The organism is Variovorax sp. VRV01, assembly GCF_014852545.1.
GTDB classification, from domain to species: Bacteria; Pseudomonadota; Gammaproteobacteria; order Burkholderiales; family Burkholderiaceae_C; genus Variovorax; species Variovorax beijingensis_A.
In genome coordinates this window covers 1-48,720 of the sequence record NZ_JACVBS010000032.1, presented here as the reverse complement: position 1 = coordinate 48,720, position 48,720 = coordinate 1, and the positions used below count along the sequence as shown (strand labels likewise).

Here is a 48,720-nt window from a genome sequence, read left to right as displayed (position 1 = left end):
GATGGGCTCAACCCACTTCCTCACCAAGACGCTGCCGCACGTGAGCACCGAAATGAGCCTGCACGTGTTGGCATACAACCTGAAGCGGGTGATCGCGATCCTCGGTATTGCCAGAACGATGAAGGCGGTCAGGCTGGTGGGGGCGTGAGCCTCTTCAAGTGCCCTTTGCAGCTTGCGCAGCCACGCTCGATCGAAACACCCGCGCGTTTGTGCAACGGGACCACCGGATGACTCGGTGCGCCGAGGACGCCCACATGGGCGCGGGTTCGGCATACTCGCTAGTCAAAGCCGTTTCCACACGGCCTCGGCCGACAGCCGCCATCGACCGAGTGAGTCACAGGACTGCGTTCAGTGTGAAACAGTAGCTCGCTGGAAGGCTCCGAGAACCGTCTCCGCTGCGAAGCAGTCGAAGGCTCGCGCCGACTGACCGCCTGCAACGGCCTCAGCACCACCATTTGCGTCATCCGCGTCGATCAACGGCAGCCAGTCGGGACCGCCAGGTCGCCGCGGCTTGGCCAGCTGTCCTCTACGCCTGCCAGAGGCTAGACCCCTGCGGCGATTGCACGCAGCTGGGCCCGGGCCGCATCCGCTCGAAAGCGCGGAATCACCCAACTAAAGTAGGTGCTGTGGTACCGCCCAAAGTGCTGGCGCGCAACAGTGCGCACCAAAGCGACCACGTCGGGGTCGTAACGCACCGCCTTGACTGCGATGTCGCCGCTCGGCAACTCTTTGATCGAGATCCAGCGGCCGCGGACGGTGATGATCTCCTCGGGCAGGAACTGGCGCTGCAGTGCCGGCACGGATGCCGGCACGTCCGGCGGCTCCGGGATCGGCTCGGCAACCTTCGAGCGCACGGGCCAAAGCCAACTCTTGCAGGCGACGTCCTCAAGCAGTGCGTGCTTGACGCGCGCGACGTCGAACGTGTTGGGAGTGAAGGTCCGCAAGTCGATCTCCAGGGCGGGCAAGTGCATGTCCTCATAATCGTGGCGCTTGCGGGCGTCGCAGAACGAGGAATAGGCAATTTCGATAGCAACGCTGGCGCCGTCCGTCGTGGCTGCCAGCAGGTCCGGGCGTCGATCTCCGACGGCCACCTCTTCCTCGATGCCAGTGCACGCCAGCAGGATGCGCAGCTCATCGTCATCGCCCAAGCCGAGGACACTCGCCGCGGCCGCGTTAACCGGCACCACTAAGCCGTTGGCTTCGACGATCACCCGCTTGGCGAAGCGGTGCAGATCGGATTCGTAGCTCGACGCGCAGGGCTCGTCGTTTGAAGTGTGCGCGAAGTGGTGCTCCCGCACGTCGCCCTGACGAGCGATCATCGGCTCGCCGCACACTGCGCAGCGACAGTCGCACGCCAAACCGCGTTCGGCCTCTGTCACGTGGATGAAGCGGTTGGAGGAATGAACTGCAAACAATGCCAACATAGGGATTCCATGTGCTGAGTTGAGGAGAATCCAAGTGTTGAGAGACGAAGGGGTGCCTACCAGTCCAGAACCGGTTGCAAACCGGTTGCCGTCGGTCGCGAACCTACTGCCCTGCTTCCAGGAGTGGCTCGCGGTCCAGCGCGATCAGAGCAACGCCCTGGCGCTGCTTCGCGCCCTTGCTGTCGAGTCGGCCAAGGTCGCGCACCTGCCGGACTCTGAGGAGCAAATGGAATTCAATGCGGAGGACTTGGTGCAGGCTTGCTGGCCGGCTGAACTCGTCGACTTCGATTCCGCCAAGATGAAAGTCAAGAACGCCAGGCTTGAGCAGTACCTCGTCAGCCGGGCGGCGGACCGCGAAGCGTTCTTCGCGCAGCGGGGCTTCGAGCACGCGATCGGTGTACGAAAGCGTTCAACAACGGGTCACCACCGAGCGCAGTGGTCACTTGTGCCCTACACGCTGGCGCCTGCCGAGGAACCGATCGGGCTGCAAACCGCCGGCGAAGCTGACCGTGTGGACTGGCTTGAGCCAGAGAGTTCGGTAAAGACCGGAATTGCGGCCCCCGCCAGCCTCCAGATCGAGTACACCTATGCCGCCGCCGGCACCGTCAGGCCATCTTGGATTGCGCGCCCGCTGTTTGGAAGCGGTTCGTTTAAAACCAAATCGCTGCGCGGCCTTCTGTTCGCAGGCACTGTTCTTGCGCCCATGAGCTGCCTTGCGCTTCTGGTGGCGACTGTCTGGCTGATGCTGTTTGTGAAGCGGCCTGTGACGACGGCCGACCTGGCATTCTTCGTTGTCGCAGCGGGGATGGGCTGGCTCCTGTGGGACATCGTTCGCCAGCTCTGGTGGCTGCTGGCCGATCGGATCGTACCCGCCGCAGATGTGCTGGTGGGCTGGAACGAGCCACCAGCGCAGCTCGAGAGCTTCAAGCTGGGCGACGCGCGCATTATCGGCCTAGTGCGCTACAGCGCCACCTGTCCCGTCTGCGCGGCAGCAGTGGAGCTGCGCTACGGCGCAGGTCACGAGCGGCGGCGCCTTTTCGGCTGCTGCGTCGAGGCGCCCCAGGAGCACGTTTTCACCTTTGACCGGGTTACTAGGCGGGGCACGGCGGCACTACGGTAGATCGCTCCGAACAGGGCGAACGGGGACTGCTTTGCCGAGCGTACGGTCTCGGCCACATTGCTGCCATTGCGCCGCCACGACTCGAGCGGCGCAAACGACAGGAAAGGGGCAGTTCGCCGCCAGCGAACTGCAAGCCCCCTTCCAGCGACTTCCCCAGCGATCGGCGCTTGCCATATGACCTGTTCGCAGCGAGAGTGTGGTGCATCGTCACGAGCCTTGATGGGTACCAGTTTCACGGCTAGGGCCTATTTGTCCGACAAGCTGTCGCTAGTCGTCCATCGACAACATCGCGCGCAACCGTCGAACCATGATCTCGTTTACCGCCAGTTGAGCTGGCAGCAGTGATTGCTCTTGGGCTTCTACAGATTTGTCCGGCAACCGGTGTTCGTTCATGCGTGCAGACGCGATCGCCCCTTGAGCCCGGTTGTGGAGTCGGTAGAACGAGTCCATTTCGTCTGGCGTGAAGAACACTGAGGCGTCGCGCATCGCTTGGCGAAGCTCGCGCGCCCGCAGGTCGGCCTGATCCAAATCGGTGCAGTTGCGCATTGGGGATGAAGATTGGAGCAACAGCAGCACTTCCGATGCGAAGTTCTGCACGGCCGCGTGCATGCGGTTTAGAGCGTTGAACTTCTTTTCAGCCATCATCAAAGCAATCGATTTGCGCACGTCCTGGGATGCTCGCGCGCGCTCCGCCTCCGCGATCAATCCCACCTTGTGTGTCTCAAGCGCGCGCTGAGACTCCGCGAGCTGATTAGCCAAGTCATACTGATGCCTCGCCTTGATGGCTTCAATGTCCTTGTTCAGCCAATGCGCCAGTTGGGCCCTACCAAGGAAGCCAGCGATGGACAGCAGGACAGCCGCGACAGCGCCGCCCCCGAAAATACTCCAAATCCATTGCCAAGCCATCTCTTGCACCTCCTGGCACCGAAGGATAGCTGAGGGCATTCTCGGCTCAGCGCGAAGCGACCGATTCGTCGGGCTGGGATGAACCCATACGGGCTGCGCAGCACATCTGGTTGCACGAGCGGTGTGGCGCCAGCGGGAAATTGAGCCAGTTCTGCGGGTAGTACCAAAGTAAAATGAGCCAAGTGTTCGACCTACCCTGCTGCTCATTTAAGCAGCGGGTTTCAAGGAGTGATCACCCTTGGACATGCATGATTGGCAGGATCCGACGGCCGTCCACGAAGGCTGCTACGCAGCGGTTGCCGACATCCCTCGGTCTTGTGCGGATGGGTACTATCGGCCAGACCAGTCATTCCCTTTCACCTCTCAACGAAGATGGGCCGTGTGTCTGGGGTTGCGGCGTGGAAGTGGTCTCAGCAAGCAACGATGACGGTGTAGACGCCATCATCCTGCTGAAGCGCCGCCTAGACTTAGAAGGTACGCCGGACCAACTGGTGACCCGCTGTTCGTGTAGATCAAGACCGGCTACGTAACCGCCCTGAACGCCATCAGCGGAAACGGCACTGTTCCCGAAACACAAATGTCGGATCTTTGATTGCCTTGAGCGTACCTCAACGCCAGGTCGTTTTGATCGCCGGCCGTGGACCAAGAGTCACCGCATTCGCCCCAATTCCACGCCGTACTGACGCACAGGATCTGCTACCCTCCTGCGGCGCACATAGGTAATTCATTTGGCCGGCAGGCTAGGTATGGTCACATTTCTGCATATCTCCGATCTCCATCGTGACTCCGGCAGTGGGCTCACCACCAGTTCGCTTCTCGAGTCCCTGCGCCTTGACCGTGACCGCTATATTGCCGAAGGTCTCTCCCAGCCAGACATTGCGATCGTCAGCGGCGACATCGTCTACGGTGTGACAAAGGATGATCCGAGTAGCGACGCCGCGTTGAAGGCGCAGTATGACGAGGCGCATGACTTTCTAGTTCGCCTCTCAGATCTATTTTTCTCGGGCAATCGGGATCGCATCGTCATAGTACCGGGCAACCACGACATCAGCCACCCTCATGTCCTTAGAAGCACGGTTCCGGAGGTCATTCCAGCAGACGGAGACCGGCGCAATCTGATTGCGAGGCAGCTTGGAGAAGATGAGTCGCTTTGGAGGTGGGTCTGGTCTGACTTTTCTCTCCGCAGGATTTCGGATCGGGGTCAATACGCGGAACGACTGAGGCCCTTCTCTACGTTCTACGACACGTTCTACCAGAGCCGCCGCAGCTTTTCGCTGGAGCCGTCTCGACAACTCGCGTTGCATGACTTCCCCGAGCTGGGCGTCGTCGTAGCGGGACTGTCGAGCTGCTGCGACAACGACCTTTTCAATCGATGCGGCAGAATCCACCCTGATTGCATTGCCGGCGCGACTCGCGAGGTCGCTAACCTGGTTCGCCTCGGACGCATGCCGATCGCCGTGTGGCATCACAACCTCGCCGGAGGTCCGAAGGATTCGGACTATGTCGAGGCAGAATTTCTGCAGAGCCTGATGGATGGAGGCTTCGCACTGGGTTTTCACGGCCATCAGCACCGACCCCAGTTCATCGAGCATCGCTTCACCGCCGACAAAGAGAAAGCACTCGCGGTGATCAGCGCAGGAACGCTATGCGGAGGGCCCCGCACCCTCCCGTCGGGCCGCATGCGTGCCTATAACCTTGTCTGTGTCGACGCGGCCACGGGTCAATGCTCGCTGCACGTTCGAGACATGAAAAACTCTGATTTCAGGTCGCCTGTTTGGGGAGCAGCAAACGTTCCGGAGTTTGGAGGTTCATCGATTTCTTTCGAGTTGACGATTTCACCAAGTCGAACGCTTCCAGCTTCCGGGAAGGTGCCGCCTGTCCAAAACGATAGTGATGAGCCCGTTCAGGAAGCGCAGGTAGTCGTCAATGAAAAGCTCGCGCTTGAAGCGGCGAGTGAAGCCGTCAGGCTGTTAAGAAGCGGCAAGGCACAGCCTGCGATTGAACTCGTTCAGCCATATCTATCGAGCCCCCTCGCCCGTCGGGTCGCCATAGAGGCGCTCCTTGAACTCGACAAGTGGGAAGACATCGAGCGGCTTTGCAGCCCTCCGCAGTCGGACGCTGAACTCATTGCCTTGATGGAAGCGCAATATCAGCTTGGCCATCGACCACAGCTGCGTGCGCTGATCGAATCTGAAACCGTCACCATGAATCAGGATGCCGCTGTTCGGCAAAGCGTTGACCAAGCTCGCGCACGGCTGGGAGGAGACCGCTAAATGACACAAATTGCATTCCAAGTCGACACGTCCCGCGTTTTGGAGATCCTTTCCAAGCAGATCTACGATTCCCCCTACGCGATGGCGCGAGAGAACGTGCAGAATGCGTACGACGCTGTTCTCATGCGCGCAAACAGAGAGCAAAAGTCTCCGTCCGAGTATCAGATCGTCATCACAGCACAGTCCGACCAGATCGAGATCTCAGACCAAGGCATCGGCATGACCGAAGAAGTTCTGCGAGAGAACTTCTGGCGTGCTGGATCTTCAGGCAAGAACAACGATGCCGCTCGCGCAGCAGGTGTCATCGGAACTTTTGGCATCGGCGCAATGGCCAACTTCGGTGTCTGTGATCGTTTGCAGATCGACACTCGTGCGATCGATCAGGCGAGAGGCATCCGTACCTTCGCGCTTAAGAATCAGTTGTCCATCGGTCAGGATTGCATCTCGCTAGAAAATATTGATTCGTCCATTGAAGTTGGAACAAAGCTCACCGCACAGATCAGCCCAGCGTCGCCTATCAACGTCCAGGCTTTGCGGAACTACCTAGCACCGTTCGTTCGGTTCCTTACGGTTCCCGTATTGCTCAACGGAGAATTGCTTAGCCAACAAGACGTCAGGTCTGCCGTGGGTATCGGAGCGAATTGGAGAGTCCTCGACACAAAGCAACTCAATGCAGAACGATTTGCTTTCGAGGCATGCGTGCTCGCTGATGGTAATCAGGTGGCGGTCATTGTCGACAAGCTCGTGATTGACGGAAAGGCGAGTCCTGGTGGAGCGTGGCTGAGGAACGGAGCCGGTCAAGTGATGGGGCTCCGATCGAGATTCGGTCTCGCACCAATTCCGCTCCCGAGTCACTACCAGTTGGGAGGCTTCGCTGATCTGCCCTTTCTTCTGCCTACCGCGGGGCGCGAAGCCCTCACTCGCGAGTCAATCCAAGAGGCGACTCAACTGATCTCGCCGATTGAATTTGCTCTCACGGAAGCACTTAAAGACACCGATCTGGCTGACACCCTCCAATCGTTTCAGCAATACGTCCTTCAGATCGGACGGATCGAGTGGGCTGATCGTGTGAGCGTTCAGCTGAACCCAGGGGATCAGCGGATGGAGCTGGGAAAGCTTCGAGATAATCATCCAGGAGTAGAGCTCCACTGGTACACGGGGACTGATGCGGATCAAATCAATGCCTTCGCCAGCGAAGACTCCCCTTTGATCCGCGTGAGTCAGACGAATCCTCGGCGCGAAGTCCAGCAGCGCTACCTGAGAGACGTTCTTCGATTGCCAGAGGTACCGAACGATGTAAGTATTTTGGAAACTTACGCTCCTAGAGACTTGTCGTTCGACGAAGTGACGCTCATTCTGGCAATCGCAAGGGTTCTGAGAGTCGACTATCTGATTGACGACATTGATATTCAATGGGTCAAGCTCAGTCACGGTGTACCGATGCTGACGGACATGACTGCTGAGAAGTTGACGCTCAAGATCTCGAGGACTTGGAGCGCGGTTCAGGCCGTCATCCAGGTCATTGCATCCACGCCGGAGGTGGCGGACGGCATGACGAGGGACTTTGTGCGCGTGCACATTTACGAGCGCATCAAAGCATTCGTCCCATCGTCCCAAAGAGCCGGGCTCGATGCCTTGCAGAAGACACTCGCAAGGCGGCGTGAACTCTATCGGCTGGAAGTCGATGACAAGGGCGAACTTGAGCCGTTGCTAGCTGAATATCTCGCCGGTCATGTTCAGTTCACTGAGGTGCTCAACGCCGCGGCGCGCGTTAGCGCCGGTCACACTCAGCGGGTGAGTAGTGACGCGGTCGGCACTGTCGAGAACACGTTGAATGACGTTGTCAATGCTGCAGTCCAACCTCAGGCGGTTCGTGTTATCTCGGCGCCCGAGCCTGGTTCTCCCATACTTCGAACTGATACCGAACTCAGGGAACGGCTGTTGACGACCGGCCGGGAGATTCCGCAGCTCAACAATCATCGAGTGTTCCTTGCGCTCTCTGACAGACTGTTCCAGCTTGAGAAGGAGTTCTTTACCTTCCCGCATTCAACGCAAGTCGCGTGGGCGGGCAGACGAATCGTGTTTCTATTCGGCCTGTCGCATTCCGCTGAGAATCTGTACTACGACATCGAGTTGCGCGGAGCGAGATCGGCGGGGGCTGCTGGCGGCACGCCTTTGATCACAACGACCATTGTCACGAAGAACAGGATCTTCGTCCCCATCCCAGCAGCACTTGTCGAGTGCTTCACGGTTGCGACCGATCCAATCGAGTTCTACGTTCGATTCGACCGGCTACTCCATAAGTAGCGGCGCTTGCGAACCTTCAGCTTGACGGCAATATAGCGGCTGCAGCCGTCTGGGATGATGCTTCTCAGGTGGTTACGAGGCCGATTGGGACAGTTGCAGTCCGGCGCGCGCATGCTGCGGCTCCCTCAACTCGATGGGAAAGGCGGATCGATGCGCTCAGACGGCTCGATTGCGGTGCACAGGAGACATTTGGCGGGCCACGCCGACTGACCGCAACCAGTCTGAAGCAGGCATACCCGAAGGCTGCTACACGGCTGAGGTCGGCGCGTCTTGCCAAGCAAACGGCGGCGGTGTACAGAGGGGAGTGAAATCGGCTAGCAGACTCGGGGGGAACCATCGAATGGGCATCCGCGTCGCCCGCTGCGCGGCAGTGCCGCCAAGAACAAGCCTACTCTCGCAGCGTGAATACCACTGAGAGGTAAGAGACCGGCTGGGTCCGAATGGCCTCAATCCCATGGAGCGCCGTCGCATCGAACAGCAGCGAGTCCCCTGCCCTCACCTCCACCGTCCTGCCGCCGTAACGGTAGCTGACCTCCCCGGACAGGAAGTACAGGAACTTGAGGCCCGGGTGCTGGAAGGTCACATAGGGATCGGCGCCAGGCAGCAACGTGACCAGATAGGGCTCGACGAACAGGTTGCCCGACAGGAGGTGACCCAGCAGCTCGTAGCGGTAGTCCGCCACCGCGCCGATGCGATCGACCAAGACACCATGGCCTGCACGCACATGGCAAAAGTCAGTGCGCCGCGCCTGATCACTGAAGAAGCGCGACGCCGGCACACCCAGACCATTCGCGAGACGCTCCAGGGTTTCCACCGAAGGCGAGACCAGCCCGCGCTCGATGCGAGAAAGCATCGAGGCAGAAATCCCCGAGGTCCTGGCCAGTTCGCCGCCGGACACCTCGGCCGCCATGCGCAGCGCCCTCACCTGCGCACCGATGCGAGCCGCAGACAGGCTGCGCACGACAGGTGCGGGCTGCCGCGGCCGGGCACGCGTCACCGAGACCGGCAACCGCAGAGGTCGAGCAGTTGGCAGCGGCGAAGCAAGCTCTCTACGGGCCATCTTGAATCTCGCACATGAGAATGGTCGGTTAGCACCTTGTGCAAAGCATCTGGGAACGAGTGCGACACACAATAACTCGTCATATACTTTGTAGCTCTATGCCATTCTATATGTGGCAATCAGGCGGTGCCAAGCCGCCGCGCTCCTCCTATTCCGCCACCCAACTTTCCGCGTGCCTTTCGGACTGCGCGGGTCGCGGTAGGCATCCCGCAGGAGGCCTTCGACACAGTCTCATCTCGGACCTATGTCAGCATTCTTGAGAGAGGCGTGAACGTCCCCACGCTCACGAAGATCGATGCTCTGGTTCGGGTTCTGGGCCTGCACCCGTTGACTGTGCTCACGCTCGCCTACGCAAGTTCGCCGTCGTCCGAAGAAGTCCGCAAACTCCAAGAGTTGGTGGCAGGAGAAGTCGAAAGTCTCGGATTGACTGCGTTCTCACCAAACTCGTTGCCCCGAGGCAAGACTCGCAGCATCAAATAAGAAGTTTGGGCTGGAGGATGCCAGCGTCCGCGAGGCGCAGATTCTTTCAGCCGAGATCATCGACAAGGGCATCCCCACGGCCGGCCTGCTGGCCCACGTGCTGGTGGCCAAGCACTCGGATCGCTTGCCGCTGTACAGGCAGGAAACGATCTTCGGTCGGCCTGGTTTCGGGGGCCCTTCGCCATCGTTGCGCCCCTAAGCCCAAACTCGATGCGCTCCCTGGCGCACGGCATCCGACACCGCGTCAAAAATGAAGAGGGGGTTGGAAAAGCGCCCCTAGACGAGAAAGCAAAAAAAGCCGGACACCTTTTTGAAAGTGTCCGGCTTCATATCTGGTCCCGCCGCCAGGAATCGAACCTGGATCTCAGCCTTCGGAGGGCCGAATTCTATCCGTTGAAATACAGCGAGGAATCTGGGCTCCGGCAGAACCGGAGCCACGCATTATCGCCCATCAGGCGGCGACTTCTTCAGCTTCGTTTCCGATGCCCGCCGCCAAGTTCCGCGAAAAGCCCAGTCCGGCCAGGTAAACGTTGAAGGTGCGCCGGCCGGTGGGCACCAGGTCGAAGGCGGTGGGGTCGAGCAGCCAGTTCTGGATGAGCCCGCTGATCAGCGCGTGCAGGCCCTGGGCCGCCACGTCGCCGGGCACGGGCAGCTTGATGCGGTCGCGCCGCGCGGCCAGGCGCAGGGCTTTTTCGAAATCGCTCACGCAGGCGTTGCGCGCGCTCAGGTGGCGCTGCTGCACCGAGGCCATGTCGTGGGTGTATTCGACCTTGTGGGTGGCCACGTCGAACACGCGGCGCACCTGGGGGTCGGTGGTCATGAGGGTGAGGGCGTGCACCATGCCCTCCTCTATTTCGGCCAGGGGGTCGTCGTCGGGGCCCGCAGCCACGGCGGCGGCCCGGGGGCCGGCCTCCAGCGGGAGGATGACGCGCTCCATCATCGCGTTGAAGAGGGCGGCCTTGTCCTTGAAGTGCCAATAGATGGCGCCGCGCGTGGCTCCGGCCTGCTGCGCAATCTGCTGCAGCGTGGTCTGCGAGACGCCTTGCGCCTGAAACAGCAGCTCCGCGGCATCGAGCAAGCGATTCCGCGTGGCCAGTGCCTCTTCCTTCGTACGACGTGCCACCAAGTCTCCCAATTTGTAAAGCCAAGCCCTTTCCGATTCGTGGGGCCATTCGATGCTGTCACTATACATCCATGAATGTATGTAAACTACCGGGCTTCCCCGATGGCCCGGCTGTTTATGCTGGCTTTCTGTTCGCTCCGCGAACGCGCCATCTCCCGTCTTTGCTTCAAAGGATTCGCATGCCTCTCCTGCATGTTTCGCGTCATTCGTCGTTTTCGCCGCGCCTCGCGATCGTGGCCGCTGCTGTGGTGTTGGCGCTCGCGGCCTGTTCCAAGGCCGATGCGCCGGCCGGCCCGGGCGGCGGTGCCGGCGGCGGCGCCCGCCCCGCGCCAGAGGTGGGGGTGGTGGTTGCCACACCGGGCGACGTGGGCCTGGTGACCGAGCTGCCGGGCCGGCTCGAAGCCTCGCGCGTGGCGCAGGTTCGCGCCCGGGCCTCGGGCATCCTGCTGAAGCGCGAGTTCCGCGAAGGCAGCGACGTGAAGGCCGGTCAGCTGCTGTTCCGCATCGACCCGGCACCGCTGGTGGCGGCCGCGCAGAACGCGCAGGCCACGCTGGCGCGCGCCGAGGCCAACGCGGTGCAGGCCAAGGCACTGGCCGACCGCTACAAGCCGCTGGTCGAGGCCAATGCGGTGAGCAAGCAGGAATACGCGAACGCGGTGGCTTCGCAAAAATCCGCCGAGGCCGACGTGGCCGCGGGCCGCGCCGCGGTGCAGACGGCCAAGATCAACCTCGGCTATGCCGACGTGACCTCCCCCATTTCGGGCCGCATCGGCCGAGCGCTGGTGACCGAGGGTGCGCTGGTGGGCCAGGGCGACGCGACCGAGCTGGCCGTGGTGCAGCAGATCAACCCGGTGTACGTGAACTTCACGCAGTCGGCCTCCGAGGTGCTGAAGCTGCGCCGCGCACTGGCTGCGGGCCAATACAAGCGCGCGAGCGGCGAAGAGGCGGCCAGCGTGACGGTGGTGCTGGAAGACGGCACCGAGTACGCGCTGCCCGGCAAGCTGCTGTTCTCCGACCTGACGGTGGATTCGACCACCGGCCAGGTCACGCTGCGCGCCGAGGTGCCCAACCCGAAGGGCGAGCTGCTGCCGGGCCTGTACGTGCGCGTGCGGCTGGAGCAGGCGCAGGCCACCAACGCGATCACGATTCCCCAGCAGGCGGTCACGCGCACGCAGCAGGGCGACACGGTGTCGGTGGTGAGCGCGGACGGCAAGATCAGCCAGCGCACGGTGAAGATCAGCGCCGCCAAGGACAACCAGTGGGTGGTGCTCGATGGCCTGAAGGCGGGCGAGCAGGTGATGGTCGACGGCTTCCAGAAGCTGCAGATGATGCCGCCCGGCACGCCGGTGAAGGCGGTGCCATGGAAGAAGCCCGCGCCCAACGGCGCGGCACAACCGGCTGCGCCGGCGGCGTCTGCCGCGGCGGCGCCAGCGAGCGGTCCGGCGCCTGCCACGGCCGAGAAGAAGTAATCAGGAGCGCGCCCGCATGGCCAAATTCTTTATCGACCGACCGATCTTCGCCTGGGTGATCGCGCTGTTCATCCTGGTGGGGGGCAGTGTCGCCATCACCCAGCTGCCGATCTCGCAGTATCCGCCGGTGGCTCCGCCGGCCATCGTGATCAACGTTGCCTACCCGGGCGCCTCGGCCCAGACGCTGGAGGACAGCGTGCTGTCCGTGATCGAGCGTGAAATGAACGGCTCGCCGGGCCTGATCTACATGGAATCGGTGGCCCAGGCCGACGGCACGGGCACCATCACCATCAGCTTCGAGGCCGGCACCAACCCCGACCTTGCGCAGGTGGACGTGCAGAACCGGCTCTCGCGCGCCACGCCGCGCCTGCCGGCGGCGGTGACGCAGCAGGGCGTGCGCGTGGACAAGTCGCGCAACAACTTCCTGCTGTTCGCGATGCTGTCTTCGGACAACCCGAACTTCGACCCAGTGGCGCTAGGCGACTATGCCGCGCGCAACATCGTGCCGGAGCTGCAGCGCGTGGTGGGCGTGGGCCAGGCGCAGCTGTTCGGCACCGAGAACGCGATGCGCATCTGGATCGATCCGGCCAAGCTGCAGGGCTACAACCTGTCGGCCACGGACGTGAACAACGCGATCCGCGCGCAGAACGCGCAGGTGTCCTCGGGCACGCTGGGCGACCTGCCCAACATCCCCGGCCAGGCGATTGCGGCCACGGTGGTGGTGAACGGCCAGCTGGCCAATGTCGACCAGTTCAAGGAGATCGTGCTGCGCGCCAACACAGACGGCTCGACCGTGCGGCTGAAGGACGTGGCGCGGGTGGAGCTGGGCGGGCAGTCGTATGCCACCTCGGCGCGCCTGAACGGCGTGCCCGCGGTGGGCATTGGCGTGCAGCCCACGCCCAACGGCAACGCGCTGCAGTCGGCCAAGGCGATCCGCGCCAAGATGACGGAGCTGGAGCGCTTCTTCCCGCAGGGCGTGAAGTGGACCATTCCGTACGACAGCTCGCGCTTCGTGCAGATTTCCATCACCGAAGTGGTCAAGACGCTGCTCGAAGCGATTGCGCTGGTGTTCGTGGTGATGTTCCTGTTCCTGCAGAACTGGCGCTACACGATCATCCCGACCATCGTGGTGCCGATTGCGCTCCTGGGCACCTTTGCCATGCTGCTCGCCATGGGCTTCTCGATCAACGTGCTGACCATGTTCGGCATGGTGCTGGTGATCGGCATCGTGGTGGACGACGCCATCGTGGTGGTGGAGAACGTCGAGCGCATCATGAGCGAGGAGGGGCTGTCGCCGCTCGAAGCCACGCGCAAGGCGATGAAGCAGATCTCGGGCGCCATCATCGGTGTGACGGTGGTGCTGATCTCGGTGTTCGTGCCGCTGGCGTTCTTCGCGGGCTCCACGGGCAACATCTACCGCCAGTTCTCGGCGGTGATGGTGACCTCGATCGCCTTCTCGGCCTTCATGGCACTGTCGCTCACGCCGGCGCTGTGCGCCACGCTGCTCAAGCCGGTGGAAGCCGGCCACCACCACGAGAAGACCGGCTTCTTCGGCTGGTTCAACCGCGGCTTCACGCGCACGGCCAAGGGCTATGAAAGCGTGGTCGCGCGCATCCTGCGCCGCGCCGCGCGCTACCTGATCATCTACGTGGCGATCATCGGCGCGGTGGTGTTCACCTACCTGCGGCTGCCGAGCTCGTTCCTGCCGGCGGAAGACCAGGGCAACATCATCGTGAACGTGCAGCTGCCCCCGGGCGCGACGCAGGAGCGTGCGCTGTCGGTCATGCAGCAGGTCGAGGGCTTCATCCTGAAGCAGCCCGAAGTGCAGAGCATGGTGGGCGTGATGGGCTTCAGCTTCTCGGGCCAGGGGCAGAACGCGGGCCTTGCCTTCGTGACGCTGAAGGACTGGGAAGAACGCAAGGACCCGGCCCATTCGGCCAGCGCGCTGGCGGGCCGTGCCTTCGGTGCGCTCTCGGGCATCCGCGACGCGTTCATCTATCCGCTGAGCCCGCCGCCCATTCCTGAACTGGGCAATGCCAGCGGCTTCAGCTTCCGGCTGCAGGACCGCTCGGGCGCAGGCCACGAGGCGCTGATCAACGCACGCAACCAGCTGCTGGGCATGGCCGGGCAGAGCAAGATCCTGTCGCAGGTGCGCCCCGACGGCCTGGAAGACGCGCCGCAGCTGCAGATCGACATCGACCGCGACAAGGCCAACGCACTGGGCGTGACCTTCGACGCGATCAATGCCACGCTGTCGACGGGCCTGGGTTCGAGCTACATCAACGACTTTCCGAACCGCGGCCGCCTGCAGCGCGTGGTGGTGCAGGCCGATGCGCCGGCGCGCATGCAGCCGGACGACCTGCTGCAGCTGAACGCGAGCAACACCAAGGGCCAGCCGGTGCCGCTGTCGGCCTTTGCGACCACCAAGTGGGTCAAGGGCGCGACGCAGACGGTGCGCTACAACGGCTACCCGGCCATCCGCATCAGCGGCGACGCCGCCGCGGGCTACAGCACGGGTGCCGCCATGGCCGAGATGGAAAAGCTCGCCGGGCAGCTGCCGCAGGGCTTCGGCTTCGAATGGACGGGCCAGTCGCGCGAAGAAAAGCTCGCGGGTTCGCAGGCCATCATCCTGTATGGCTTTGCGATCCTGGCGGTGTTCCTGTGCCTGGCCGCGCTGTACGAGAGCTGGTCGATCCCGCTGTCGGTGATCCTGGTGGTGCCGCTGGGCGTGCTGGGCGTGCTGCTGGCGACGATGCTGCGGGCCTACTCGAACGACGTGTACTTCCAGGTGGGGCTGATCACCATCATCGGCCTGTCGGCGAAGAACGCGATTCTGATCATCGAGTTTGCGAAGGACCTGCAGGCGCAGGGCCGGGGCATCGTCGAGTCGGCATTGGCCGCGGCCCACCTGCGGTTCCGCCCGATCATCATGACCTCGCTGGCCTTCGGCCTGGGCGTGGTGCCGCTGGTGCTCGCCTCGGGTGCCGGCTCGGCCAGCCAGCGCGCCATCGGCACGGGCGTGCTCGGCGGCATGGTGACGGGTACGGCGCTGGCCGTGATCTTCGTGCCGGTGTTCTTCGTGGTGGTGCGCAGCCTGTTCAAGGGCAGCGCGCGCCAGCACGAGGCCGACAAGCGGCACGCGGAAGCAGCCGGCATCACGGAAGAAAAAGCACATGACTAAGAAACTGATTCCCACAGCCCTGGCCGCGGCAATGCTGCTGGCCGGCTGCTCGCTGATTCCGACCTACGAACGCCCGGCGGCGCCGGTGCCCACCACCTTTCCGGGCGACCCGGCGCAGCCGGCCGGCCCGGCCGCGGCGGCCGTGCCGTGGGAAGACTTCTTCACCGATCCGCGGCTGAACGGGCTGATCCGCACCGCGCTGGAAAACAACCGCGACCTGCGCGTGTCGGTGCTCAACATCGAGCAGGCGCGCGCGCAGTTCCAGATCGAGCGCGCGGCGCTGTTCCCGGCGCTGGGCCTCACGGGCAGCGGCTCGCGCTCGAGCCCCAACCCGTACCAGGCCTTCGACAGCAGCGCGGGCAGCGTGTCGTCGCAGTACAGCGTGAACCTGGGCGTGACCGCCTGGGAGATCGACTTCTTCGGCCGCGTCCGTGCGCTGAAGGACCAGGCGCTGGCGCAATACCTGGCCACCGAGGAATCGCGCAAGGCCGCGCAGGTGAGCCTGATCGCCGCGGTGGCCACCGGCTGGCTCACGCTGATTGCCGACGACGAGCTGCTCGAACTCACGCGCCAGACGCTGGTCACGCGTGAGGAGTCGGTGCGCCTGACCAAGATGCGCTTCGACAACGGCGTGTCGTCGGAGCTCGACTTCCAGGCCGCGAACTCGCTGGCCGAAACCGCGCGCGCCTCGTATGCGCAGCAGCAGCGCACGCGCATGCAGGACGAGAACGCGCTCGCCCTGCTGCTGGGTGCGCCGGTTCCGGCCGACGCCACAGCGGGCGGCATCAAGGGCCTGGACAGCGTCAAGCCGATGCCCGACGTGCCGGCGGGCCTGCCCTCCGACCTGCTGACGGAGCGGCCCGACATCCGCGCTGCCGAGCAGCAGCTGATTGCGGCCAACGCCAACATCGGCGCGGCACGCGCCAACTTCTTCCCGCGCGTCTCGCTGACCACCACGCTGGGCACCGCGAGCAGCGAGTTCTCGGGCCTGTTCGACCGCGGCTCCAAGGCCTGGTCGTTCGCGCCGTCGGTCACGCTGCCGATCTTCGACGCGGGCCGCAACCGGGCCACGCTCGACTCGGCCAAGGCCGGGCGCGAGATTGCCGTGGCGCAGTACGAGAAGTCGATCCAGACCGCGTTCCGCGAAGTGGCCGATGCGCTGGCGGGCCGCGCCACGCTGGGCGAGCAGGTGCGTGCGCAGCGCGCGCAGGCCGATGCGGAGGCCGTGCGCTTCCGGCTCTCGGACATGCGCTACCGCAACGGGATTGCCAGCGCGCTCGACCTGCTCGATGCGCAGCGCTCGCTGTACACGGCGCAGCAATCGGCGGTCACCACGCGGCTCCTGCAGCTGCAGAACCAGGTCACGCTCTACAAGACGCTGGGCGGCGGCTGGGCCACGCCGGGCAGCAAGGGCTGAGGCTTTCGCGCGACGGACTCGAAGAGGCCTTCCGTCCTTTGGGCGGAGGGCCTCTCTATAATCGCCGGTTGATTCGAAAAAGCCCCCCGACGAGCCCCCGTTAATTGAGGACGCCAATGAGCGCAGACCCGCATTACCAGGCCACAGAAGAAGCCCACACCGGCCCGATCAAGAACCCGAAGCAACTGCTGCTCGCGGTATTTTTCTCCTTCGTAGCACCCATCCTGATCATCGTGGGCCTTGTGGCCTATGTGGTGTCGGGCAACAAGCCCGCGGGCACGGCCGAGGGCGACAACATGTCGCTGTACGGCGTGTCGAAAGATGCGCGCGACCGCGAAGTGGCCGAGCGGCTCAAGAAGGTCGGCGCCATCGAGATCCGCGATGCCAACCGCCCGCTGGCAGCCGGCGAGGCCGTCTTCAAGGCGCAGTGCGCGGCCTGCCACGCGTCTCCCGGCATTCCCGGCGCCCCGCACTACGGGGACGCTGCAGCCTGGGGCCCGCGCATCGGCCAGGGCTACGAAACGCTGCTCGACCATGCGCTGCATGGCAAGGGCGCGATGCCGGCCCAGGGCGGCGGCGACTTCGAAGACCTCGAAATCGGCCGTGCCGTGGTCTACATGGCCAATGCCGGCGGCGCCAAGTTCGCAGTGCCCGAGCGTCCCGCAGCGGCAGCGGCTCCCGCCGATGGCGCGGCTTCGGCGCCCGCGGCGGCCGCCAGCAAGTAAGCGAGCCACGCCCCCAAAGACAAAGCCGGCTTCGAGCCGGCTTTTTCATGGGCGCTGCAAGCTGCAGCTACTCTTTTGATAGCGCGATGAGCCGGCGCCCCGCCGGGCTCAGCACATGGCCGAAGCGCTGCGGCAGATCGGCCGCTTGCACCGGCTCGGGGGTCCACAGGCCCTGCTCCACCGCGTCGGCGGCCAGGCCCACGTCCTGCGTATGGACCAGCCCGAGCCCGAGGGGCGCGGCCAGGAAGAGGCGGCCCTGCTCGTCGAGCAGGCAGGCCGAAATGCCGCCCGCCGCCTGCCCGGTGTGGGCCGTGACGGCAAAGCCCGCGCCATCGGCAATGCGCCAGACGAAGGGCGCGGCCTCCAGCTCGACATACACGCGCTGCGGACCGTTCTGGAAGAACCACTGGCCTTCGTCGTCGTGGTCGTAGTTGCGCTGGATGAAGTCGATCAGCTTCTCGTGCCGCAGCATCGAGCCCTTGGCCACGGGGAAGGCGCCTTCGGCCTGGGTGCGGTCGTCGCGCATGTACCAGTTGCCGCGCGCGTCCAGGCCAAGCCAGCCGTAGCAATGCGGCACGTTGGGCCACTTGGCGAGCGCCTGTTTGACGATGTCGTCCATGGAAGCTATTTTGCGCGCGCCTGCGGCGCAGTGGATGGTGCAAACCCGGCCAGCCAGCCGCCCACGCGCTCCGGCATGCCGAGCACGTGGCCGGGCGGCGGCCCGAGCGGAAAGCCCACGTGGCCGCCGTGCGCGGGCTGCCACAGCGTGACGTGCGGGCCGACCTCGCCGGGGCCGGGCAGGCTGCTGGCCGGGATGAACGGGTCGTTGAGCGCATTGACCACCAGCGTGGGCACGCGGATCGCGCGCAGGTGCGGCTTGGACGAGCCGCGGGCCCAGTAGTCGTCGGTGTTGCGAAAGCCGTGCAGCGGCGCGGTGAACACGTCGTCGAAGGCGTAGAGGTCGCGCGCCGCAAGCAGCCGCTCGCGGTCGAACAGGCCGGGAAACTGCGCCAGCTTGGCGAGCGCCTTGGGCTTCATGGTCGAGAGGAACATGCGCGTGTAGACCAGCCGGTTGAAGCCGCGGCCGATGGCTGCGCCGCCGGCCGCCAGGTCGAGCGGCGCGGACACCGAAGCCACCGCGTTGACCACATCACGGGCCGTGTCGCCAGCCTCGCAGGCCCAGCGCAGCAGCGCATTGCCGCCGAGCGAGACGCCCGCCGCCAGCACCGGGCCTCCGCCCTGGCGCGCGTGCTGGTCGTGCATGCGCTGCAGGATCCAGCCGATCTCTTCGTAGTCGCCCGAGTGGTAGGCGCGCGGCGCCAGGTTCATCTCGCCGCTGCAGCCGCGGAAATGCGGCACCGCGAAGGCCATGCCCTGCGCGGCGGCAAAGGCCGCGAACGCCTCCGCATAGTGGCTGCGGGAGGAACCCTCCAGCCCGTGGAACAGCACCAGCAGCGGCCGCGGGCCGGGCAGGTCCGCATCGACGAAGTCGACGTCGATGAAGTCGCCGTCGGGCGCGGTCCAGCGCTCGCGGCGGTAGGCGGGCGCAGGCCCCTCGAAGCGGCGCGCATAGAGCGCCGGCCAGATGGTCTGCAGGTTGCCGCCCGGCAGCCAGCGCGGCGCCATGTAGCCCATCGACGCATGCAGGGCGGATGAAGAATAAGGCGCGTCGGCGGACATCGCTTCAGTGCAGGGTCTGGGGCAGCTCGTTCAGGTCGCTGGGCTCGCGCGCGCTGCCGGGGCTCGCGTGGTGCGCCACCAGGCGCCACCCTTCGACGGTCTTGTGATAGACGTTGGTGGCCAGCACGAAGGCATGCTTGGGGCCTTCGGCCGTGAGCACCTCGATGCGCTCGAGCACGTTGTGCACCGCGCTCGCCAATGATTCGATCTTGCGCACGCGCGCCGGCGTCGCATGGATGGCGCCGTTGCCGAACATCTGCTCGAAGGCCGCGCGGATCGCGGTGGCACCCACCAGCCGCGGGCCGCCGGGATGCACGCAGAACACCTCGTCCTCGTCGGCCCAGCAGGCCATCAGGGCATCGATGTCGCCGCGCTGCAGCGCTTCGTAGAAGGCGGCTTCGATGTCGTCGGCAGTGCCGCCGATGGCCGCGGCGGCGCGGAGTGGGGTCTTGGGCATGGGGTGATTTTGCCGCGCGATCGGTGACATGGGGCTGCACCGCTTTGGCCTTGCGGCGCACCGCGTTGCCGCAGCGCGGGCGGTTCGCCTGCTCCACTTTGGACCAAATGGTCAAAACACAACATCTGGAAACTCTCAAGTCATTGATTTAAAAGAGATTTTCCAATTGGCACGGGCCATGCTTAGGGCTTTGCGACCTCGCAACAGGAGCTTTTTGCATGAACGTCGGCATCTTCATTCCCATCGGCAACAACGGCTGGCTGCTCTCGGAAAACGCGCCGCAGTACAAGCCCAGCTTCGAGCTCAACAAGGAGATCACGCTGAAAGCCGAACGCTACGGCGTGGACTTCGTGCTTTCGATGATCAAGCTGCGCGGCTTCGGCGGCAAGACCGAGTTCTGGGACCACAACCTCGAGTCGTTCACGCTGATGGCCGGGCTCGCTGCGGTCACCACGAAGATCAAGCTCTTTGCCACGGCTGCCTCGCTGGTGATGCCGCCGGCCATCGTCGCGCGCATGGCGTCGACCATCGATTCCATCTCCAACGGACGCTTCGGCCTGAACCTCGTCACCGGCTGGCAGCGGCCCGAGTATTCGCAGATGGGCATGTGGCCCGGTGACCAGTTCTTCGGCACGCGCTACCAGTACCTCTCGGAATACATCCAGGTGCTGCGCGACCTCTGGGGCAGCGGCCGGTCGGACTTCAAGGGCGAGCATTTCAAGATGGACGACTGCCGCCTGAGCCCGCAACCGAAGGCCGACATGAAGGTGATCTGCGCGGGCCAGAGCGATGCGGGCATGGACTTCTCGGCCAAGTACGCCGACTACAACTTCTGCTTCGGCAAGGGCGTGAACACGCCCAAGGCCTTCGCGCCCGCGGCCGAGAAGCTCATCGAGGCCACGCGCAAGACCGGCCGCCACGTCACCACCTACGTGCTGATGATGGTGATTGCCGACGAAACCGACGAGGCCGCGCGCGCCAAGTGGGAGCACTACAAGGCCGGCGCCGACCACGAGGCCATTGCCTGGCTGGGCCAGCAGGGCGCGGCCGACACCAAGTCCGGCGCCGACACCAATGTGCGCCAGATGGCCGACCCGACCTCGGCCGTCAACATCAACATGGGCACGCTGGTCGGCTCCTACGCCACCGTCGCGCGCCTGCTCGACGAAATGGCCGAGGTGCCGGGCACCGAGGGCGTGCTGCTGACCTTCGACGACTTCGTGCAGGGCGTGGAGGCCTTCGGCGAACGCATCCAGCCGCTGATGAAAAGCCGCGCGCACGTGCAGAGCCCCGTGCCGTCGCAGGCCGAAGCCGAGCGCCTTGCGGCCTGAGCAGGAGCGTCACGTGAGCACTCCCGCACGCAACACCACCCTCACATCGAACACCCCGGTCGGTGCGCCGCGCCTGCCCGGCGCTCCCGCACCGCGGGTGCTGCCCGCGCGGCCCGAACCGCTCGCGCTGCATGCCACCGACTCGGCGCTGATCGTGGTCGACATGCAGAACGCCTATGCGTCGATCGGTGGCTATGTCGATTCGGCCGGCTTCGATATTTCCGGCGCGCAGGGCACCATTGCCAACATCGCGCGCACCATCGCGGCGGCGCGCGCGGCCGGCATGCTGGTGGTGTTCCTGCAGAACGGCTGGGACGCCGCGTATGTCGAAGCCGGCGGACCGGGCTCGCCCAACTGGCACAAGTCGAACGCGCTCAAGACCATGCGCGCGAAGCCCGAGCTGCAGGGCAAGTTCCTCGCCAGGGGCGGCTGGGACTACGAGCTCATTGCCGAGATGAAGCCGCAGCCCGGCGACATCGTGGTGCCCAAGACGCGCTACAGCGGCTTCTTCAACAGCACGCTCGACAGCACGCTGCGCGCGCGCGGCATCCGCCACCTGGTGTTCACCGGCATCGCGACCAACGTGTGCGTGGAGTCGACGCTGCGCGATGCCTTCCACCTCGAATACTTCGCCGTGATGCTGGAAGACGCGACGCACGAGCTCGGCGGTGCGGCCATCCAGAAGGCCTCGGTCTACAACGTGGAGACCTTCTTCGGCTGGGTCTCCACCGTCGACGACTTCGTGCGCAGCTTCGCGCCTGCCGCCGCCTGACTCCCATCGTTCAACCCACAGCAAGGAAATCCCATGCCCAAGCAAGCCATCATCCCCGCCGGAACCACCACGCCGATCGCTCCCTTCGTGCCCGGCACCATGGCCGACGGCGTCGTCTACGTGTCGGGCACGCTGCCCTTCGACAAGGACAACAACGTGGTCCATGTGGGCGACGCCTCGGCGCAGACGCGCCACGTGCTCGAGACGATCCAGCGCGTGATCGCGACGGCCGGCGGCACCATGGACGACGTGACCTTCAACATGATCATGATCAAGGACTGGGCCGACTACGCGAAGGTCAACGCGGTGTACGCCGAGTTCTTTCCGGGCACCAAGCCCGCGCGCTACTGCATCCAGTGCGGCCTGGTGAAGCCCGATGCGCTGGTCGAGATCGCCTCGATCGCCCACGTCGGCAACAAGGCCTGAGCATGCCGCTGCACTATGAAGTGCACGGGCCGGCCGATGGCGAGGCGGTGCTGCTGTCGTCGGGCCTCGGCGGTTCGGCCGCCTTCTGGCAGCCGCAGCTTGGCGCGCTGCTCGAAGCGGGCCATCGCGTGATTGCGTACGACCAGCGCGGCACGGGCCGCAGCCCCGCGGCGCTGGACGCGGGCTACGCCATTGCCGACATGGCGCGCGACGTGGTGCAGATTCTCGACGCCACGGCCACGCCGCGCTGCCACCTGGTGGGCCATGCGCTGGGCGGGCTCGTGGGCCTGCAGCTGGCGCTCGACGAGCCCTCGCGCGTGGCGAGCCTGGTGCTGGTCAATGCGTGGTCGAAGCCCAATCCGCACTCGGCGCGCTGCTTCGATGCGCGGCTCGCGCTGCTCGATGCCTGCGGACCGCGCGCGTATGTCGAGGCGCAGCCGATCTTCCTGTACCCCGCGGCCTGGTGCGCGGAACATGCGCAGCGCGTGGCCGATGAGGTCGACCATGCGTTTGCGCATTTCCCGGGCGAAGCCAACATGCGCGCACGCATCGGTGCGCTGCGCGCCTTCGACATCGACGCGCGCCTTGGCGACATCACCATGCCCTCGCTGGTGGCCGCCGCCATGGACGACGCCCTGGTGCCATGGACCTGCTCGCAGCGTCTGGCCGATGGCCTCAAGGACGTGACGCTCCACTTCATGCCGCACGGTGGCCACGCGCACAGCGTGACCGAGGCCGCCGCCTTCAACCGCAGCCTGCTCGACTTTCTCGCCCGGGTCAGCGCACCCGGTGTTCCCGCATGACCATGATGAAACCTGCTCTCGACGACGCCGCACTGGCGCTTCTTTTTACCGAGGCGCGCAGCCACAACGGCTGGACCGCCGAGCCCGTGACCGACGCGCAGATCCGGCAGATCTACGCGCTGGCCTGCATGGGCCCGACCTCGGCCAACTGCTCGCCCGCGCGCTTCGTGTTCGTTCGCACGCCCGAAGGCAAGCAGCGGCTCGCGCCGGCGCTTTCCAAGGGCAACCTCGACAAGACCATGGCCGCGCCCGTCACGGTGATTGCGGCATGGGACCGCAAGTTCTACGACAAGCTGCCCATGCTGTTCCCGCATGCCGACGCGCGCAGCTGGTTCACCGGCAGCCCCGAGGCCGCGCACGAAACCGCCTTTCGCAACGCCAGCCTGCAGGCAGCCTACCTGCTGCTGGCCGCGCGCGCGGTGGGCCTCGACGCCGGACCGATGTCGGGCTTCGACAAGGCGAAGGTCGACGCCGCGTTTTTCGAGGGCACCGACTGGAGCGTCAACTTCCTGATCAACCTCGGCCATGGCGATCCGGCCAAGGTGTTCGGCCGCCTGCCGCGGCTGGGCTTCGACGAAGCCTGCCTCCTCGCCTGAATCCCGTCACAGGAATTCCTCCTCATGCTGCTGAACGCAATGGCACCCCACCACGTCATGCCGAGCGGCGCGCCTGCCGCGCTGCCCAAGGCCGACTACCGCAACGCCATGGCGCGGCTGGGCGCGGCGGTCAACATCATCACCACCGACGGCCCCGCGGGCCGCGCCGGCTTCACGGCCTCGGCCGTGTGCAGCGTGACCGACGAGCCACCGATGCTGCTGGTGTGCCTGAACCGCTCGGCCTCGGTGTACCCCGCGTTCACTGCCAACGGCGTGCTCTGCGTGAACGTGCTCGCGGCAGGACACCAGGCGCTCTCGGGCCTGTTCGGCGGCAAGACGCCGATGGACGAGCGCTTTGCCGCGGGCCGCTGGAGCCGCAAGGCCACGGGCTCGCCGGTGCTCGAAGATGCTGCGGCCTCGTTCGATTGCCGCGTGGTGCAGGCTACGAGCGCGGGCACGCACGACGTGCTGTTCTGCGAGGCGCTGGCGATTGCCATAGGCGGCAAGGCGCAGAGCCTGATCTATTTCGATCGGCGCTATCACGAGATCGCGGCGCCGCCGCAGCACTGACCGTCCCGGGGCGTTTGCATGGCTCCTTCCCCTCTGGGGGAAGGTTGGGATGGGGGCTTGCAGAGCGCCCAACAGGTACGCCGCTTGCCCCCACCCCTGCCCTCCCCCGGAAGGGGAGGGAGCAAGACTCAGCGGACCGTGATGCCCTGCAGCACGATGCGCTGAACGTTCTCCACCGTCTGCTCGAAGAAGGCCGGGTCTTCCAGCGTATGCCCCGTCAGCGCCTGCACCTGCACGCCGAAATCGGCGTAGTGCTGCGTGATGGCCCAGAGCGCGAAGATCAGGTGGTGCGGATCGACCGGCGCGAGCTTGCCGGCGGCGATCCATGAACGGATGACCTCCGACTTGCGCTCCACCAGCGTGCGCAGTTCGCGGTCGAGCTCGTCGCGCAAGAGCGGCGCGCCCTGGATCATTTCGAGGCAGAACAGGCGCGATGCATCGGGCCGGTCGCGCGAGACCACGAGCTTGCGGCGGATGTAGCCGCCGATGGCTTCGCCCGGGTCCTGCTCGGCGCTGAAGCCTCGCAGCGGCTCGAGCCACAGCGCGAGCAGGTCGCGCAGCACGTTGACGTACAGCTCTTCCTTGTTGGCAAAGTAGTAGAGCAGGTTGCTCTTCGACACATCGGCGCGCGCCGCCACCTGGTCGATCGACGTGCCATGCAATCCGAAGCGCGAGAACAGGCCCAGCGCGGCGCCCAGGATGGCGCTGCGCTTGTCCTCGATCTGGCGCAGCCTGCGGCTCACCGCGGACGCGCTGCGCACGGCGGGCTTCGCGCGCTCGCGCGCCGGGCCCTTCACCGGGATCTTCTTCTTGGTGCTGCTGGCTGCGGCCAGCGCCTTGGTCTTCGGCATCTTCCCTCGCTTCGTCGATTACTTGCGGACTCTTCTTCCAACGCGCACCACTGTAAGGCCGCGGTGCATCGCGTTGCGCCAGCGCGGCCTCAAGGCACGGCCGGCACGCACCATGCTGACGCGGCCAACGCGTTTTGTCCATTTGGTCCAACTGGCACAGACGTTGCATGGCGAAAGGCATGCCAAGCACGAGGACCGACACATGAGCACCCTGCTGTCCGTACCCATCATCGATCTCGCGCCCTACTTCGCCGGCACGGCCGAAGGCAAGGCGCAGGTTGCGGCCAAGGTCGACGAGGCCTGCCGCAGCATCGGCTTTCTGGTCATCACCAACCACGGCATTCCCGCCGAGCTGATCGCGCGCGTGTCGCGGCTCTCGCGCCAGTTCTTCGACATGCCGCTGGCCGAGAAGCGCAAGGTCGACCGCCCGCGCGAAGACGCGGTGCGCGGCTACAGCGCGGTCGGCGAGGAAGGGCTTTCCTACAGCCTGGAAGAGGCCGCGCCCGGCGACCTGAAGGAATCGTTTTCCATCGGCCCCTCCAACGTGCCGGACGACGACTACCACCGCGGCCCTGCCGCCGGCCCGCACTTCGAGCCCAACAGCTGGCCGCCGATCGACGGTTTCCGCGAAGCTTATGAAAGCTACTTCGAGGCCATGAGCGATCTCTCGCGCTCGCTGATGCGCATCTTCGCGCTCGGCCTTGCGCTGCCCGAGACCTTCTTCGACGACAAGATCGACAGGCACATCAGCATGTTCCGCGTGCTGAGCTATCCGCCGCAGCGCGAAGCGCCGCTGCCGGGCCAGCTGCGCGCGGGCGCGCACAGCGACTACGGCAGCCTCACCATCGTGCTGCCCGACGACAAGGGCCTGCAGGTGTTCAACAAGGCGGGCCAGTGGGTCGACGTGCCGCAGGTGGAAGGCGGCCTGGTGGTCAACATTGCCGACCTGATGATGCAGTGGACCAACGACCAGTGGGTGTCGACGCTGCACCGCGTGGTCAACCCGCCGTTCGAGGTGGCCAGCACCAACCGCCGCCAGTCGCTGGTGTTCTTTCACCAGCCCAACTACGACGCGATGGTCGAGTGCCTGCCGAGCTGCCTCGCGCCGGGCGAGCAGCCGAAGTACGCACCCATTTCTTCGGGCGACCATCTCACGTCGAAGTTCGTGAAGCAGACGACCTTTGGTGGGACCAAGGTGGCGGTCTAGATGAAGTCCTGCTTTTCTGTTCGTCGGCGTGTGTGTTTGGTGCGTGGTTTGGGGCACTGCCGTTCAGGGCGCGATCTCGCCGACGGGGTACGCGGCGAAGCGAATGTCCTCCGGCCTTCGGCCTCCCCCTTGATTTCGCTGCGCAAGGCACCCCATCGACGTGACCGTTGGTCAGAGCAGTCGTTGATCGGCGATGCAACAGCAGCGTGTCCAGGTGCACAGAGCATCGGGTGCTCCCCGCAGCGAAATCAAGGAGGAGGCCGAAGGCCGGGGGACATTCGCGGAGGGGAGTACCCGGTGATCTGTGCACACGCCCCGAGCAAGAACGCCAGAACCACCACGAACGCGCAATGAGCACCTGACATGCCCCATCTCTCCTACGTCAACGTCTTCGCAAAGGACGTGGTCGCGCTCAGCGGCTTCTACCAGCGCGTGTTCGGCTTCCCCGAGATCGAGGCGATCCGCTCGCCGATCTTCCGCGGGCTCGACACCGGCAAGTCGAGCCTCGGCTTCAACGCGCTCGAGGCCTACGAGCTGCTGCACCTGGCCGAATTTTCCGACACACGTGGCGTGAAGTTCCTGCTGAACATCGACGTCGACAGCAAGGACGACGTGGACCGCATGGTGCCCGTCGCGCTCGAGGCCGGCGCCACGCTGGTGAAGCCGCCCTACGTCACCTACTACAACTGGTACCAGTCGGTGCTGCTCGACCCCGAGGGCAATGTGTTCCGCATCAACTTCATGATGTGACGCGCGCGGCGCGCCTTCCCTTCTTCCTTCCCTTCTTCCTTCCCTCTCGACACGCTCCCCACGAAAGGTTGCTCCATGCTGCTGCGCACTCCCACCCACGGCTTCGCCCTTGGCCTTGCATCGGCGCTCGCGGCCGGCGGCGCGTTGTTCGCGCTGCCCGCCGCGGCGGCCGACGGCTTCACGCTCAAGGACAAGCCGAAGATCGCCATGCTCTACTTCGGTCCGAAGAACGACGGCGGCTGGACGCAGGCCTTTGACGAAGCGCGCGTGAAGATCGAGAAGGAGATCGGCCAGAAGATCCAGTTCGTCGAGAACGTGCCCGAGGACGCGTCGGCCATCAAGCCCGCGGCCGAGAAGTTCATCCAGCGCGGCGCCAACATCGTGATCGGCACCGCCTTCGGCTACTCCGACAGCTTCAAGGACCTGGCCGCCAAGTACCCCGGCGTGGCTTTTCTCAACGGCTCGGGCACCACCAACGGCAGCAATCTCGAATCGTTCTACGGCCGCACCTACGAGAGCCAGTATCTCTGCGGCATGGCCGCGGGCGCAGCCTCCAAAAGCGGAAAGCTCGGCTTCGTGGCGGCCAACCCCTTCGGCGTGGTGAACTGGACCATCAATGCCTTCGCGCTGGGTGCGCAGAAGATGAACCCCAACGCCACGGTCAACGTGATCTACACCGGCGCCTGGAACGACCCGGTGAAGGAACGCGCCGCCGCGGCCGCGCTGATCGACCAGGGCGCCGACGTGATCGGCCAGCACGTCGACTCGCCCACGCCGCAGATCGTGGCGCAGGAGCGCGGCGTGTACGGCACCGGCCACCACCGCGACCTGCGCCAGTTCGCGCCCAAGGCCACGCTGTGCTCGTCGGTGTGGGTGTGGGACCGCTTCCTGACGCCCGAGCTCAAGAAGATCATGGCCGGCAACTGGAAGCCCGGCCAGTACGGCGCCTTCATCGAGATGAAGGACGGCGGCACCGACATCGCAGGCTTCGGCCCCGCGGTGCCCAAGGACAAGGCCGCGCAGATCACGGCCGAGCGCGACGCGATCATGAAGGGCAAGCAGGTCTACGCCGGCCCGCTCGCCGACCGCGACGGCAAGGAGCGCGTGGCCAAGGGCGCGGTGCTGTCGGATGCCGACCTCTGGAAGATGGACTGGTTCGTCAAGGGCGTGGTCACGCAGAAGTAAGCAGGCCGGCCGATGCCCAACGCGCTCCAGCTCACCGGCATCCGCAAGTCCTTCGACGGCTTTGCGGCGCTGACCGACGCGCACTTCGAAGCGCGCTGGGGCGAAGTGCATGCGCTCCTGGGCGAGAACGGTGCGGGCAAGTCCTCGCTCATGAACATCGCGGCCGGGCTCTATGCGCCGGAGGCGGGCCAGCTGCTGGTCGACGACAACCTGGTGCACTTTGCCGGACCGCGCGATGCGGCCAGGCACCGCATCGGCATGGTCCACCAGCACTTCAAGCTGGTGCGGCCGTTCACGGTGGCGCAGAACATTTTGCTCACCGCGCCCGCGCCGGCCGAGTTCCAGAGCCACGGGGAGCGCCTGCGCGAGATTTCGCGCGACATCCGCAACAAGGCCTCGGAGCTGGGCTTCGAGATCGATCCGTCGAAGCGCGTCGATGCGTTGTCGATCGCGGAACAGCAGCGCGTCGAGATCCTCAAGGTGCTGCTGGCGGGCGCGCGCATCCTGATCCTCGACGAGCCGACCGCGGTGCTGACCGACCAGGAAGCCGCGCGCCTCCTGCAGACGGTGCGGGGCCTCGCGCGCGGCGGCTCTGCCGTGGTGCTGGTCACGCACAAGATGGCCGACGTGAAGACCTATGCCGACCGCGTGACGGTGATGCGCGGCGGCCGCACGGTGGCCACGCTGGAGCCCGGCGCCACCTCGGTGGCCGAGCTCGTGAAGCTCACGGTGGGCGAATCGGTTGCCACGCAGGGCTTCGAGCCCGCGAAGTCGCCGCGCGGCCCGGTGCGGCTCACGGTGCGCGGCCTGCGCTCGGCCGCATCGCCCGAGGGCCGCCGCGTGCTCAATGGCGTCGACCTCGAACTGCATGCGGGCGAAATCTACGGCCTGGCCGGTGTCGGCGGCAACGGGCAGGGCGAGCTGGCCGGCGCCATCATGGGCCTGCCGGATGCCGGCGGGCCGCTCGAAGGCGAGATCCATCTGAGCGGCCACGGCGACCTCAAGGCCATGCCCGCACCCGAGCGCCGCAACGTGGGCATTGCCACGATCCCGGCCGACCGCTACGGCCTCGCGCTGGCCGGCAGCCTTTCGGTGGCCGAGAACTACGCGATCGGCCGCGTGCACACGGGCCGCTACGGCCCCGCCTGGCATCTGCGGCGGCGCCGCATCCAGGACGATACGCAGGAAGCGGTTCGCGCCTTCGATGTGCTGGGGGTGCGCTCGGTGGCGCAGAAGGCCGCGCTGCTGTCCGGCGGCAACGCGCAGAAGCTGGTGCTCGCGCGCGAGTTCGGCAAGGCCCCCTCGCTGGTGCTCGCGCACAGCCCGAGCCGCGGGCTCGACGTGCGCGCGAGCGCCGAGGTGCATGCGCGGCTGCGCGCCGCACGCGACAGCGGCGCCGCGGTGCTGCTGATCAGCGAAGACCTCGACGAGGTGCTGCAGCTGGCCGACCGCGTGGGCGTGATGACGCGCGGGCGCATTGCCGGCGAATTCGCGCAGCCGGCCGACCGGCAGGCCATCGGACAGGCGATGGTGGACCATGGTTGACGCCACGCTCGCGGCCATCGCGCAGCCGGCGCAGACCGATCCGGAGGCCGCGCTCCGGGTGCGGCGCCAGCCGCTGGCGCGCCGGCGCTATGCGCTGGAGATCCGCCAGCACATGGGATGGCGGCGGCAGGCGCTGATCCTTGCGGCAGCGCTCCTCGTCGGCCTGGCGATTTCCGCCGCCATCCTGGTGGCGGCCGGCGTTCCCGCCAACGAGCTCGCCAACGAGTTCGTGATGCAGACCTTCTTCGACGGCCAGAACTTGCGCGCCGTGCTGTTCCAGGCTGCGCCCATGGTCCTCGTGGGCCTGGCCGGCTCGCTGGCGTTTCGCGCGCGCTTCTGGAACCTGGGGCTCGAGGGCCAGATGATCTGGGGTGCCATCGGTGCGACGGCCGTCTCGATGTGGCAGATCGGCCCCGAGCCGCTGCGCCTGCCGCTGATGTTCGCGGCCGCCATCGGCTGCGGGCTGCTCTGGGTGCTGGGGCCGGCGTGGCTGAAGATCAGGCTCGGCGTGAACGAGATCATTTCCACGCTGATGCTCAACTACATGGCGGCCAACTTCCTGCTGCACCTGGTCTACGGTAGCTGGAAGGACCCGAAGGACAACTTTCCCTATTCGCCGCAGTTCCGCGCCTTCGAGCGGCTGCCCGAACTGGGCGCCGGCGTGAGCAGCGCCATCGTGCTCGCGGCCGTGGTGGCGCTCTTCGCATGGTGGCTGGTGGGCCTGAGCCGCGCCGGGCTGTACCTGCGCTTCGTCGATGCCAATCCGCGCGTGGCGCATGCCAATGGGGTGCCGGTGCGCCGCACCATCTACGGTGCCGTGCTGCTGTCGGGCGCAATGGCCGGGCTCGCGGGCCTTGCGGTGGCCGCCGGGCAGGAAGGGCGGCTCACGCAGGCCTTCTACCAGGGCTACGGCTTCTCGGGCATCCTGATTGCCTTTCTTGCGCGCAACAACCCGCTCGCGGCCACCGTGGTGGCGCTGCTGGTGGCGGCGCTGTTCGTCACCGGCCGCAGCCTGCAGGTGTTCTACCAGGTGCCGTTCTCGATGGTGCAGCTGATCCAGGCCATCATCGTGGTGTGCGTGGCGGCCAGCGATTTCTTCATTCGCCATCGGCTGCGGCGCGTGGGTGCGGAGGCTGTGCAATGAGCGGCGGCATCGTGCTGAACTGGCTCGCGAGCACGCCCGATTTCGCGGTGCCCTATGCGCTCGCGGCGCTGGGCCTGATCATCAGCGAGCGCGCGGGCGTGCTGTCGCTCGGCGCCGAAGGGCTGATGTTGGTCGGAGCGCTCGCGGGCATCGGCGCGCAGCTTGCCATGGGGCAGCCGGCCGTGTCGCTGGTGATGGCGATGCTCGCGGCCAGCGCGGTGTCGCTGCTGTTCGCGGTGATGGTGATCTGGCTGCGCGTGAACCAGGTGATCGCGGGGCTCGCGCTGGTGTTCTTCTGCCAGGGCCTCACGGCACTCGTCGGCTCGCTGGCCGAATGGACCAACCATGCCACCGAGGGCATCGGCGCGATGGCGCTGTGGCCGCTGTCGCTCCTGCCCGGCGCCGGCCGGCTGTTCGAGCAGAACGCGATGGTCTGGCTCACGCTGCCGATCTTCCTGGCGGTGGCGTGGTTCTTCTCGCGCACCTCGGCCGGGCTGCGGCTGCGCGCGGTGGGCGAGAACCCGCAGGCGGCCGATGCGGCCGGCATCCGCGTTGCCATGTGGCGGCTGGCCGCGGTGCTCGCGGGCGCGGCGCTGGTGGGGCTGGCGGGCGCATACATCTCGGTGGTCAGCACCAAGCTGTGGATCGCGGGCATGACCGGCGGGCGCGGCTGGATCGCGGTGGGGCTGGTGATCTTCGCGCGCTGGTCGCCGTGGAAGGCGCTCGCGGGCGCACTGCTGTTCGGCTGCATCGAGGCGCTGATCCCGCAGCTCGCGGCGGCCGGCGTGCAGCTGCCGCAGTACTTCGTGATGATGACGCCCTATGCGGTGACGCTCGGGGTGATGGTGTGGGTCGCGCTCTCGCGGCGCGGCGCCGACGAAGAACCCGGTGCGCTGGGCCAACCCTATGTGCGGGAAGAGCGCCGATGAAGGCCTGGGTCTACAACGAGGAGCGCGAGCTCGACGCGGCGCAGTTCGCCGACTACCTGGACCCGGCCACCACCGCGGTCGTGTCCATCGACATGCACCGGGGCCACCTGGACGACAGCCCCGACTGCCCCTGCCCCGCCCCGCGGGCGCGCGACGTGGTGGCGCCCATCGACACCTTCCATGACGCGGTGCGCGCGCTGGGCGTTCGCATCGTGCACATCAGGTCGGTGCTGCGGCCCGGCGGCGTGGACGACGTCCACGGCATTCCGTCCGCATGGCGGCGCACCTTTCCGCTGCACGTGGGCGCAATACCGAATGCCGACGCGCACGCCATCGAAGGCTCGAAGTGGACCGAGTGGGTCACGCGCGTTGCGCCCGGCGACATGCGCGTGGACAGCAAGCGGCGCCTCTCGGCCTTCTACCCGACCGATCTCGACTTCCTGCTGCGCAACCAGCGCATCGAGACGGTGGTGCTCAACGGTGGCTTCACCGACTGCTGCGTGCTCAACACCGCCTTCGACGCCAGCAACCGCAACTACCGCGTGATCGTATTGCGCGACCTGGTGCGCGGCACCGATGCGCATCTGGAAGGCGCGGCGCTTGCGATGGTGTCGCTGCACCTGGGGCTGGTCATGGACTCGCACGAGCTGCTGGGCCGATGGCGCGGCGGCCTCCGTTCTTCCGTCAACCCGATTCGCTGACACCGATGCTGAACTCCATTCCCCTCGTCGACCTTGGCGGCAACCTCGACCCGGGCGTTCCCTCTGCCAGGAAGGCGGCCCTGCAGCTTCACGAAGCGCTGAGCACCATCGGCTTTGCCTACATCTCGGGACACACCGTACAGCGCGCCACGCGCGACGCGGCCTTTGCGGCCTCGCGCGAGTTCCACGCCTCCACCCTCGAGCAAAAGCGCTCCCTCGCGATCAATGCCTTCCATCGCGGCTACATGGGCATGGCCACCTCGACCATCGTGACCTCGTCGGTGGCCAGGGTCACCAGGCCCAACATGAGCGAATCGCTGATGCTCATGCACGAACTGCCGCCGGACGACGCAGGCCTTCTCGCCGGCCTGCCGATGCAGGGGCCAAACCAGTGGCCCGGATGGCTGCCGGGCTTCAAACCCGCCATGACGCAGTACGTGAGCGAGGTCGACGCACTCGGCCGCTACATCGTGCGCCTGATCGCGATGAGCCTGGGCCTGGAGGCCACCGCGCTCGACCACCACTTCGACCACCCCACCACCTTCCTGCGCGCGTTGCACTATCCCCCGCAGCCGCCGGTCGAAGACGACCAGATGGGCTCGGCGCCCCACACCGACTACGGGATCATCACGCTGCTCGCGCAGGACGACTCCGGGGGCCTGCAGGTGCGCCCGCGCGGCGGCGACTGGATCGAGGCGCCGCCGATTCCGGACACCTATGTGCTCAACGTCGGCGACATGCTCGCGCGCTGGACCAACGACCGCTTCGTGTCCACGCCGCACCGCGTCATCAACCGCTCGGGGGGCGACCGCTATTCGCTGCCCTACTTTCTCGACCCCGGCATGGACGCGCTGATTGAATGCCTGCCGACCTGCACCGACGCGCAGCATCCGCCCCGCTACGAGCCGGTGTCCTACGGCGAGTACCTGCTCGAGAGGCTCGACAAGAACTACGCCTACCGCAAGCCGGCGAACGCCTGAACGGCCTCTTCTTCTTTTCTTCTCTTCCCAGGACGCAACCATGAAAGCCTTCTCCCGCCGCGACTGCCTGCAAGCCATGGCCGCCGCAGCCGGCATGTCCGCACTCGCGATGCCGGGCATGTCGTTCGCCGCGCAGAACCTCGTCGTCAACACCTACGGCGGACGCTGGGAAAAATTCTGGCGCTCCGACCTGATGCCCACGTTCATGAAATCGGCCGGCGTGGAAACTACGCTCGACGTTGGCCTGGGCAAGAACTTCGTGGCCAACCTGCGCGCAGCCGGCGTTGCGAAGCCGCCCTACAGCATCCTGATGGTCAACGAGAACATCGCAAGCCTGGTGCGTGCCGAAGGCTACTTCGAGCCCATTCCCGCGGCCAAGGTGCCCAACCTCGCAAGCGTGTACCCGATCCTGCGCAATGCCGAGGACAACGGGGTGCGCGGCATTGTCTCGACCATCGGCATCGGCTACCGCAAGGACCTGGTGAAGACACCGCCCAAGGCGTGGTCGGACCTGTGGAGCAACCCCGAGTTCAAGGGCAAGATCGGCCTCTACCAGATCGGCAACACGGCCGCGATGCTGTTCCTGCTGATGACGGCCAAGCTCTACGGCGGCTCGCAGGACGCGATCGACCGCGCCTTCACCGAGATCAAGAAGCTCCTGCCGTTCACGCAGGCCGACTGGAGCGGCACCCTGTCGACCATGCTCACGCGCGGCGACGTGACGGTGGCGGTGATCGACTTCCCCGAGATCGTGGCCCTGCAGAAAAAGGGCGTGCCCGTGGAGATGGTGGTGCCCACCGAGGGCGTGCTGGCCTTCGAACAGTCGTTCAACGTGCTGAAGAATGCGCCGGCCAAGGAAGAGGCTTACAAGTACCTCGACTTCATCCTGCGCCCCGACGTGCAGGAAATGATGGCCAAGGAGTTCTTCACCTCGCCGACCAACACCCGGTCGAAGCTTTCGCCCGACCTTGCCAAGGACGTGCCGGTGAGCGGGGACCGCATGAAGTCGATCTTCCAGTTCGACTGGGCCAAGGTGAACCCGCAGGTCGCGGCCATCACCGACCGCTGGAACCGGGAGATGAAGTGAGCGAAACCGCCTCCGCACGCGCCGCCACGGGCCGCCGCACCACGCGGGTGTCGCTCGACGGCCTGCGCAAGCACTTCGACAACGCACCCGCGCCGGCCATCTCGCACCTCGACCTCAAGACCGAGGAAGGCGAATTCATCTCGCTGCTGGGCCCGAGCGGCTGCGGCAAGACGACCACCCTGCGCTGCGTGGCCGGGTTCGAGTTTCCCGACGAAGGCCGCGTGCGCCTGAACGACGAGGACATCACCGACCTGCCGCCCGAGAAACGCGACATCGGCATGGTGTTCCAGAACTACGCGCTGTTTCCGCACCTGACGGTGTGGCGCAACCTGGCGTTCGGCCTGGAGATGCGTGGCATCGGCAAGGCCGAGTGCAAGCGCCGCATCGACGACGTGCTCGCGATGGTGCAGCTCACCGCCTTGGCCGAGCGTTATCCGCGCCAGCTCTCGGGCGGCCAGCAGCAACGCGTGGCGCTGGCGCGCGCGCTGGTGATCGAGCCGCGCCTGCTGCTGCTCGACGAACCGCTCGCGAACCTCGACGCGGTGCTGCGCGAGGACATGCGCGTGTTCATCCGCGAGCTGCAGAAGCGCGTGGGCATCACCACGCTCTACGTGACGCACGACCAGTCGGAAGCCATGGTGATGTCCGACCGCGTGGCCGTGATGCTCGGCGGCAAACTGCTGCAGTTCGACGTTCCCGAGGCGATCTACATGCGCCCGCGCAGCGTGGAAGTGGCGCGCTTCATCGGCCGCTCGAACCTCATCGAAGGCAGCGTCGAAGGCCTGACCGACGAACCCGGTCCATATCCCACCTACCGCGTGAGCACCGCACTCGGCAGCGTGCCGGCAAGCCACGACCAGCCCCTTGCGACAGGGCAGCCGGTGCACGTGACGATCCGCCCCGAGGCGATCCGCTTCCGCAACGACGGGCCTTACGCCGGGCGCGTGCAGTCGGCCTACTTCCTCGGCAGCACGGTCGAGCACACGGTGCAGTGCGCCGGTGGCCAGGGCCTGCTGGTGCAGACGTCGCCGGGCCGGCGCATGGACGCCGGCGCCCAGGCGGCCTTTGCCTTCGACCCGGGCCACGCCTGGATCATCGTGGCCGCGCCATGAGCGCAGCGCCAAGGGTGCGCCAATGAGCGCCGTGATGACAGCCGAAGCGCCGCCGCGCAGCAGCGCCCGGCGCAAGGCGCGCCCGGGACGCGGCGCGTTCTGGCTGATCGCACCGGCGCTGGTGCTGATCGGCGTGTTCCTGGTGCTGCCCTACCTGAACATCATCGCCATGAGCCTGCGGCCCACGGCCGTGGGGGCACCCTATGGCGCGGGCTTCACGCTCGGCAACTACGCCCATGCGCTCGGCGACGGCTACATCCTCGGCGTGCTGGCCGACACGCTTGTGCTCGGCGCGACGACCGTGCCCATCTGCCTGCTGCTGGGCTACCCCGTGGCCTACCACCTGGCGCGCACGCGTTCGCGCTGGGGCAGCCTGCTGTATGTGCTGGTGCTGTCGCCGCTCCTGGTGGGCGTGGTGGTACGCAGCTTCGGCTGGCTGATCCTGCTGTCGGGCAACGGCGTGATCAACCGCGTGCTGATCGATCTCGGGCTGGTCGAGACCGGGCTGCAGCTCATGAACAACCGCCTGGGCGTGACAGTCGCGCTGGTGCATGTGTTCCTGCCGTTCATGATCCTGCCGCTGGTGGGTGTGATCCAGAGCATCGACCCGACGCTGGAGCAGGCCGCGCGCTCGCTCGGCGCCTCCCGGTTCAAGGTGTTCTGGCGGCTCGTTCTTCCGATGTCGTGGCCCGGCATCCAGGCGGGCACGGTCCTGGTGTTCGTGCTCACGCTGAGCGCCTACGTGACGCCGGTGATGCTGGGCGGCGCGCAGGTCAAGACAATGTCAGTGCTCGTGGTGCAGAACCTGATCGACAACTTCCAATGGCCCACCGGTGCAGCGCAGGCGCTGGTGCTCTCGGCCTGCGGCATGGTGGCGGTGTGGGTCTATGCTCGCCTCACCGGGCGCTTCATGAAGGGCTTGCAATGAGAACGAAGCGCAAGCCCCTGGCCACACGCGTGGCCGATGCCATGGGCCTGGCGTACGTCGGCGCGGTCTACGTGTTCCTGCTGCTGCCGATCGCGGTGATCGTGCTGATGTCGCTCAACGCAGGCGAGTTCCTGACCTTTCCGCCGCAGGGCATCTCGCTGCGCTGGTTCGGCGCGCTGTTCGCCAACGAGGCCTTCATGCGCGCCATCGGCACCTCGCTGCAGGTGGCGGCAATCGCGACCGTGTGCTCGACCGTGATCGGCGTGGCTGGCGCGCTTTACGTGGTGCGCCATGCCACGCGGCTGCGCGAGGGCCTGCGCATGCTGTTGATGCTGCCGCTCATGCTGCCCGAGATCCTCACGGCGATCGCGCTGCTGTTCTTCCTGTACGCGAGCGGCGTCGGCACGCGCACGATGTTCGGGCTGCTGGTGGGCCACGTGCTGGTCACGCTGCCCTATGTGTTCACCAACGTCGCGTCGTCGCTCTACAACCAGGACGGCTCGCTGGAGCAGGCCGCGCGCAGCCTCGGCGCTTCGCCGTGGCAGGCCTTCGTGCGCGTGACGCTGCCGCTGATCAAGCCGGGCATCATCACGGGCGCGCTGTTCGCGTTCGTGATCTCGTTCGACCTGTTCAACATGTCCCTGCTGCTCAAGGGCATCGGCATGACGACACTGCCGCTGCAGCTGTTCGACTACCTGCGCTGGGACTTCGACCCGACGGCTGCGGCCGTGTCGACGGTGAGCATCGTGGTCACGCTGGTGGCCGTCGTCTGGGTCGACCGCACCGTGGGGCTGCGCCCGCTGCGTTTCGGCTAGGGCTGGAGCCAGCGGCGCGCCACGGCCTGCATGTCGCCCTGCGCAGCCTCCCACACCAGCTCCGGCGCCGCCACGTGCACACCCGGCGGCGCGATGCGCAGCGCCAGGTCGACCAGCTCGGCCACCTTCGACGCGCGCACCGGCTGCTCGCTCGTCGGCACCATGAAGCGCACGATGGAGAGCATCCACGCCGCGAGCCTTTCGGCGGGGTTGGCGAACTTTGCGTTGAGCGGCTTGCGCGCCGAGCGCACGAGGATCACGCGGTCGAAGCCGTTGGCGACCACGGCCTGCTCGTCGAGGCTCGCAAGGCCGCGCTTGAGTGCCTCGGGCAGCCTGCCCTGGTCGTGCGGCTGCACGATGGCCAGCGTTTGCACGCCGCAGGCGCGCAGCCAGCGCGCGAGCTCGGGCAGGTCCGAAGGCTGCGGCACCCAGAGCGCGCGTTCGCGGTCGTGGTAGAGCCGCGGCGGGTCGAAGGCGATGACCGCGCTGTCGGCCGATGCCAGCGGCCATTGCGCGATCGGCAGGCCGGGGGCGAGGTAGGTTTCAACGCCGCGCAGCCCGTCGCGGATGGGCTCGCGCGCCAGCACGCGCGCATGGGCGAAGCGGTGGCTGCCCGCCAGGCGGCGCAGCAGCTCCTGGCCCAAGGCGCCGGTCGCGCCGGCCATCAGCAGCGTGCCGGCGCCTGCCGCCGCAGCGGGCAATGCTGCGCGGTTCGCGCCTTGCAGCGCATGGAGAGGATCGAGGGCCATGGAGCCTTCTATGCTAACTTCGGCTTCCTTCTGCGGAGGTAATGCAAATGACGATGATGAAACGCTGGCTCCTGATTCTTGCGGCGGCGCTGTCGCTGAGCGGCTGCGGCTACAACCAGTTCCAGTCGCTCGACGAGGCCAGCAAGTCGGCCTGGAGCGAGGTGCTCAACCAGTACCAGCGGCGCGCCGACCTGGTGCCCAACATCGTGGCCACCGTGAAAGGCGAGGCCAGCTTCGAGCAGGACACGCTCACCAAGGTGATCGAGGCGCGCGCCAAGGCCACCTCGATCCAGGTCTCGCCCGAGACGCTCAACAACCCCGAGGCCTTCAACAAGTTCCAGCAGGCGCAGGGCGAGCTTTCCTCAGCGCTCTCGCGGCTCATGGTGGTGGCGGAACGCTATCCGGAGCTGAAGGCCAACCAGGCCTTCCGCGACCTGCGCGTGACGCTCGAAGGCACCGAGAACCGCATCACCGTGGCGCGCAACCGCTACATCCAGACGGTGCAGGAGTACAACGTGCTGGCGCGCAGCTTCCCGACCAACATCACGGCCAAGATCTTCAGCTACCAGCCCAAGCCCAACTTCTCGGTGCAGAACGAAGCGCAGATCTCGACGCCACCCACGGTCGATTTCAGTGCACCTAAAAAGTAAGACGCCCGCCTGATGGCTCTTGCCCTCTTCCGCCGCGCACTGGCCACCGTCCTGCTGGCTGCGGCCGCATGGGGCGGTCTTGCGGCGGCGGCATGGGCACAGGGCCTGCTGCCGGTGCCGGCGCTCACGGCGCGGGTGATCGACCAGACGCAGACGCTGGCCGACTCCGAGCGCGCCGATCTCGAAGCCAAGCTGGCCGCATTCGAACAGCGCAAGGGCTCGCAGATGGTGGTGCTGATGGTGCCCACCACCGAGCCCGAAGACATTGCGAGCTATGCCAACCGCGTGGGCAACGCCTGGAAGATCGGGCGCAAGGAGGTCGGCGACGGCATCCTGGTGATCGTGGCCAAGAACGACCGCAAGATGCGCATCGAAGTGGCCAAGGCGCTCGAGGGCGCGGTGCCCGACCTGGCGGCCATCCGCATCATCGACGAGGAGATGAAGCCGCGCTTTCGCAACAACGACTTCGCGGGCGGGCTGAACGCGGCCGTGGCCCGGCTCATCGGGCTGGTCGACGGCGAGGCGCTGCCCGCGCCTTCCAGTGGCGACGGCGGCAAGGATTCCAGCGAAGGCATCGACTGGGAGAACCTCGCGATCTTCCTGTTCGTGGGCGTCTTTATCGCGGCGCCGATCGTGCGCTCGATCGTCGGCAAGAAGCTGGGCTCGGTGGTCATGGGCGGCGGCATCGGCGTGATTGCCTTCCTCATCACGACCAGCATCGTCATCGCGGTGCTGGCGGGCCTGGCGGCGCTGATGGTGTCGCTGTTCTCGGCCGTGGCTGCGACGAGCCCGGGACGCCGCGGCGGTGGTGGTGGCGGCTTCGGTGGTTGGGGCGGCGGCGGTGGCGGCGGCTGGAGCAGCGGCGGCAGCAGCGGCGGCGGCGGTGGCTTCAGCTCCGGCGGCGGCGGCGATTTCGGGGGCGGCGGCGCCTCGGGGGACTGGTAGGCATGGCAACGGCAACGCTTTTCTCGAAGCTGGCCCGCATCTGGCGCCACCAGTGGATGGATGAAGCCGATGTGCGGCGCGTGCTGCCCGATGCCGCCATGGAACGCCTCGCGGCGCGCGTGGCCGCGAGTGAGCGCCGCCACAGCGGCGAGATCCGCATCTGCGTGGAGGCGGGCCTGCCATGGTCCTACCTGCGGCGCGATGCTTCGGCGCGCGAGCGTGCCGTCACGCTGTTCGGCAAGCTGCGCGTGTGGGACACCGAGCACAACAACGGCGTGCTGATCTACCTGCTGCTGGCCGAGCATGCGATCGAGATCGTGGCCGACCGCGGCATCGACGCGCGCGTCGACGATGCCGAATGGGCCGCAATGGCGCAGCGCATGGGCGCGGCCTTCCGCGAAGGCCGCTTCGAGGACGGGCTCACGCAGGCGCTGGAAGAGATGTCGGCCTTGCTGGTGGCGCATTTTCCGTTGGGCGAGAACGAGCCCGACACCAACGAGCTGCCCGACGAGCCCGTGGTTCTTTGAATTTCTCCCTCCCCTTCCGGGGGAGGGCCGGGGAGGGGGCAAGCGGCGTCGACACTGGGCACGCTCTGCCTGCCCCCATCCCAGCCTTCCCCCGGAGGGGGAAGGAGCTAAATCCTTACTCCGATGACGGCAGCGCCCACACGGCCGCGCCGCCCACCGCATAGAAACGCCGCCCCGGCGCGCGCTCCATCAGCCACCCGCCCGTGAACTCGCCGAAGGCCGGCAGCACGGCCTGCTGCGCATCGCTTGCAAAGCACGGCAGCCGCACGCTGTCGCGTCCCGGGCCGTGCAGCCTGCACACGGGATGCAGGTGCCCCGCGAGCACGAAGTGCGTGGCATGCGCCTGCGGATGGTGGCAGCAGGCAAAAGGCCCGAGCAGATAGGGCTCGTCGACCACCTCGATGCCGAGCGCGGCGGGCGGATCGCCCGCGCGGCTGTCGTGGTTGCCCCGCACCAGCACCATGCCGACGGAGGCGTGCGCGGCGCGCCAGGCGGCCAGCGCCGCCAGCACCTGCGGCGTGCGCGCCTGCGCCGCATGCAGGAAATCGCCAAGGAACACGATGCGCTGCGGCGCATGGGCCGCGACGAGCGCGTCGAGCCGCGCCAGGTTCTGTTGCGTGGTGCCGCCCGGCACCGGCTGGCCGAGCGCGCGGTAGGTCGCGGCCTTGCCGATGTGCAGGTCGGCAATGAACAGCACGCGGCCTTCGGGCCACCAGACGGCATGCTCGGGCAACAGGTGCAACAGTTCGCCTGCCCACTGGACGGGGAGCGCCGATGCGGGGAGATTCGAAGCGGTCACGGGCCACGAGTGTCGCAAAAGACGGCCGGGCCGGCGGCCGTCTTGCAATTCACCCCGCGGACCCCAGTTCTTCGTCATGACCGAAACGCCTTCGCTGCACATCGTCTGCCCGCACTGCCACACGACCAACCGCGTGCGCGCCGCGCAGCTGGGCAGTGCGCCCGACTGCGGCAGCTGCCACCGCGCGCTGTTCACCGGCCATTCCACCGCGCTGCCGGACGAAAAGACCTTCGACCGCCACATTGCACGCAATGAAATCCCGGTGCTGGTGGACTTCTGGGCGCCCTGGTGCGGCCCCTGCCGCCAGATGGCGCCGGGCTACGAACAGGCCGCGGCCCAGCTCGAACCGCAGGTGCGGCTGGCCAAGGTGGACACGGAAGCCGTGCCGGCGCTGGGCGCGCGCTTCAACATCCGCAGCATCCCGACGCTGGCGCTGTTCCGCGGCGGCCGCGAAGTGGCGCGCCAGGCCGGCGCCATGGGCGCGGCGGACATCGTGCGCTGGGTCAAGGCGCACGGCGCGGGCTGAGCAGGCTCACAGTGGCGGCAAGGACCGTGACGGCCGCCTGCGCTCGCGGCGCGGCGCGGCCGGCGGCTTGCCCGGCCCTTCCTGGCCGAATGCGAGCGTGCGCTTCACGCGCTCCACGCCCCCGGCCGTGACCACGCCGCCCGCGGCCTTTTCGAGCTGCTCGACCATGCGCGCAATGCGGTCGGCCACGTTCTCGTTCGACAGCTTTTCGCGGAACAGTTCGACCATGAGCGGGAACGAGAACGGCGTGGGCCGCTCGAGCGGCTTCAGCACCAGCTGCTGAGTCGCCATGCGCGCGAGGCTGGCACCCAGGCGCCCGATCTCGAGTTCCTGCGCAAGCAGTTCCTGCTCGGCCTGCAGCAGCAGCTTGTTCGCCGGGTCGTACTTGCGGAACACCTCCCAGAACAGCGACGAGGAGGCCTGCAGCTGCCTGCTGCTGCGCTTCTCTCCCGGATAGCCCTGGAAGACCAGCCCCGAGACGCGCGCAATCTCGCGGAAGCGGCGCTGCGCCAGTTCGCCCGCGTTGAGCGAGGCCAGCACCTCGTGCAGCAGCGTGGCATGCGCATCCTCGCCCTGCGGCAGGCGCAGCACCTGCGGCAGCAGCGCGGGCCAGTCGACCGGCGTGGCGCTCAGCAGTTCGAAGCCGTAGTCGTTCACTGCAATGGAGAAAGTGCGCGCCTCGTGCTGCGCCACGCGCCAGGCCAGCAGGCTCGCAAGCCCCATGTGCACGTGCCGCCCCGCGAAGGGATAGAGGAACAGGTGCGAGCCTTCGCGCGTGGCGAGCGTTTCGGCCAGCAGGGTCTCGGGCGTGGGCAGGGCCGACCATTGCTGCTGGATCTCGAGCAGCGGCCGCACGCATTGCAGCTCGGGCGATGGGTAGCGCCCCTCGCCGGCCAGCGCGAGCTGCTGCACCACCGCATCGGCCAGCGTGGTCGACAGCGGCATGCGCCCGCCGTTCCAGCGCGGCACCGCGGCGCGCTTGCCGGTGGCGCGCCGCACCCAGGCCGTCATGTCGTGGATGCGCACGAGCTCGAGCAGCCGGCCGCCGAACAGGAAGCAGTCGCCGGGCTTCATGCGCGCGACAAAGCCTTCCTCGACGCTGCCGATCCTGGCGCCGCCCATGTACTGCACCGCCATGCTGGCATCGCTCACGATGGTGCCGATGTTCATGCGGTGGCGCCGCGCAAGCCGCGCGTCCGGCACGCGCCAGACGCCCTCTGCATCAGGCACCGCGCGCCGGTAGTCGGGGTAGGCGGCCAGCGAAGGCCCGCCCTGCGAGACGAAGGCCAGGCACCACGCCCAGCTCTCGCGCGACAGATCCGCATAGGCGGCGGTGCCGCGCACTTCGGCATACAGCTCGTCGGGCACGAAACCGCCACCGAGCGCCACCGTGACCAGATGCTGCACCAGCACGTCGAGCGGCTGCACCGGCGTGTGGCGCGCCTCGATGTGTCCGGCCGCGATGGCCGCGCGCGCCGCGGCGCCTTCGACCATCTCGATGCTGTGGGTGGGCACGAGCGTGATGCGCGAGGGCCGGCCCGGCGCATGGCCCGAGCGCCCCGCGCGCTGCAGCAGCCGCGCCACGCCCTTGGGCGAACCGATCTGCAGCACGCGTTCGACCGGCAGGAAGTCCACGCCCAGGTCCAGGCTCGAGGTGCAGACCACGGCCTTGAGTTCGCCGTTCTTGAGGCCCAGCTCGACCCACTCGCGCACCGCGCGGTCGAGCGAGCCGTGGTGCAGCGCGATGATGCCGGCCCATTCGGGCCGCGCCTCGAGCATCGCCTGGTACCAGATCTCCGATTGCGAGCGCGTGTTGGTGAACACCAGCGTGGTGCTGCTGGCGGCAATCTCGTCGAGCACCTGCGGCAGCATCGTGAGGCCCAGGTGGCCGCCCCACGGAAAGCGCTCGGCGCGGCCGGGCAGCAGCGAATCGACAATCAACTTCTTGGGCACTGCGCCCTGCACCAGCACGCCCTGTTCACGTCCCAGCAGGGCGTGCATGGCCTCCTGCAGATTGCCCAGCGTGGCCGACATGCCCCACACGCACAACGCCGGGTTCCAGCGCCGCAGCCGCGCGAGCGCCAGCTGCACCTGCACGCCGCGCTTGTTGCCGAGCAGCTCGTGCCATTCATCGACCACCACCATCCTCACGCGGCCCAGCACCTCGCTGGCATCGGCGCGCGCGAGCAGCAGCGACAGGCTCTCTGGCGTGGTGACGAGCACGGTCGGCAGGCGCTCGTTCTGCGCGCTGCGCTCGGCCGGCGAGGTGTCGCCGCTGCGCGCGCCGGCGCTCCAGCGGTGCACGTCGATGCCCTGGGCATCCATCGCCTCGAGCGGCTGCTGCAGCGCGCGCAGCGTGTCGGCCGCGAGCGCGCGCATGGGCGTGATCCACAGCACGGTGAGCGGCGGCGGCGTGGTCTTTCCGCTGCGCGAGGAAGGCGGCGCTGCGGACGAGAACGCCTGCAGCGCGCCGAGCCACACGGCGTAGGTCTTGCCTGCGCCGGTGGTCGCATGCAGCAGCCCCGAACGCCCTGCAGCCACGGCCTTCCACACGTCGCGCTGGAACTTGAAAGGCTTCCAGCCGCGCGCTGCAAACCAGGCGTCGAGCGCCGCCTTGACTGCTGCTGCCCTGCTCCTTCCCCTTCCGGGGGAAGGCTGGGATGGGGGCACGCGGCCTTCGAGAGGCGGCGGATCCTTGATACGCCGCTGGCCCCCACCCCGGCCCTCCCCCGGAAGGGGAGGGAGAAATGCGGGGTCCGGTCGCTCGGTCATGACGGCAGCAGCGCGGCCAGCGTCTGCAGGGTGTCCGCTTCCACCACCGGCTTGTCCTCGCGCCAGCGCAGCATGCGCGGAAAGCGCACCGCGATACCGCTCTTGTGACGCGTGCTGCGCGCAATGCCTTCGAAGCCCAGCTCGAACACCAGCGTGGGCTTGACGCTCTTCACCGGGCCGAAGCTCTCGACCGTGGTCTTGCGGATGATTGCGTCCACGCGCGCCATCTCGGCGTCGGTGAGGCCCGAATAGGCCTTGGCAAATGGCACGAGCTTGCGGCCTTCCTGTTCGGGCGGACCGTCCCAGACGGCGAAGGTGTAGTCGCTGTAGAGGCTCGCGCGCCGGCCATGGCCGCGCTGTGCGTAGACGAGCACGGCGTCGATGCTGAGCGGATCGATCTTCCACTTCCACCACACGCCCACGTCCTTGGTGCGGCCCACGCCGTACTGCGCGTCGCGGCGCTTGAGCATCATGCCCTCCACGCCCAGGCTGCGCGCCGCCTCGCGCTGGCGTGCGAAGTCGCTCCACTCGATGCCGGTGAGCATCGGGCTCGGCAGCAGCGAGGGATGCTGCATGCGCGTGACGAGCTCGTCGAGCAGCAGCCGGCGCTGCGACTGCGGCAGCGCGCGCAGGTCGCGCCCTTCCCATTCGAGGAGGTCGTAGGCCAGCAGCACCACCGGAATCTCGCGCAGCAGCTTCGCGCCCAGCGTCTTGCGGCCGATGCGCTTCTGCAGCTCCGCGAAGGGCTGCACGCGGTCGTCGCGCCAGACGGCAATCTCGCCGTCGAGCACCGTGCCGTCGGGCAGCGCATCGCCCAGCACGGCCAGCTCGGGGAAGCGCTCGGTCACCAGCTCTTCGCCGCGCGACCACAGCCATGCGGCGCCTGCGCGCTTGACCAGCTGCGCGCGGATGCCGTCCCACTTCCATTCGACGATCCAGTCGGCCGGCGGGCCGAGCACGGCATCGAATTGTTCGAGCGGCAGGTTGAAGCCATGCGCGAGAAAGAACGGGTAGGGCTGACCGCTGGTCTTCTGCACCTGCTCCGCGCCCGACTCCGGCGCGATCAGCACGCGGTAGTCTTCCGCCCGCGGCCGGCCGCCGATGTGGGTGTAGCCCATGAGGCGCTGCGCCACGCGCTTGGGATCGATGCCGCCCACGCCCGCGAGCGCCTGCGTGACCTGCAGCTTCGACACGCCCACGCGGAAGGCGCCGGTGATGAGCTTGAAGTACACCAGCCGCTCCTCGGCCGCGAGCTGGCGCCACTGCGCGCGCAGCCGCGCGGGGAGTTCGTCGGGCGCCGCCTTGCCGGCTTCGCGCAGCGGCAGCAGGTGCTCCTCGACCCAGCGCGCCAGGCCGAGGTCGTGCACCTCGGTGGGCGGCGGCAGCAGCAGGGCGATGGTTTCGGCCAGGTCGCCGACCGCCTCGTAGCTCTCGTCGAACAGCCATTCGGGCAGGCCCGCGGCTTCCTGAGCGAGCAACCGCAGCAGCTTGGTGGGCACCAGCTGGCGCGGCTTGCCGCCAGCCAGGAAGTACACGGCCCACGCGGCATCGGCCGGATCGGCCTCGCGCAGGTAGCGCTGCAGCGCAGCCTGCTTGGCAAGGCTCGAGGTGCTGGCGTCGAGCTCGCGGTAGAGCGCGGCGAAATCCTTCATGCCTTTGCTCCTTCCCCTTCCGGGGGAAGGTTGGGATGGGGGCTCTCGGCGTCCCCATCGAGCGCCGCCTGCCCCCTCCCCTGCCCTCCCCCGGAAGGGGAGGGAGCTTCCTGGTCGTCCTCGTCGCCGTACTCGGTCCTGAAGCCCTGCGCGTCCAATCCGTTCTCGCTGAGCCAGCGCACCATCACCGCCACGCTGCCGTGGGTCACGAATACCCGCTCGGCCCCCGTGCCCGCAATGGCCTGCTGCAGGCCGGGCCAGTCGGCGTGGTCCGACATCACGAAGCCGCGGTCCACGCCGCGCCGCCGGCGCGTGCCGCGCAGCTGCATCCAGCCGCTCGCGAAGGCGTCGGCATGGTGGCCGAAGCGGCGCATCCACGGCGTTCCCTGGGCCGAGGGCGGCGCCAGCACCAGCGCCCGCTTGAGCAGCGCGGCATCGACGCCCGCATCGGTCACGCGCAGCGTCGGCGGCAGGGCCACGCCCGCGGCGCGGTACACCGCGTTGAGCGGCTCCACGGCGCCGTGCACCACGATCGGCCCGATGGAGGCGTCCACGCCATGCAGGATGCGCTGCGCCTTGCCGAAGGCATAGCAGAACAGCACCGACGCGCGGCCGGCCTCGGCATTGGTGCGCCACCAGGCGTCGATCTCTGCGAACAGCGCCGCCTGCGTGGGCCAGCGGTAGATCGGCAGGCCGAAGGTCGACTCGGTGATGAAGGTGTCGCAGGGCACGGGCTCGAAGGGTGCGCAGGTGCCGTCGGGCTCGGTCTTGTAGTCGCCCGAGGCCACCCACACGCGCCCGCCGTGTTCGAGCCGCACCTGCGCCGAGCCCAGCACGTGGCCGGCCGGATGCAGCGAGATGCGCACGCCGTAGTGTTCGATGTGTTCGCCGTACGCGAGCGTCTGCAGCGCGATGCCGTCGCCAAGGCGGGTGCGCAGCGTGCCGGCGCTGTCGGTGTGCGCGAGGTAGTGGCCGTGGCCGGCGCGCGCGTGGTCGGAGTGCGCATGGGTGATGACGGCGCGCGCCACCGGCCGCCAGGGGTCGATGTAGAAATCGCCCGGCGGGCAGTAGAGGCCCTCGGGGCGCGCCACCACGAGGTCGCCAGGGCGCAAGGCGGAACTGTGGGGCAGCGGCGCGGTCATGGCCCGACATCGTAGGCCGGCCCGGTGGTCCGCGTGCCGAAGGCCGGGCGCGAAGCGGTGTGGGCGGCGGCCTACGCTCGCTTCGCCGGCCCGGCCGTGCATGGCCCTGTGGAACAATCTTCGCCACTCACTCCCCATGCTGCATCCGCCTCGCCACTTCGTCTACCTCGATGCCGTCGCGCGCGCGGGGTCGATCCGCAAGGCGGCCGAGAAGCTGCACGTGGCCTCGACGGCGCTCAACCGCAAGATCCTCGAGATCGAGTCCGACATCGGCACGCCGCTGTTCGAGCGCCTGCCGCGCGGCGTGCGCCTCACGGCAGCGGGCGAGGTGCTGATCACCGCGGTGCGGCGCAGCATGGCCGACATGCGCTCGGCCGAGTCGCAGATCGAGCAACTGCGCGGGCTGGTGCGCGGCACGGTGCGCATCGGCTGCGCCGAATCGGTCGCGACCGACCTGATCCCCGGCACCATCGCGCACTACCAGCAGACGCACCCGGGCGTGCAGTTCCAGATCGTCTCGGGCGTCACGGGCAACCTGGTCGCGTCGCTGATGGCCGACGATGTGGAACTGATCCTGGTGCACGACCCGCAGCCCTCGGAGACGCTGCGCGTGATCAGCGCGATCGCGCAGCCGCTGTGCGCAATGCTGCGGCCCGACCATCCGCTGGCGAGGCGCGCCACGCTGCGGCTGGCCGATTGCCAGAAATACACCGTGGCGCTGGGCGACCGGTCGTTCGGCAGCCGCCGGCTGCTCGACGACGTGATGGCGCGCTCGCGCATCGCGCTGCAGGTCGCGCTGGAGGCCAGCACCGTGCAGACGCTCAAGGAGTTCACGCGGCAGACGGGCGCGATCAGCTTCCAGTTCCAGATCGGCACGCTCAACGAGGTGCGGCGCGGCGAGCTGGTGTCGATCCCGCTGTCGGACCGGGCGCTGGCGCACAGCCAGCTGGTGCTGGCGGCGCGCGCCGGCCGCATGCTGCCGATCGCCACGCTGTCGTTCATGGAAACGCTGGTCAACCGGCTGGCAGCGCTGCCGGGCTGAGCGGCCTGCGGCCGCGCGCCGTTCAAGCGGCAAGGCGGCGAATCGCGCACTGCACACAATTTGCGCTCGGTCCGAGCGAAACATTGCGCTGGAGGTTTGCACCCCGGCTGCCCATACTGCGTTCATCTGTTGCACCGCAGCATCCATGGACGCCCACACCCTCCTTCCCCCAGGCACTGCGCCGACGCAGGCCGCCACGCGCCCGCGCCTGGCCGTGCACCGCCTGCCGATGGCGCATCCGGGCGACCTCTCGGCGCTCGCCGCGCTGTTCGACGAGGGCGTGATCGAGCCCGCCCAGGTGGTGGCCGTGATTGGCAAGACCGAAGGCAATGGCGGTGTCAACGACTTCACGCGCGGCTACTTCACCCAGACGCTGATGAGCCTGCTGGCCGCGCGGCTGGGCCGGCCGGCCGCCGAACTGCTGCGCGAGCTGCCCTGCATCCTGTCGGGCGGCACCGAGGGTGTGCTGAGCCCGCACTACGTGGTGTTCGCGCGCACCGGGCAGCCCGCCGCGGCCGCCGGGCCCGGCCCGGGCGCGCTGGCGATCGGCACGGCCGTCAGC

At 67.1% G+C, this 48,720-nt stretch carries 44 protein-coding genes, 1 tRNA gene and 1 pseudogene; 32 read left to right on the top strand and 14 right to left on the bottom strand.

All coding sequences use genetic code 11. The features are described from left to right. Window positions 1-542: 542 nt before the first annotated feature. Complete coding sequence (locus IB278_RS32285; protein WP_192328260.1) at window positions 543-1,424, bottom strand: competence protein CoiA family protein; 882 nt, start codon at window positions 1,422-1,424, stop codon at window positions 543-545. Window positions 1,425-1,458: 34 nt separating this feature from the next. On the opposite strand from IB278_RS32285, the gene IB278_RS32280 reads away from it, so the two are divergent. Further along, complete coding sequence (locus IB278_RS32280; RefSeq protein WP_192328257.1) at window positions 1,459-2,544, top strand: hypothetical protein; 1,086 nt, start codon at window positions 1,459-1,461, stop codon at window positions 2,542-2,544. 267 nt (window positions 2,545-2,811) lie between these two features. Here IB278_RS32280 and IB278_RS32275 read toward each other — a convergent pair whose 3' ends face one another. Further along, window positions 2,812-3,450 (bottom strand): hypothetical protein, encoded by a 639-nt coding sequence (locus IB278_RS32275; RefSeq protein WP_192328255.1) that lies wholly within the window; start codon window positions 3,448-3,450, stop codon window positions 2,812-2,814. A gap of 746 nt (window positions 3,451-4,196) precedes the next feature. Between IB278_RS32275 and IB278_RS32270 the strand changes: the two genes are divergently transcribed. Together IB278_RS32270 and IB278_RS32265 are read left to right on the top strand one after the other, a co-directional pair. Further along, window positions 4,197-5,723, top strand: a complete 1,527-nt coding sequence (locus IB278_RS32270) for a metallophosphoesterase family protein (protein WP_192328253.1) — start codon at window positions 4,197-4,199, stop codon at window positions 5,721-5,723. Continuing rightward, on the top strand, window positions 5,724-8,030 hold the full coding sequence (locus IB278_RS32265; RefSeq protein WP_192328250.1) for an ATP-binding protein: 2,307 nt from the start codon (window positions 5,724-5,726) through the stop codon (window positions 8,028-8,030). 388 nt (window positions 8,031-8,418) lie between these two features. On the opposite strand, the gene IB278_RS32260 is transcribed toward IB278_RS32265, so the two are convergent. Continuing rightward, the gene (locus IB278_RS32260; protein ID WP_192328247.1) at window positions 8,419-8,991 is read right to left on the bottom strand and encodes a helix-turn-helix domain-containing protein; all 573 of its coding nucleotides are present in this window, start codon (window positions 8,989-8,991) and stop codon (window positions 8,419-8,421) included. Between the two features lie 628 nt (window positions 8,992-9,619). Here IB278_RS32260 and IB278_RS32250 point away from each other — a divergent pair. Continuing rightward, window positions 9,620-9,736 (top strand): annotated as a pseudogene (locus IB278_RS32250) (IS66 family transposase); the annotation flags it as partial. A gap of 167 nt (window positions 9,737-9,903) precedes the next feature. On the opposite strand, the gene IB278_RS32245 reads toward IB278_RS32250, so the two are convergent. Both IB278_RS32245 and IB278_RS32240 read right to left on the bottom strand, forming a co-directional pair. Further along, window positions 9,904-9,978 (bottom strand) — tRNA-Arg (locus IB278_RS32245). A gap of 43 nt (window positions 9,979-10,021) precedes the next feature. Continuing rightward, on the bottom strand, window positions 10,022-10,696 hold the full coding sequence (locus tag IB278_RS32240) for a TetR family transcriptional regulator (protein WP_192328241.1): 675 nt from the start codon (window positions 10,694-10,696) through the stop codon (window positions 10,022-10,024). Between the two features lie 176 nt (window positions 10,697-10,872). On the opposite strand from IB278_RS32240, the gene IB278_RS32235 reads away from it, so the two are divergent. From IB278_RS32235 to IB278_RS32220, 4 genes are all read left to right on the top strand, one after another. After that, window positions 10,873-12,162 (top strand): efflux RND transporter periplasmic adaptor subunit, encoded by a 1,290-nt coding sequence (locus IB278_RS32235; RefSeq protein WP_192328238.1) that lies wholly within the window; start codon window positions 10,873-10,875, stop codon window positions 12,160-12,162. Window positions 12,163-12,178: 16 nt separating this feature from the next. Further along, a complete protein-coding gene (locus IB278_RS32230; protein WP_145739724.1) occupies window positions 12,179-15,343 on the top strand; it encodes an efflux RND transporter permease subunit in 3,165 nt (1,054 codons plus the stop codon). Further along, a complete protein-coding gene (locus tag IB278_RS32225) occupies window positions 15,336-16,760 on the top strand; it encodes an efflux transporter outer membrane subunit (protein WP_192328235.1) in 1,425 nt (474 codons plus the stop codon). Before IB278_RS32230 ends, IB278_RS32225 begins: the two co-directional genes overlap by 8 nt. Before the next feature lie 116 nt (window positions 16,761-16,876). Continuing rightward, the gene (locus IB278_RS32220; RefSeq protein ID WP_145739720.1) at window positions 16,877-17,485 is read left to right on the top strand and encodes a c-type cytochrome; all 609 of its coding nucleotides are present in this window, start codon (window positions 16,877-16,879) and stop codon (window positions 17,483-17,485) included. A 67-nt stretch (window positions 17,486-17,552) separates the two neighbouring features. On the opposite strand, the gene IB278_RS32215 is transcribed toward IB278_RS32220, so the two are convergent. From IB278_RS32215 to IB278_RS32205, 3 genes are read right to left on the bottom strand one after another with little or no spacing between them, the layout of a single operon-like run. Continuing rightward, the gene (locus IB278_RS32215) at window positions 17,553-18,104 is read right to left on the bottom strand and encodes a DUF2946 family protein (protein ID WP_145739718.1); all 552 of its coding nucleotides are present in this window, start codon (window positions 18,102-18,104) and stop codon (window positions 17,553-17,555) included. 5 nt (window positions 18,105-18,109) lie between these two features. Then, the gene (locus IB278_RS32210) at window positions 18,110-19,120 is read right to left on the bottom strand and encodes a YheT family hydrolase (protein ID WP_192328275.1); all 1,011 of its coding nucleotides are present in this window, start codon (window positions 19,118-19,120) and stop codon (window positions 18,110-18,112) included. A gap of 49 nt (window positions 19,121-19,169) precedes the next feature. Continuing rightward, window positions 19,170-19,622 carry a YybH family protein gene (locus IB278_RS32205; protein ID WP_145739714.1) on the bottom strand — a complete coding sequence of 151 codons (453 nt, stop codon included), beginning with the start codon at window positions 19,620-19,622 and terminating at the stop codon, window positions 19,170-19,172. A gap of 218 nt (window positions 19,623-19,840) precedes the next feature. On the opposite strand from IB278_RS32205, the gene rutA reads away from it, so the two are divergent. From rutA to rutF, 6 genes are read left to right on the top strand one after another with little or no spacing between them, the layout of a single operon-like run. Further along, a complete protein-coding gene (gene rutA / locus IB278_RS32200; RefSeq protein ID WP_192328232.1) occupies window positions 19,841-20,953 on the top strand; it encodes a pyrimidine utilization protein A in 1,113 nt (370 codons plus the stop codon). A gap of 13 nt (window positions 20,954-20,966) precedes the next feature. Continuing rightward, window positions 20,967-21,725, top strand: a complete 759-nt coding sequence (rutB, locus tag IB278_RS32195) for a pyrimidine utilization protein B (protein ID WP_261380205.1) — start codon at window positions 20,967-20,969, stop codon at window positions 21,723-21,725. A 33-nt stretch (window positions 21,726-21,758) separates the two neighbouring features. After that, window positions 21,759-22,151 (top strand): pyrimidine utilization protein C, encoded by a 393-nt coding sequence (gene rutC, locus IB278_RS32190; RefSeq protein ID WP_145739711.1) that lies wholly within the window; start codon window positions 21,759-21,761, stop codon window positions 22,149-22,151. Between the two features lie 2 nt (window positions 22,152-22,153). Further along, complete coding sequence (rutD, locus tag IB278_RS32185; RefSeq protein WP_192328229.1) at window positions 22,154-22,954, top strand: pyrimidine utilization protein D; 801 nt, start codon at window positions 22,154-22,156, stop codon at window positions 22,952-22,954. Next, entirely contained in the window at window positions 22,951-23,550 is a 600-nt protein-coding gene (locus tag IB278_RS32180; protein WP_145739707.1) for a malonic semialdehyde reductase, read from the top strand. Before rutD ends, IB278_RS32180 begins: the two co-directional genes overlap by 4 nt. A 24-nt stretch (window positions 23,551-23,574) precedes the next feature. Then, complete coding sequence (gene rutF / locus IB278_RS32175) at window positions 23,575-24,120, top strand: NADH-dependent FMN reductase RutF (RefSeq protein ID WP_192328226.1); 546 nt, start codon at window positions 23,575-23,577, stop codon at window positions 24,118-24,120. Window positions 24,121-24,248: 128 nt separating this feature from the next. Here rutF and rutR read toward each other — a convergent pair whose 3' ends face one another. Next, window positions 24,249-24,971, bottom strand: a complete 723-nt coding sequence (rutR, locus tag IB278_RS32170; protein WP_192328223.1) for an HTH-type transcriptional regulator RutR — start codon at window positions 24,969-24,971, stop codon at window positions 24,249-24,251. Between the two features lie 202 nt (window positions 24,972-25,173). On the opposite strand from rutR, the gene IB278_RS32165 reads away from it, so the two are divergent. The 12 genes from IB278_RS32165 (at window position 25,174) to IB278_RS32110 (ending at window position 37,354) form a co-directional block, all read left to right on the top strand. After that, the gene (locus tag IB278_RS32165; RefSeq protein ID WP_145739701.1) at window positions 25,174-26,178 is read left to right on the top strand and encodes an isopenicillin N synthase family dioxygenase; all 1,005 of its coding nucleotides are present in this window, start codon (window positions 25,174-25,176) and stop codon (window positions 26,176-26,178) included. A gap of 363 nt (window positions 26,179-26,541) precedes the next feature. Then, entirely contained in the window at window positions 26,542-26,928 is a 387-nt protein-coding gene (locus IB278_RS32160; protein WP_145739699.1) for a VOC family protein, read from the top strand. Window positions 26,929-27,003: 75 nt separating this feature from the next. Further along, window positions 27,004-28,113: a BMP family ABC transporter substrate-binding protein gene (locus tag IB278_RS32155; protein ID WP_192328220.1), complete on the top strand. Its 1,110-nt coding sequence runs from the start codon at window positions 27,004-27,006 to the stop codon at window positions 28,111-28,113. 12 nt (window positions 28,114-28,125) lie between these two features. Next, complete coding sequence (locus tag IB278_RS32150) at window positions 28,126-29,658, top strand: ABC transporter ATP-binding protein (protein WP_192328217.1); 1,533 nt, start codon at window positions 28,126-28,128, stop codon at window positions 29,656-29,658. After that, window positions 29,651-30,802: an ABC transporter permease gene (locus IB278_RS32145; RefSeq protein ID WP_225613310.1), complete on the top strand. Its 1,152-nt coding sequence runs from the start codon at window positions 29,651-29,653 to the stop codon at window positions 30,800-30,802. The genes IB278_RS32150 and IB278_RS32145 overlap by 8 nt, the downstream gene beginning before the upstream one ends. Further along, window positions 30,799-31,731 carry an ABC transporter permease gene (locus IB278_RS32140; RefSeq protein WP_192328214.1) on the top strand — a complete coding sequence of 311 codons (933 nt, stop codon included), beginning with the start codon at window positions 30,799-30,801 and terminating at the stop codon, window positions 31,729-31,731. The genes IB278_RS32145 and IB278_RS32140 overlap by 4 nt, the downstream gene beginning before the upstream one ends. Further along, window positions 31,728-32,432 (top strand): cysteine hydrolase family protein, encoded by a 705-nt coding sequence (locus tag IB278_RS32135; protein ID WP_145739689.1) that lies wholly within the window; start codon window positions 31,728-31,730, stop codon window positions 32,430-32,432. The genes IB278_RS32140 and IB278_RS32135 overlap by 4 nt, the downstream gene beginning before the upstream one ends. A 5-nt stretch (window positions 32,433-32,437) precedes the next feature. After that, complete coding sequence (locus IB278_RS32130) at window positions 32,438-33,412, top strand: isopenicillin N synthase family dioxygenase (protein ID WP_192328211.1); 975 nt, start codon at window positions 32,438-32,440, stop codon at window positions 33,410-33,412. Between the two features lie 40 nt (window positions 33,413-33,452). After that, window positions 33,453-34,499 (top strand): ABC transporter substrate-binding protein, encoded by a 1,047-nt coding sequence (locus tag IB278_RS32125; protein WP_225613309.1) that lies wholly within the window; start codon window positions 33,453-33,455, stop codon window positions 34,497-34,499. Then, window positions 34,496-35,611, top strand: coding sequence for an ABC transporter ATP-binding protein (locus IB278_RS32120; RefSeq protein ID WP_192328208.1), 1,116 nt, complete (start codon window positions 34,496-34,498; stop codon window positions 35,609-35,611). The genes IB278_RS32125 and IB278_RS32120 overlap by 4 nt, the downstream gene beginning before the upstream one ends. A gap of 34 nt (window positions 35,612-35,645) precedes the next feature. Further along, window positions 35,646-36,539 (top strand): ABC transporter permease, encoded by an 894-nt coding sequence (locus tag IB278_RS32115; protein WP_209501047.1) that lies wholly within the window; start codon window positions 35,646-35,648, stop codon window positions 36,537-36,539. Further along, on the top strand, window positions 36,536-37,354 hold the full coding sequence (locus IB278_RS32110) for an ABC transporter permease (RefSeq protein ID WP_225613308.1): 819 nt from the start codon (window positions 36,536-36,538) through the stop codon (window positions 37,352-37,354). Before IB278_RS32115 ends, IB278_RS32110 begins: the two co-directional genes overlap by 4 nt. Here IB278_RS32110 and IB278_RS32105 read toward each other — a convergent pair. Next, the gene (locus IB278_RS32105; RefSeq protein WP_145739681.1) at window positions 37,351-38,103 is read right to left on the bottom strand and encodes a hypothetical protein; all 753 of its coding nucleotides are present in this window, start codon (window positions 38,101-38,103) and stop codon (window positions 37,351-37,353) included. The two genes, IB278_RS32110 and IB278_RS32105, sit on opposite strands and share 4 nt — an antisense overlap. A 56-nt stretch (window positions 38,104-38,159) precedes the next feature. Here IB278_RS32105 and IB278_RS32100 point away from each other — a divergent pair, with 56 nt between their 5' ends. The 3 genes from IB278_RS32100 to IB278_RS32090 are packed head-to-tail and all read left to right on the top strand — an operon-like array spanning window position 38,160 to window position 40,225. Then, a complete protein-coding gene (locus IB278_RS32100) occupies window positions 38,160-38,753 on the top strand; it encodes a LemA family protein (protein WP_145740549.1) in 594 nt (197 codons plus the stop codon). Window positions 38,754-38,765: 12 nt separating this feature from the next. Then, a complete protein-coding gene (locus IB278_RS32095) occupies window positions 38,766-39,698 on the top strand; it encodes a TPM domain-containing protein (protein WP_145739680.1) in 933 nt (310 codons plus the stop codon). 2 nt (window positions 39,699-39,700) lie between these two features. Then, window positions 39,701-40,225 carry a TPM domain-containing protein gene (locus IB278_RS32090; protein ID WP_145739678.1) on the top strand — a complete coding sequence of 175 codons (525 nt, stop codon included), beginning with the start codon at window positions 39,701-39,703 and terminating at the stop codon, window positions 40,223-40,225. A gap of 115 nt (window positions 40,226-40,340) precedes the next feature. On the opposite strand, the gene pdeM is transcribed toward IB278_RS32090, so the two are convergent. After that, entirely contained in the window at window positions 40,341-41,024 is a 684-nt protein-coding gene (gene pdeM / locus IB278_RS32085) for a ligase-associated DNA damage response endonuclease PdeM (protein WP_192328205.1), read from the bottom strand. A 76-nt stretch (window positions 41,025-41,100) separates the two neighbouring features. On the opposite strand from pdeM, the gene trxC reads away from it, so the two are divergent. Beyond that, window positions 41,101-41,550, top strand: a complete 450-nt coding sequence (trxC, locus tag IB278_RS32080) for a thioredoxin TrxC (RefSeq protein ID WP_145739674.1) — start codon at window positions 41,101-41,103, stop codon at window positions 41,548-41,550. Between the two features lie 6 nt (window positions 41,551-41,556). Here the strand turns inward: trxC and IB278_RS32075 are convergent, their stop codons facing one another. Genes IB278_RS32075 through IB278_RS32065 form a run of 3 tightly spaced genes read right to left on the bottom strand, consistent with a single transcriptional unit; the run spans window position 41,557 to window position 47,116 of the window. Continuing rightward, window positions 41,557-44,322, bottom strand: coding sequence for a ligase-associated DNA damage response DEXH box helicase (locus IB278_RS32075; protein WP_192328202.1), 2,766 nt, complete (start codon window positions 44,320-44,322; stop codon window positions 41,557-41,559). Further along, on the bottom strand, window positions 44,319-45,974 hold the full coding sequence (locus tag IB278_RS32070) for an ATP-dependent DNA ligase (RefSeq protein ID WP_192328199.1): 1,656 nt from the start codon (window positions 45,972-45,974) through the stop codon (window positions 44,319-44,321). The genes IB278_RS32075 and IB278_RS32070 overlap by 4 nt, the downstream gene beginning before the upstream one ends. Further along, window positions 45,971-47,116: a ligase-associated DNA damage response exonuclease gene (locus IB278_RS32065; RefSeq protein WP_192328196.1), complete on the bottom strand. Its 1,146-nt coding sequence runs from the start codon at window positions 47,114-47,116 to the stop codon at window positions 45,971-45,973. Before IB278_RS32065 ends, IB278_RS32070 begins: the two co-directional genes overlap by 4 nt. A 136-nt stretch (window positions 47,117-47,252) precedes the next feature. Between IB278_RS32065 and IB278_RS32060 the strand changes: the two genes are divergently transcribed. Next, complete coding sequence (locus IB278_RS32060; protein WP_192328193.1) at window positions 47,253-48,158, top strand: LysR family transcriptional regulator; 906 nt, start codon at window positions 47,253-47,255, stop codon at window positions 48,156-48,158. Window positions 48,159-48,303: 145 nt separating this feature from the next. Beyond that, a partial coding sequence (locus IB278_RS32055; protein ID WP_318646727.1) for a ring-opening amidohydrolase occupies window positions 48,304-48,720 on the top strand: 417 nt, incomplete at its 3' end.

Bases quoted from the DNA above. Each gene is read 5' to 3' on its own strand.
- IB278_RS32285 (WP_192328260.1), bottom strand. From the start codon at position 1,424: ATGTTGGCATTGTTTGCAGTTCATTCCTCCAACCGCTTCATCCACGTG.
- IB278_RS32275 (WP_192328255.1), bottom strand. From the start codon at position 3,450: ATGGCTTGGCAATGGATTTGGAGTATTTTCGGGGGCGGCGCTGTCGCG.
- IB278_RS32270 (WP_192328253.1), top strand. From the start codon at position 4,197: ATGGTCACATTTCTGCATATCTCCGATCTCCATCGTGACTCCGGCAGT.
- IB278_RS32265 (WP_192328250.1), top strand. From the start codon at position 5,724: ATGACACAAATTGCATTCCAAGTCGACACGTCCCGCGTTTTGGAGATC.
- IB278_RS32235 (WP_192328238.1), top strand. From the start codon at position 10,873: ATGCCTCTCCTGCATGTTTCGCGTCATTCGTCGTTTTCGCCGCGCCTC.
- IB278_RS32230 (WP_145739724.1), top strand. From the start codon at position 12,179: ATGGCCAAATTCTTTATCGACCGACCGATCTTCGCCTGGGTGATCGCG.
- IB278_RS32225 (WP_192328235.1), top strand. From the start codon at position 15,336: ATGACTAAGAAACTGATTCCCACAGCCCTGGCCGCGGCAATGCTGCTG.
- IB278_RS32220 (WP_145739720.1), top strand. From the start codon at position 16,877: ATGAGCGCAGACCCGCATTACCAGGCCACAGAAGAAGCCCACACCGGC.
- IB278_RS32215 (WP_145739718.1), bottom strand. From the start codon at position 18,104: ATGGACGACATCGTCAAACAGGCGCTCGCCAAGTGGCCCAACGTGCCG.
- IB278_RS32210 (WP_192328275.1), bottom strand. From the start codon at position 19,120: ATGGGCTACATGGCGCCGCGCTGGCTGCCGGGCGGCAACCTGCAGACC.
- IB278_RS32205 (WP_145739714.1), bottom strand. From the start codon at position 19,622: ATGCCCAAGACCCCACTCCGCGCCGCCGCGGCCATCGGCGGCACTGCC.
- rutA (WP_192328232.1), top strand. From the start codon at position 19,841: ATGAACGTCGGCATCTTCATTCCCATCGGCAACAACGGCTGGCTGCTC.
- rutC (WP_145739711.1), top strand. From the start codon at position 21,759: ATGCCCAAGCAAGCCATCATCCCCGCCGGAACCACCACGCCGATCGCT.
- rutD (WP_192328229.1), top strand. From the start codon at position 22,154: ATGCCGCTGCACTATGAAGTGCACGGGCCGGCCGATGGCGAGGCGGTG.
- IB278_RS32180 (WP_145739707.1), top strand. From the start codon at position 22,951: ATGACCATGATGAAACCTGCTCTCGACGACGCCGCACTGGCGCTTCTT.
- rutF (WP_192328226.1), top strand. From the start codon at position 23,575: ATGCTGCTGAACGCAATGGCACCCCACCACGTCATGCCGAGCGGCGCG.
- rutR (WP_192328223.1), bottom strand. From the start codon at position 24,971: ATGCCGAAGACCAAGGCGCTGGCCGCAGCCAGCAGCACCAAGAAGAAG.
- IB278_RS32165 (WP_145739701.1), top strand. From the start codon at position 25,174: ATGAGCACCCTGCTGTCCGTACCCATCATCGATCTCGCGCCCTACTTC.
- IB278_RS32160 (WP_145739699.1), top strand. From the start codon at position 26,542: ATGCCCCATCTCTCCTACGTCAACGTCTTCGCAAAGGACGTGGTCGCG.
- IB278_RS32155 (WP_192328220.1), top strand. From the start codon at position 27,004: ATGCTGCTGCGCACTCCCACCCACGGCTTCGCCCTTGGCCTTGCATCG.
- IB278_RS32150 (WP_192328217.1), top strand. From the start codon at position 28,126: ATGCCCAACGCGCTCCAGCTCACCGGCATCCGCAAGTCCTTCGACGGC.
- IB278_RS32145 (WP_225613310.1), top strand. From the start codon at position 29,651: ATGGTTGACGCCACGCTCGCGGCCATCGCGCAGCCGGCGCAGACCGAT.
- IB278_RS32140 (WP_192328214.1), top strand. From the start codon at position 30,799: ATGAGCGGCGGCATCGTGCTGAACTGGCTCGCGAGCACGCCCGATTTC.
- IB278_RS32135 (WP_145739689.1), top strand. From the start codon at position 31,728: ATGAAGGCCTGGGTCTACAACGAGGAGCGCGAGCTCGACGCGGCGCAG.
- IB278_RS32130 (WP_192328211.1), top strand. From the start codon at position 32,438: ATGCTGAACTCCATTCCCCTCGTCGACCTTGGCGGCAACCTCGACCCG.
- IB278_RS32125 (WP_225613309.1), top strand. From the start codon at position 33,453: ATGAAAGCCTTCTCCCGCCGCGACTGCCTGCAAGCCATGGCCGCCGCA.
- IB278_RS32115 (WP_209501047.1), top strand. From the start codon at position 35,646: ATGACAGCCGAAGCGCCGCCGCGCAGCAGCGCCCGGCGCAAGGCGCGC.
- IB278_RS32110 (WP_225613308.1), top strand. From the start codon at position 36,536: ATGAGAACGAAGCGCAAGCCCCTGGCCACACGCGTGGCCGATGCCATG.
- IB278_RS32105 (WP_145739681.1), bottom strand. From the start codon at position 38,103: ATGGCCCTCGATCCTCTCCATGCGCTGCAAGGCGCGAACCGCGCAGCA.
- IB278_RS32100 (WP_145740549.1), top strand. From the start codon at position 38,160: ATGAAACGCTGGCTCCTGATTCTTGCGGCGGCGCTGTCGCTGAGCGGC.
- IB278_RS32095 (WP_145739680.1), top strand. From the start codon at position 38,766: ATGGCTCTTGCCCTCTTCCGCCGCGCACTGGCCACCGTCCTGCTGGCT.
- IB278_RS32090 (WP_145739678.1), top strand. From the start codon at position 39,701: ATGGCAACGGCAACGCTTTTCTCGAAGCTGGCCCGCATCTGGCGCCAC.
- trxC (WP_145739674.1), top strand. From the start codon at position 41,101: ATGACCGAAACGCCTTCGCTGCACATCGTCTGCCCGCACTGCCACACG.
- IB278_RS32075 (WP_192328202.1), bottom strand. From the start codon at position 44,322: ATGACCGAGCGACCGGACCCCGCATTTCTCCCTCCCCTTCCGGGGGAG.
- IB278_RS32070 (WP_192328199.1), bottom strand. From the start codon at position 45,974: ATGAAGGATTTCGCCGCGCTCTACCGCGAGCTCGACGCCAGCACCTCG.
- IB278_RS32065 (WP_192328196.1), bottom strand. From the start codon at position 47,116: ATGACCGCGCCGCTGCCCCACAGTTCCGCCTTGCGCCCTGGCGACCTC.
- IB278_RS32060 (WP_192328193.1), top strand. From the start codon at position 47,253: ATGCTGCATCCGCCTCGCCACTTCGTCTACCTCGATGCCGTCGCGCGC.